This is a genomic window from Cohnella mopanensis (genome assembly GCF_022352055.1).
Classification (GTDB): Bacteria; Bacillota; Bacilli; order Paenibacillales; family Paenibacillaceae; genus Cohnella; species Cohnella mopanensis.
The window spans coordinates 230,687-281,660 of record NZ_JAKRWM010000009.1 but is presented as its reverse complement, the minus strand read 5'-3'; the positions used below and the strand labels follow the sequence as shown (position 1 = coordinate 281,660).

Annotated in this window: 51 protein-coding genes and 1 tRNA gene (1 of these 52 only partly in view); 30 read left to right on the top strand and 22 right to left on the bottom strand. The window is 48.1% G+C overall.

Going from position 1 to position 50,974, the window contains the following annotated elements; genetic code table 11:
• Positions 1-201: 201 nt before the first annotated feature.
• Complete coding sequence (locus L3D05_RS15920; RefSeq protein ID WP_239617289.1) at positions 202-348, top strand: hypothetical protein; 147 nt, start codon at positions 202-204, stop codon at positions 346-348.
• A gap of 1,194 nt (positions 349-1,542) precedes the next feature.
• On the opposite strand, the gene L3D05_RS15915 is transcribed toward L3D05_RS15920, so the two are convergent.
• A complete protein-coding gene (locus tag L3D05_RS15915; protein ID WP_239617288.1) occupies positions 1,543-1,752 on the bottom strand; it encodes a hypothetical protein in 210 nt (69 codons plus the stop codon).
• An 86-nt stretch (positions 1,753-1,838) separates the two neighbouring features.
• Here L3D05_RS15915 and L3D05_RS15910 point away from each other — a divergent pair, with 86 nt between their 5' ends.
• Both L3D05_RS15910 and L3D05_RS15905 read left to right on the top strand, forming a co-directional pair.
• The gene (locus tag L3D05_RS15910) at positions 1,839-2,693 is read left to right on the top strand and encodes a hypothetical protein (RefSeq protein WP_239617287.1); all 855 of its coding nucleotides are present in this window, start codon (positions 1,839-1,841) and stop codon (positions 2,691-2,693) included.
• Between the two features lie 43 nt (positions 2,694-2,736).
• Positions 2,737-3,162: a tyrosine-type recombinase/integrase gene (locus L3D05_RS15905; RefSeq protein ID WP_239617284.1), complete on the top strand. Its 426-nt coding sequence runs from the start codon at positions 2,737-2,739 to the stop codon at positions 3,160-3,162.
• A 180-nt stretch (positions 3,163-3,342) separates the two neighbouring features.
• Here L3D05_RS15905 and L3D05_RS15900 read toward each other — a convergent pair whose 3' ends face one another.
• The 4 genes from L3D05_RS15900 to L3D05_RS15890 form a co-directional block, all read right to left on the bottom strand.
• Positions 3,343-3,669 carry a hypothetical protein gene (locus L3D05_RS15900; RefSeq protein WP_239617283.1) on the bottom strand — a complete coding sequence of 109 codons (327 nt, stop codon included), beginning with the start codon at positions 3,667-3,669 and terminating at the stop codon, positions 3,343-3,345.
• 395 nt (positions 3,670-4,064) lie between these two features.
• Entirely contained in the window at positions 4,065-4,211 is a 147-nt protein-coding gene (locus tag L3D05_RS26770) for an RHS repeat-associated core domain-containing protein (protein WP_369417982.1), read from the bottom strand.
• Between the two features lie 128 nt (positions 4,212-4,339).
• Positions 4,340-4,690: a hypothetical protein gene (locus L3D05_RS15895; RefSeq protein WP_239617282.1), complete on the bottom strand. Its 351-nt coding sequence runs from the start codon at positions 4,688-4,690 to the stop codon at positions 4,340-4,342.
• A gap of 453 nt (positions 4,691-5,143) precedes the next feature.
• Positions 5,144-6,076 carry a hypothetical protein gene (locus L3D05_RS15890; protein WP_239617281.1) on the bottom strand — a complete coding sequence of 311 codons (933 nt, stop codon included), beginning with the start codon at positions 6,074-6,076 and terminating at the stop codon, positions 5,144-5,146.
• A gap of 639 nt (positions 6,077-6,715) precedes the next feature.
• Here L3D05_RS15890 and L3D05_RS15885 point away from each other — a divergent pair.
• Both L3D05_RS15885 and L3D05_RS15880 read left to right on the top strand, forming a co-directional pair.
• On the top strand, positions 6,716-7,189 hold the full coding sequence (locus L3D05_RS15885; protein WP_239617280.1) for an ArpU family phage packaging/lysis transcriptional regulator: 474 nt from the start codon (positions 6,716-6,718) through the stop codon (positions 7,187-7,189).
• The gene (locus L3D05_RS15880) at positions 7,176-7,397 is read left to right on the top strand and encodes a helix-turn-helix domain-containing protein (RefSeq protein WP_239617279.1); all 222 of its coding nucleotides are present in this window, start codon (positions 7,176-7,178) and stop codon (positions 7,395-7,397) included. The genes L3D05_RS15885 and L3D05_RS15880 overlap by 14 nt, the downstream gene beginning before the upstream one ends.
• Before the next feature lie 175 nt (positions 7,398-7,572).
• On the opposite strand, the gene L3D05_RS15875 is transcribed toward L3D05_RS15880, so the two are convergent.
• A tRNA-Val gene (locus L3D05_RS15875) sits at positions 7,573-7,648 on the bottom strand.
• Between the two features lie 184 nt (positions 7,649-7,832).
• On the opposite strand from L3D05_RS15875, the gene L3D05_RS15870 reads away from it, so the two are divergent.
• Positions 7,833-8,030: a hypothetical protein gene (locus tag L3D05_RS15870; protein ID WP_239617278.1), complete on the top strand. Its 198-nt coding sequence runs from the start codon at positions 7,833-7,835 to the stop codon at positions 8,028-8,030.
• 199 nt (positions 8,031-8,229) lie between these two features.
• Here the strand turns inward: L3D05_RS15870 and L3D05_RS15865 are convergent, their stop codons facing one another.
• Positions 8,230-9,003, bottom strand: a complete 774-nt coding sequence (locus tag L3D05_RS15865) for an MBL fold metallo-hydrolase (RefSeq protein ID WP_239617304.1) — start codon at positions 9,001-9,003, stop codon at positions 8,230-8,232.
• Positions 9,004-9,184: 181 nt separating this feature from the next.
• On the opposite strand from L3D05_RS15865, the gene L3D05_RS15860 reads away from it, so the two are divergent.
• The 3 genes from L3D05_RS15860 to L3D05_RS15850 all read left to right on the top strand — a co-directional run bounded on the left by L3D05_RS15860 (position 9,185) and on the right by L3D05_RS15850 (position 10,585).
• Entirely contained in the window at positions 9,185-9,388 is a 204-nt protein-coding gene (locus L3D05_RS15860) for a hypothetical protein (RefSeq protein WP_239617277.1), read from the top strand.
• A 199-nt stretch (positions 9,389-9,587) separates the two neighbouring features.
• The gene (locus L3D05_RS15855) at positions 9,588-10,172 is read left to right on the top strand and encodes a hypothetical protein (RefSeq protein WP_239617276.1); all 585 of its coding nucleotides are present in this window, start codon (positions 9,588-9,590) and stop codon (positions 10,170-10,172) included.
• A 116-nt stretch (positions 10,173-10,288) separates the two neighbouring features.
• The gene (locus tag L3D05_RS15850; protein ID WP_239617275.1) at positions 10,289-10,585 is read left to right on the top strand and encodes a DUF1292 domain-containing protein; all 297 of its coding nucleotides are present in this window, start codon (positions 10,289-10,291) and stop codon (positions 10,583-10,585) included.
• A gap of 107 nt (positions 10,586-10,692) precedes the next feature.
• Here L3D05_RS15850 and L3D05_RS15845 read toward each other — a convergent pair whose 3' ends face one another.
• A complete protein-coding gene (locus L3D05_RS15845) occupies positions 10,693-11,112 on the bottom strand; it encodes a DUF1885 family protein (RefSeq protein ID WP_239617274.1) in 420 nt (139 codons plus the stop codon).
• 138 nt (positions 11,113-11,250) lie between these two features.
• A complete protein-coding gene (locus L3D05_RS15840; RefSeq protein WP_239617273.1) occupies positions 11,251-12,723 on the bottom strand; it encodes an aminotransferase class I/II-fold pyridoxal phosphate-dependent enzyme in 1,473 nt (490 codons plus the stop codon).
• Between the two features lie 238 nt (positions 12,724-12,961).
• Here L3D05_RS15840 and L3D05_RS15835 point away from each other — a divergent pair, with 238 nt between their 5' ends.
• Positions 12,962-14,134: an MFS transporter gene (locus tag L3D05_RS15835; protein WP_239617272.1), complete on the top strand. Its 1,173-nt coding sequence runs from the start codon at positions 12,962-12,964 to the stop codon at positions 14,132-14,134.
• 374 nt (positions 14,135-14,508) lie between these two features.
• Positions 14,509-17,526, top strand: coding sequence for an efflux RND transporter permease subunit (locus L3D05_RS15830; protein WP_369417981.1), 3,018 nt, complete (start codon positions 14,509-14,511; stop codon positions 17,524-17,526).
• Positions 17,527-17,595: 69 nt separating this feature from the next.
• Here the strand turns inward: L3D05_RS15830 and L3D05_RS15825 are convergent, their stop codons facing one another.
• From L3D05_RS15825 to L3D05_RS15815, 3 genes are read right to left on the bottom strand one after another with little or no spacing between them, the layout of a single operon-like run.
• A complete protein-coding gene (locus L3D05_RS15825) occupies positions 17,596-18,240 on the bottom strand; it encodes a YktB family protein (protein ID WP_239617271.1) in 645 nt (214 codons plus the stop codon).
• A gap of 29 nt (positions 18,241-18,269) precedes the next feature.
• A complete protein-coding gene (locus tag L3D05_RS15820) occupies positions 18,270-18,941 on the bottom strand; it encodes a response regulator (protein WP_239617270.1) in 672 nt (223 codons plus the stop codon).
• Positions 18,942-18,945: 4 nt separating this feature from the next.
• Positions 18,946-20,091: a sensor histidine kinase gene (locus tag L3D05_RS15815; protein ID WP_239617269.1), complete on the bottom strand. Its 1,146-nt coding sequence runs from the start codon at positions 20,089-20,091 to the stop codon at positions 18,946-18,948.
• A 160-nt stretch (positions 20,092-20,251) separates the two neighbouring features.
• Between L3D05_RS15815 and L3D05_RS15810 the strand changes: the two genes are divergently transcribed.
• The 4 genes from L3D05_RS15810 to L3D05_RS15795 all read left to right on the top strand — a co-directional run bounded on the left by L3D05_RS15810 (position 20,252) and on the right by L3D05_RS15795 (position 24,290).
• On the top strand, positions 20,252-21,196 hold the full coding sequence (locus L3D05_RS15810; RefSeq protein WP_239617268.1) for an ABC transporter ATP-binding protein: 945 nt from the start codon (positions 20,252-20,254) through the stop codon (positions 21,194-21,196).
• Between the two features lie 31 nt (positions 21,197-21,227).
• Positions 21,228-22,358, top strand: a complete 1,131-nt coding sequence (locus L3D05_RS15805) for an ABC transporter permease (protein ID WP_239617267.1) — start codon at positions 21,228-21,230, stop codon at positions 22,356-22,358.
• Positions 22,355-23,503: an ABC transporter permease gene (locus tag L3D05_RS15800; RefSeq protein ID WP_239617266.1), complete on the top strand. Its 1,149-nt coding sequence runs from the start codon at positions 22,355-22,357 to the stop codon at positions 23,501-23,503. Before L3D05_RS15805 ends, L3D05_RS15800 begins: the two co-directional genes overlap by 4 nt.
• A gap of 187 nt (positions 23,504-23,690) precedes the next feature.
• Positions 23,691-24,290, top strand: coding sequence for a YkzI domain-containing protein (locus tag L3D05_RS15795; protein WP_239617265.1), 600 nt, complete (start codon positions 23,691-23,693; stop codon positions 24,288-24,290).
• A gap of 119 nt (positions 24,291-24,409) precedes the next feature.
• Here L3D05_RS15795 and L3D05_RS15790 read toward each other — a convergent pair whose 3' ends face one another.
• A complete protein-coding gene (locus L3D05_RS15790) occupies positions 24,410-24,940 on the bottom strand; it encodes a YceI family protein (protein WP_239617264.1) in 531 nt (176 codons plus the stop codon).
• A 170-nt stretch (positions 24,941-25,110) separates the two neighbouring features.
• On the opposite strand from L3D05_RS15790, the gene gnd reads away from it, so the two are divergent.
• Positions 25,111-26,526, top strand: coding sequence for an NADP-dependent phosphogluconate dehydrogenase (gene gnd, locus L3D05_RS15785; protein WP_239617263.1), 1,416 nt, complete (start codon positions 25,111-25,113; stop codon positions 26,524-26,526).
• Position 26,527: 1 nt separating this feature from the next.
• On the opposite strand, the gene L3D05_RS15780 is transcribed toward gnd, so the two are convergent.
• A complete protein-coding gene (locus L3D05_RS15780; protein ID WP_239617262.1) occupies positions 26,528-26,812 on the bottom strand; it encodes a hypothetical protein in 285 nt (94 codons plus the stop codon).
• Positions 26,813-26,938: 126 nt separating this feature from the next.
• Between L3D05_RS15780 and L3D05_RS15775 the strand changes: the two genes are divergently transcribed.
• Entirely contained in the window at positions 26,939-27,475 is a 537-nt protein-coding gene (locus L3D05_RS15775; protein WP_239617261.1) for a shikimate kinase, read from the top strand.
• Here L3D05_RS15775 and L3D05_RS15770 read toward each other — a convergent pair.
• The gene (locus L3D05_RS15770; RefSeq protein WP_239617260.1) at positions 27,472-27,777 is read right to left on the bottom strand and encodes a rhodanese-like domain-containing protein; all 306 of its coding nucleotides are present in this window, start codon (positions 27,775-27,777) and stop codon (positions 27,472-27,474) included. The two genes, L3D05_RS15775 and L3D05_RS15770, sit on opposite strands and share 4 nt — an antisense overlap.
• A gap of 80 nt (positions 27,778-27,857) precedes the next feature.
• Here L3D05_RS15770 and L3D05_RS15765 point away from each other — a divergent pair, with 80 nt between their 5' ends.
• From L3D05_RS15765 to ptsP, 6 genes are all read left to right on the top strand, one after another.
• Positions 27,858-28,241 carry a fluoride efflux transporter FluC gene (locus L3D05_RS15765; protein ID WP_239617259.1) on the top strand — a complete coding sequence of 128 codons (384 nt, stop codon included), beginning with the start codon at positions 27,858-27,860 and terminating at the stop codon, positions 28,239-28,241.
• Positions 28,238-28,618, top strand: coding sequence for a fluoride efflux transporter FluC (locus tag L3D05_RS15760; protein ID WP_239617258.1), 381 nt, complete (start codon positions 28,238-28,240; stop codon positions 28,616-28,618). Before L3D05_RS15765 ends, L3D05_RS15760 begins: the two co-directional genes overlap by 4 nt.
• A gap of 22 nt (positions 28,619-28,640) precedes the next feature.
• Positions 28,641-29,933, top strand: a complete 1,293-nt coding sequence (gene aroA, locus L3D05_RS15755; protein ID WP_239617257.1) for a 3-phosphoshikimate 1-carboxyvinyltransferase — start codon at positions 28,641-28,643, stop codon at positions 29,931-29,933.
• Positions 29,934-29,967: 34 nt separating this feature from the next.
• Positions 29,968-30,399: a CoA-binding protein gene (locus L3D05_RS15750; RefSeq protein ID WP_239617256.1), complete on the top strand. Its 432-nt coding sequence runs from the start codon at positions 29,968-29,970 to the stop codon at positions 30,397-30,399.
• A 255-nt stretch (positions 30,400-30,654) separates the two neighbouring features.
• Positions 30,655-32,538: a glucose PTS transporter subunit IIA gene (locus L3D05_RS15745; RefSeq protein WP_239617255.1), complete on the top strand. Its 1,884-nt coding sequence runs from the start codon at positions 30,655-30,657 to the stop codon at positions 32,536-32,538.
• On the top strand, positions 32,535-34,289 hold the full coding sequence (gene ptsP, locus L3D05_RS15740; RefSeq protein ID WP_239617254.1) for a phosphoenolpyruvate--protein phosphotransferase: 1,755 nt from the start codon (positions 32,535-32,537) through the stop codon (positions 34,287-34,289). The genes L3D05_RS15745 and ptsP overlap by 4 nt, the downstream gene beginning before the upstream one ends.
• Before the next feature lie 95 nt (positions 34,290-34,384).
• Here the strand turns inward: ptsP and L3D05_RS15735 are convergent, their stop codons facing one another.
• Positions 34,385-34,906, bottom strand: coding sequence for a type 1 glutamine amidotransferase domain-containing protein (locus L3D05_RS15735; RefSeq protein WP_239617253.1), 522 nt, complete (start codon positions 34,904-34,906; stop codon positions 34,385-34,387).
• Positions 34,907-35,011: 105 nt separating this feature from the next.
• Between L3D05_RS15735 and L3D05_RS15730 the strand changes: the two genes are divergently transcribed.
• The 5 genes from L3D05_RS15730 (at position 35,012) to L3D05_RS15710 (ending at position 38,292) form a co-directional block, all read left to right on the top strand.
• Positions 35,012-35,425 (top strand): VanZ family protein, encoded by a 414-nt coding sequence (locus L3D05_RS15730; RefSeq protein WP_239617252.1) that lies wholly within the window; start codon positions 35,012-35,014, stop codon positions 35,423-35,425.
• A gap of 101 nt (positions 35,426-35,526) precedes the next feature.
• Positions 35,527-35,907, top strand: coding sequence for a TraR/DksA C4-type zinc finger protein (locus L3D05_RS15725; protein WP_239617251.1), 381 nt, complete (start codon positions 35,527-35,529; stop codon positions 35,905-35,907).
• Positions 35,908-36,000: 93 nt separating this feature from the next.
• Positions 36,001-36,360 carry a bacillithiol system redox-active protein YtxJ gene (gene ytxJ, locus L3D05_RS15720; RefSeq protein WP_239617250.1) on the top strand — a complete coding sequence of 120 codons (360 nt, stop codon included), beginning with the start codon at positions 36,001-36,003 and terminating at the stop codon, positions 36,358-36,360.
• Between the two features lie 131 nt (positions 36,361-36,491).
• Positions 36,492-37,505, top strand: a complete 1,014-nt coding sequence (gene ccpA, locus L3D05_RS15715; RefSeq protein WP_239617249.1) for a catabolite control protein A — start codon at positions 36,492-36,494, stop codon at positions 37,503-37,505.
• 85 nt (positions 37,506-37,590) lie between these two features.
• Positions 37,591-38,292, top strand: a complete 702-nt coding sequence (locus L3D05_RS15710; RefSeq protein ID WP_239617248.1) for a 5'-methylthioadenosine/adenosylhomocysteine nucleosidase — start codon at positions 37,591-37,593, stop codon at positions 38,290-38,292.
• An 86-nt stretch (positions 38,293-38,378) separates the two neighbouring features.
• Here L3D05_RS15710 and L3D05_RS15705 read toward each other — a convergent pair whose 3' ends face one another.
• Positions 38,379-39,593 (bottom strand): acetoin utilization protein AcuC, encoded by a 1,215-nt coding sequence (locus tag L3D05_RS15705; protein WP_239617247.1) that lies wholly within the window; start codon positions 39,591-39,593, stop codon positions 38,379-38,381.
• Positions 39,594-40,226, bottom strand: a complete 633-nt coding sequence (locus L3D05_RS15700; protein ID WP_239617246.1) for a GNAT family N-acetyltransferase — start codon at positions 40,224-40,226, stop codon at positions 39,594-39,596.
• A 300-nt stretch (positions 40,227-40,526) separates the two neighbouring features.
• Here L3D05_RS15700 and acsA point away from each other — a divergent pair, with 300 nt between their 5' ends.
• The gene (gene acsA, locus L3D05_RS15695; protein WP_239617302.1) at positions 40,527-42,200 is read left to right on the top strand and encodes an acetate--CoA ligase; all 1,674 of its coding nucleotides are present in this window, start codon (positions 40,527-40,529) and stop codon (positions 42,198-42,200) included.
• Between the two features lie 162 nt (positions 42,201-42,362).
• Here acsA and L3D05_RS15690 read toward each other — a convergent pair whose 3' ends face one another.
• From L3D05_RS15690 to L3D05_RS15675, 4 genes are all read right to left on the bottom strand, one after another.
• Complete coding sequence (locus L3D05_RS15690) at positions 42,363-45,467, bottom strand: transglycosylase domain-containing protein (RefSeq protein WP_239617243.1); 3,105 nt, start codon at positions 45,465-45,467, stop codon at positions 42,363-42,365.
• Between the two features lie 141 nt (positions 45,468-45,608).
• Positions 45,609-46,349 (bottom strand): MBL fold metallo-hydrolase, encoded by a 741-nt coding sequence (locus L3D05_RS15685; RefSeq protein WP_239617241.1) that lies wholly within the window; start codon positions 46,347-46,349, stop codon positions 45,609-45,611.
• Between the two features lie 180 nt (positions 46,350-46,529).
• Positions 46,530-48,137, bottom strand: a complete 1,608-nt coding sequence (locus tag L3D05_RS15680; RefSeq protein ID WP_239617239.1) for a response regulator — start codon at positions 48,135-48,137, stop codon at positions 46,530-46,532.
• Complete coding sequence (locus L3D05_RS15675; RefSeq protein ID WP_239617237.1) at positions 48,134-49,978, bottom strand: cache domain-containing sensor histidine kinase; 1,845 nt, start codon at positions 49,976-49,978, stop codon at positions 48,134-48,136. Before L3D05_RS15675 ends, L3D05_RS15680 begins: the two co-directional genes overlap by 4 nt.
• A 217-nt stretch (positions 49,979-50,195) precedes the next feature.
• Between L3D05_RS15675 and L3D05_RS15670 the strand changes: the two genes are divergently transcribed.
• Positions 50,196-50,974: the 5' portion of a carbohydrate ABC transporter permease gene (locus L3D05_RS15670; RefSeq protein WP_239617301.1), read on the top strand. 106 nt of this gene lie beyond the right edge of the window; only the first 779 of its 885 coding nucleotides appear in the window; its start codon is at positions 50,196-50,198; the stop codon falls past the right edge of the window.

The window sequence follows — 50,974 nt, the reverse complement described above, 5'->3', positions numbered from 1 at the left end:
TAGTTCCATATATCTCTTTGATCTCTTCAAGAGTGCTGCCAAACCAAATAAAAGGATAGCACCAATAACACAAAGGATAATTGGTGAAAGAAGCTCCGACCAAACTTCGTTCATTGTGTTTCCTCCTACAGTTATTATCCTAGTATTTTACACGCTTCACAATTGATCGACAATATTTTCCTTAAGAGAGAAGGATGCAGGATGGGTAACATCGTACAACTGGACACGATTCGTATAGAGCGACATAAGCCTCGTAAATGTACCTGCGATCCATATAATAAGAAGTTTACTGTCGATACGGTTAACCGCGAAGTAACATGCCGCTGTGGTCTTACGGTCGATCCCTAAGTGGCGATGGAACATTTAGCGCGGTATTACGACCGCTTGAACGATCAACATAAGGCAATAGATGAACAACGCCGCCAATGGCTGAAAGAAAAGCCATAATCGGTTATTTTCAAAGGCCTGGAACAGCATTACCAACGCGGTAAGATGCTGCCGAGCTGTCCGGAATGTAAACAAACGTTTGATTTCCGAAACATTACATTTTGGACGAATGCTGAATTGTACCGTAAGCGGAAAGCGTTTGAAGCAAGCAAATCCATCCCAAGAGAGGACGCTTCCTTGTACGGTATATTGTGTGCAACGAATACCGGGGAAGACCTCGCAATTATGCGATGGTAAAGAGAGACAGGGTCGCAGCTGTCTCTTTTTTATTTTCAAATTAAGGAGTTGGGTCCGTTGGCCGGCAGAAGAAGAGGTAAAAAGTATGGCGGGCTCAACCTACATAGAGACCGCAAAATGGATTTTTCGAGCCTGCAGCCAGAGAAGTGCCGAGGTTGCATTGAGGGTAGATGGGAAGGATCTGTGCAATATTGCCGCAAGCCAATCGGGTGTATAAAGGAGAGTAACGATGCTGAAGATGCTAAACAGTTGGTTAATGCGTAGGCTGTCACCCTCGCCGGCCAGTCGCCTAGAAATCGGAAAGAACGGAGGTCGCGTCGTTATGGAAGATCGGGATGATGGCCTTAACTTCTTTCGAGGACTGATCATGGCTTTTGGTATGAGTTCAGTTCTTTGGAGCATGATCTGGTTGATAGTATGGTGGATATTTCTGAAATAGAGGGATTTGCGTAAAATGGTGGAATATGTAAAATCCTGACAACATAAATTTCATCCTTGGAGGTTAAGTGCGGTATTTTCTTGGTTACAATGGCAAACGAATTAACGTTCCACTCGAAAAACAAGAAGCTATGAAGCTGCTTTTTGAAACCAAAGGTGCAATTAAAGGGTTATGCATCATGGTATATGATGATAATGATAAATTCATAAGGCAGATACCGAAACCTAAGTAATGCGGAATTCGCAGATTTTCCTTACGAAATACTCTCATTGTTGATCTTGATGCAGTAATCGCAGTAATCGCTAACTTCATAAATAAGTCATACACGCTGCACCTCACCATCTATTGAGGCAGAAACTAAAGATTGGTTATGGGCGGCGGCCTCAAGCTTATAGATTTTGTCGAGTAGAAAGCCGTACTTAAACATCTTTAGTCTCCTTAGCTTCCTGAGACTTTGATTCCAACTTAGAAGCGATCACTCGGAGGTTGTTGTCGATTGATTCTAGCTTTTGGACAATATGGTTGACTCGCCAGTACCATAATGCAATCTCGCGGATTAATAGGATAACCATCAATCCAGCAATTAAAATAATTACGAGCATAAGCCAGCTTTTTGTAACTTGATCCATGTAAATCGCCTCCTACGACACTATTCGTCATATTTGCAGGTAAATCCTTCCTTTTGTCGAATTGTTGTGTGAGGGAGGTAATGTTGATGCTACCAGTTATAGTTCAGTTGTCAGGAGCAATTTTATTAGCGATAATGGTTACTTCGCGTAAACGAAAAGATTATATCAAATTAACTTCTGTTGTGGTTCCTGTGGAGGGAAAAGTTCCGAGTAAACTACTGGATCTTCTCCAAGAGACGTGGATGTTTAGGTTTGGCTTACTGTATATTGTAATCGGATATTTGTTGCAAGTTGCAGAGATAGACGTGATACATTGGTTTTTAAGTACTCCTCTGTATGTAAGGGCTTTTCTTGTATTATGCATATCAATTGTAATAAGTATTATTGGCAAATATATTGCATTTAAATTGGAAAAATTTAGATTGAAGCACGCAAAACCTTTTAATCCACTAGAAGATTTTACAAATGGTCCAAACCATACAGATAAATCGCTAAGTGATGATGAATATGTATATAATTTTTACAAAAAGCATCTCAGACGAGGAATGTGGGTTAACGATAATAAAAAATTAGTATGGTTAGTTGAAGAATTAAAAAAAGAAAAACTGAGTAGTGAGCAAAGAATAAAATTAAGAGGCTCTATAACTGTAGATGAGATATCAAAAAATGATGTTTTTGGACTTTTGACTACAGCAGTTTCATTGATGGTAGCTGCAGTAATCGGATTCGTAGTTGCAGAAGTTCAATCAGAAAGCGCTATAATTAAAACTAATAGTTTTCTAGTAGTAATTAGTGGTATCGTAGCTTATATTCTGATATTAACACATTTAGCTAGACGTAAATCTAAGACAGCAATAGTAAAACAAAGTTTAAACAACTATGAAAGATTATTAGAGGTCTCAGGAGATGCTCTTGATAAAGATTTAAAAAAAGCACCCTAACCGGTGCTTTTTCTTTTGCTAAAATTGATAGTGAGGTGGTGGTATGAAGTTTGTTTATCCGATAAAAGACCCGAGAAAGGTCGAATCTATTAAGGATTTCTTGTTTATGAGGAATGAACGAGATTTCGTTATGTTTGTACTCGGGATTAACACAGGCCTTCGGATTTCAGATATCCTCCCACTTCGCGTCATAGATGTTAAGGGGACTTACATCGATGTTATTGAAGAGAAGACAGGAAAGCAGCAATTGATTAAGATTAACCGAGTTCTTCGCGAAGTGCTTGACCGTTATATTAAAGGAAAACCTGACCATGAATATTTATTCAAGAGTCGGAATAAGAAACACAAAACTGGGAAAATCAACGAACCTATCAGTTCGAGTATGGCATATAAAATAATAAGCGGAGCTGCTAAATGCCTTCTTACGTTTAATCTCTACCTACTGAACTCTCTTTCTTATGTCATCTGATTCTAAGGAAGATGAAATCCTGCGAATACACGAGCATACGTGAGATAATCAAATCATACCGAGGGAGCTTAATCGATTTATTGTAAGTGTACGAACCATGTTATTCTAACATACAAAAACCTATGTAACGAAAGACTTTTTACAGCTCTTTTACATAGGTTTTAAAACATGCACATTAGCTTATTGTTGAATATCCATATTCGATTCAAATAATTCATTTGCAACTTGAGATATTTCATGAACTGCATTTTCTAGTCTATCTTGTACTTCCGAGGAGTATATGCCCTCGTTAAAATAAAAGAAATTACTTATATCGACAAAACACAAAGCAAGTTTTTTAGGAACTTCCGATTTATCTTTATATTCTTTGGTTAACAACTTCATTGCTTCTATTAACTGACTGTAGTGCTGTTCATTTAACCCATCACCCATTCTTAATGATACTAATATTGAGTCCTCACCAAGAATATAGTTGTAAATTATATTAAGCGCGTCCTCTTTGCTCATAAATCCACTCCTCAATTATAGACATTTTTTGATAGCTGAGCTAGGAACATGTCCCTCAATTAAAACCTCTTTTGACTTGGCAGCGAAGTTTGCAGTTACGCTTCCTACACCTTGAGCCTTTGCTTTTTCAACAGTCGATTTGTCTAGGATGTTCCTGTTTCCTTTGACATCTGGGACAACATGATCTGTATCAAATGAAACCATACTCTGTCCTGGACTACGGTGTTTTGCTATTGCCTCTGGATCTGTACTTGTAGAAATAAATTGTGAACCCTTATTTCTTGAACCACTAGATACATGACCATGTACAGTCGTTCCTTTACCTGGTACTTTAGCTGATAGCCCTTTAGCGATATCTTCATCAAGTCTAAGTAGACGGTAAACAACAATTAACCCTATGGATCAATTTGACTATTCGGATCACTTACATATCCATACAAAGTCGGATTTCCCCCGTCAAGCCCTATCGGGTCAGGTTTCGTATACAGTCCCTCACGAGGTGAGTAGTAACGGTATATGATTTGATAACTCAATACTACCATAAAATAGAAGTTTGATATTCCATTATCCTGCCAGTTAGCTTAACAGAATGCCGATTGATTCAGCAGCCTGTTGTCGTTGTGCTATCGTGTCCCGTTAGCTTAGTTTTCGTTAATAAGTGATCATACTGTTATTTTGTTAATATCCATTTTTCTGCGTCCGAAGGTTTTGGTATCTGAACAATAGCTCTGTACGCGCGAAACCAAGCAGTATGTTGAGCTCCATTTAATTCATACGTTATCTGATAATGATCACCGAAATCTTTAGCCCTTGAAGGCTTATTAAAAGGAGTCTGATTAGAACGGACTTTTTGAATAGTAACTATCGTCCCTTCAATTGATTGGATTTTATCTTTTATTTCACATTTATTCATCTTCCCCTTATGTTTTCGGATTTGACCGAAGTATTTAGCAAATCTAACTCCAGTAAAAATAATTATTATAAATAGAAAAATGGAAATTTTTCCGTATGTAGGAACCATCTAAAAACTCCTTATCAAAAAATGATAGATCCCCTATGTAATATAAAGATGGGATAAAAATATTTAAATATGTACATTATTTATTATATAGATACTATGCAAAAAGAAGACAAGTAAATACGTTGGCCGGCGCGATGCGAATTGGATTAAGATCATCAACTATACGGAAGCTATCATACAGATCGCCGGCTACCGTAAGAACCAATTCGGATGGTCGGTACAATACAATGGACGTCCAGTTGGGATTATCGACCTTTCGGTCCCTGCCGCGCACCGAAAGGCGTTTTATGGCGTCGCTCGCAGTCTTGTGATGGGTGAGGACCGCCATTACGTGTATTTGGAGCCGCGGATTAGCGCAAAGGTTCGGTTTCGAAATTGGACTCGCGCGGGGATGTTGAGAAGTCCGGAGTTTGTTGGATTTGGAAAGTAATAAAGCCACCTTGAAATGGTGGCTTATGCTTGAGTTTCTTTTTGATTACTCCTTATACTTTTTATTAGTAGTGAAGCAGATTCTACAGCTTCTTTAGCGAAACTCATTTCCTCTCTACTGAAATTTCCAATCTCTGGCCACTTTATTTCCTCTGCTAGATGGTTAAGGATATCTGTTCGTACAATTGTTGTATCTTCCTGAGCGTATAATACCATTAACATATATTTGTCAAGAATTGACTTCACCTTTATTAGATATGTGGATGTATCAACAAAATGTCTATATTGCCGCAGAAACCATGCACTTAGAAATTCAATAAATAAAAACAGAAATGAACATGATGCAATTCCATATATTAATTGTGTTTCAAGTCCTCCCATTTTCCAAGAAAGTAACTGCCAAGTAATTATTGAAACAATAAAAAAGATGATTCCAAACTTTGCATAATTCGTACCTTTATCCAAGAGTATTGAAGCCTTTTCATCTGCAATTTTTGCCTTATGTTCAATTAATGATTTCATTTCTCTGAAGTATGCATTAAAGTCACTTTGCTTAGATTCTCCTTCGTTATTTTTTTCATGTTGATTAAAGTAGACGACGTTATTTTCCCCTGAAACATATATCTTTTTAGGCTCCTGTGCTTTAATATCGACTTTTTGGAAAGGTCCAGATCTCTCTTTTTTTAAGTTGAAAATAGGAAGTAAATATTTATAGAATGAATAAATAATAATAGCAACACCTATTATTGCAAGATAATACCTCTGAAGAAATTCATTAATATTCACTTTAAGCATAGAGATAGCGAAAATGCCTATTCCTCCATACATGAGTGAAACACCGATAAACATTTGTTTCCTTTTTTCTTTGTTTTCATCTTTTTCGTTGTTTGCTTGGTTTGTTTGAACATTAGGTGTTGAGTCTTTTTTATCATCAACAGCAAATTTCTTTTGGACCATCGCACATATCACCATTTCCTTAGTATTGTTTTCGTAATTCTACTGTAATTCTACGTTAACGACAATATTTAACATTATGTCGTGTGGATATTTTGTGTTTTTTTAGGCTTTCTCTGTGTGTTACTGGATTTTATACGTGTTATATTTATATCATCGGAAAACCGAACAGAGGACACCGCGGGGATATGGATATCCCAAAACAAAATATCTTGCGACTCGAAGGCTTGCCCATTGGCACTTAAAATCTTCGGCGCATGAATCGAGCCGGCCACTAGGTCGGCTTTTTCAATTGCGGTGAAAGTTCCGACGTCGGTTTTCCGATAGGATAGCGCCATTCGTGTGAAACGTCAACATGTTGTGTGCAAACTTCATTTGACGATCGGAGGCGCTTAACAAGGTTGGCAGCATAAACTGGAGGCTTACGAGTCACGATGGTACGTTGTCGCCAATATGACATCTGCCGGTGCTACTGCAATTTCCTTCTCTGATTTCGGACAACCGATAGTTACAGTTATTAATAGTATCGCGGTAGCTCTAGCAGTGGTGTATGCTCCTTCAAAGTTAGAATCTCGTACCTCCTTTAGCAAATTTCGGCAGCATATCTTGCCATGAAATGGATGTCGGTACTGGACCGTGCATATGAGCTTTGACCTCCCGGACATTCGGAAACCGGTATACGACAGGGAATTGACGACCCAAGCGATAGAGGATGTATTCGAGCGTTACCGGTATTTCAAGACCGTTGAGTTCGAGGAGATCGAGGCGAAAGTCACCCCGGTTTACGAAGAAAGAACAGGCGGCAACACGGGAGTCACAAGTGATTCTACAGCCAACATTGCAATGCGGAATGTGGATGAGCCGAATGCGCGGCTGATGTATATCGCTAAGGTTGAGCGCTGCGTTAATCATCTCCCGCTTCCACAACAGAAACTAATCCGCTTGAAATATATGCAGGATGAAGAGGTATACGATTACCAGGTATATCAAATTGAACTCGGGATCGCGGAAGGCACATTCTCTAAGCTTCGGTGGAGGGCGTTTGAGATGCTGGCCGGAATGTTGAAAGTTGGAGTATTGAAACAGAAGGGAGATACTCGGGATGGAAAGAACTGATATTGAGAGTTTACCGGATTCATTGGAAGTGAAAGATATTCAAATGATTCTGAATTGCGGCAGGCGGCAAGCGTATGAACTAGTAGATTCAGGTAAGTTTCATATAGTGCGTGTTGGAAATAAGATTAAAGTATCAAAACGGTTATTCTTCGAGTGGTATGAGGGAAAAGAGTTCGGAGAATTTCTGGAAGCTAAGAAGCGCGGGTAAGACTACCGCGCTTTTTTTAATTGTTGGCACCAGATTGGCACCAGTTACGCTTTAGTTGAATAAAGGGCACCAATCCGGCACCAGTTGATGCAAAATAGGGATTTTACTACAGTGATGGTGTTGAACAAAAAAGAAGAGAGCCCTTATGGTTCTAAGGCTCTCGGTCGGTTATGTATGGTGATCTGAACAGGGATCGAACCTGTGACCCCCACCCTGTCAAGATGGTGCTCTCCCAGCTGAGCTATCAGATCATATTTTTTAACGGCGACAAGTAATATAATAACAAGTTGCGAATGCGAAGTCAATTGGTTTTTAAATATTTTTTTTACACATTTCACGCCAAGCTTTGAAGTCGAAAATTCGCATGAAATAGGGATGTTTCTCGTTCCGCCGACGTACAAATGTAATAGCGGTAATCGGCGGGAGGAACGAAGAATGAGGGATGCGGCTTTACTTGCGATATGGCTGATAGGGCTGTTTAGTTTGATTGGCTGTGTTTTGACAGCGGTTGCTCGCTTCGTAAGGAAGGACTCGATGAAGTACGATAGGCAATTTACTTGGTGGGCATTCAGGAACTGGGATGGCGATCGTACTAAAAATACAATCTCGGAAAGCAAGCTCGAGGACATGTGAGAGGGCTCTTATGCAAAGGGGTGGTTCACCGTCGATTGCGACGGGGAACCACCCCTGATCGGGTTTACTCTTCTTCGTCCCATTTGCGGGAATAAGCTTTCTTGGTGGCCCAAAGGACTACCCAGATGAGCAGGACGGCGATGACGGCTCCGAATATGAACGTAGCAAGCAAGGGATAACTTCCTTTCGTGCGTGGGTATTACTCTATCATACCGGATTGGACGGTAAAAGTTAACTCGTTGACCTCGTAAATCCGTTGTTGCTCGACGAACTTCATTGGACCGGTACGACCGATAAAGTCAGGCTGATCATCCCCATAATGCATCAGATATACGCGCTCCTGTATATGCGTCGGCAAGGTAAGTAACTGAGACAAGCAGGCATGGACGACACCCGGGGGATGCAATTGGCAATCATGGAAGATCAACTGGACTCCCCGTTCTCTAACCAACGATTCCAATAGTTCAGGGTCGAATACGGTGTCTCCAGAATAGAAGAAGAAGTCATTAATGAGCAAAGAATAGTTGGCTTTATTCGGAATATGTTTCGTAGCGATTAACTCTACGCGCAACCCCGGTAGAACTTCTTGCACGACTCCTGGAGTAAGAGGGCGTACTTCGAAGTAATGTTCTAGCGAGTCCGTCGGTTCCTGCTGCAGCCCGCCTTTCAAGGAATATTCCCAGAGGGGCTCAACGAGTGCATCGGCTATGTATAGAATCGGCTTGCGACCGTAAACGAATTTCATTTGAAAAGCTAGCTCCTCTAAACCACCCATATGATCGGCATGTATGTGAGTAATCAATATGGCATAGAGGTCATTAAAGCTATATCCGAGCTCGTGGAGCGCTTTAGGCCCTGTTATTCCGCAATCCACTAATAGGTTTAGGCCATCGACCGTAAACAGAGCGTTGTTATTATTGAAAGCTTTGGCGAAGGCGCTGCCCGTACCTAACATTTGAAGTTTCAAATCGATACCCCCTGCACATGGATGCGGTTTCGTTTCAATAAAAGCTTACATTAATGTACCATAATTTACCTCGTTAAGTAAGAAGGCCGCGAAAAAATCGGTATCGCCGCTGTGACGCTCTGGGCGGGATTCGCATAGTCTGTGGAGAAGTTGTTTTCTCCTATGCGCTAGCGAAAGGAAGATTCCGATGTCGAAGGTGAACAAGAAGAAGAAATCGGCCGCGGCGGCTGAGCAGAGAAGGGCACAAATGAAAATCGTGACTTCCGATGTATGTGCCGTATGCAAGACTCCATGCCGGCGAGGACTTGACTATCTGGAGCATATGAGGACCCCCGGTTCCATCGGTTATGGCGTTCCTTGCGTGTTAACGTTACCGGGTCGCAAACCTTAATCCGGCGGGCGATCGCTTGCTTGTTATCGTACATTTCCCAGGCAAGCGCAACGTTCGTCATGATGTGACATTATAGTGAAATTAGCTTAATTAAAAAAGGTTAAGAAAATATTTTTTTGATGCGCAACTTTCCGCCCGGCCGTCGGTATAACCAATTACAGACGAGGAAGTGAGTCGGTGAAGACGGAGGATGCGGATAATGAAGGTTCGTAAGCTGATTGTGTTAACGTTAACTTTTACTTTACTCTGCGGTAGCGTAGCTTATGCGGCGGATTCGGTTACGCAGAAATTGCGGGTACTGATCAATAAGAAGTGGGAAGACGGCAGTGACGCTGTTATCGTGGATAACAAGACGTATATTTCATCTCAATTGGTATCCGATAAACTTCAGGCTATTTTGTTAATGGACGATAACGACAAGAAAGTCACGATATACAAGCCTAACGTTCATATGTCTACCGTTCATAAGAGCACAACCTTTAGAGAAGTCCAGAAAGACCAGCCTCTTGATTTCAACGTATTCATTACCGTAGATTCGCTTAAAGTGGATATTAGCGCATTGAGGCTAACCATCGCGGACACCTACGGAGCGGAAACGACGATCTGGACCCAGAAGTCCGGAGATAGCGATTTCCCGGACAAGAAGTATGATTTCGGGCTTACGATCAATGTCAGTTCGTATACTTTTGCCCAAGCAGGCCCTTACACGCTTCGTTTCTGGATGAAGCCGGCAGGGGAATCCGCTTATCAAGTCGTCTCCGAGAAAGTTCTTGCTTCCAAATAATGAAGGTACAACGCCTAATCCGTCATGCGGTTTAGGCGTTTTTCGTTTGACCCCCGTTACCGGAAGTGATACGATACGTGAGTAGGTAAAATCAACCGATTGAACGGAGGTTCGCCATGAGCGATCATGTCCACGACGAGAATTGCGAACATGACCACGAAGAAGCCGTATTTATCGTAACAGACGAAGACGGCAACGAACACGAGATGGTGCTCGTGTACACTTTTGAAACCAATGATCGCGCATATGCCGTTTTATTGGACCGCAACGATCCAGAAGATGACGGCGTTATTTTCCGTGTCGAAGAAGAAGGCGAAGACGAGGTTCTCGTCAACATCGAAGACGATCAAGAGTGGGAAACGGTCATGAAGGTATATGAAGAGTTAGCTGCGCTAGAGAACGAGAACGGCTAAGCTTCTATCATCCGAGATGAACATCATGCACTAACAACAAAGAGCCAGCATCCTAAGGGATACTGGCTCTTTGTTGTTCCTATCTATTGGGTTATCTTATCATTCAATTACTTGCGCGGGTTGAAATAGATTTTACGGCCGTTGAACATTTGCACTTCGGCTTGCAATTGCTTGCCAATCCATTTGCACAATTCGTTGGCTTTCGATTTGTCGCCATGCGTAGAATCGTTAGGCAATACGAGTTGGATGTAAGGGATGCTCGTTCCTTCATTGTCTCGCAAGCCTGTTCCGACCACGATATAACGGTATAGAGGATTGGTTCCTTTCAAGTAGAACCATTGCCCATTGGCATCGGCCTTGCTCTCGATGCTGTAAGGGAAAGCCGCCTCGGCGTAATCCCAGCCTAGCTGCTGGCCGGTTAACGTCATTTGCGCTTGATAATGATTAAGCTGCTCCTTGACGCCGTTCAGATCGATTTCGGCAACAGTCGAGCCTTGCACAAGAGAAATGTAAGCGCTTTGACCCATCGGATCCACCCCCACGCCCATGATAGCATTTCCCAGTTTTGTTGGCAACGGGTACCAATTGGATTGAGGGAGTCAACGATCCTAGCCGTCGTGAAAAAAAAGGCCTGCAGCCCGGTAGAACGAGCGCAGACCTTTAACTTAGGATATCGCCGTCTCTTCCATAATGACCTTTACGTTCGTTACGGAACGATCTTCCGGCCCTTTGACCGGAAGTCCGACTTCTAAGTGATCGATGATATAATCGATATTTTCTTGCGATACGATCTCGCCAGGCAACAAGATAGGAATTCCCGGCGGATAGACGTATATAAACTCCGCAATGATTCGGCCTGCGGATTCCTTGAACGGTACGAGTTCGGTTTCGCCGTAGAAAGCATCCCTAGGCGTCAAAGCGAGATGAGGGATCTCCGGTATAATAACGACGACTTCCTGAATTTCTTTCGTATCGGCATGGTAAGCATCGGACATAGCTTTGAGCGACTCAAGCAGAATAGCAATGGACGCTTCATCATCTCCGGGAGTAATGAGACAAAGAATGTTGTACATGTCACTGAGCTCGACTTCAAGCCGGTAATGCTCGCGCAGCCAATTTTCCGCGTCGTACCCAGTAATGCCCAAGTGGCGAACATGGATAGTGAGCTTCGTTGGATCGTAATCGTACGTTGCCTCATCTCCTAATAGGTCTTCACCGAAGCTGTACAGCCCTGGAATTTGGTTGACGGCTTCACGGGCTTTTCGTGCAAGATTTACCGTTCTATCCGCAATCTCTTTCCCTTTAAGGGCTAGCTGGCGTCTAGCGGTATCCAGCGAAGCGAGCAGCGGATAAGAAGTGGAAGTTGTCATTAGCAAGCTAAGAATCGTCTGTACGCGCTGCGGATTGACCAAACCTTTGCGGACGTTCAGGATCGAGCTTTGGGTCATAGAGCCGCCAAGCTTATGAATACTCGTAGCAGCCATGTCCGCACCTGCCTGCATAGCGGATAGCGGCAGCTCATCGGAGAAGTGGATCAAAGCGCCATGCGCTTCGTCTACGAGCACGGGAACGTCGTATTCATGCACAAGGTCGACGATCTCTTTCAGGTTCGCGCACACTCCGTAATAGGTAGGGTTAATGATAAGAACCGCTGCCGCGTCCGGATGGCGCTCTAAGGCTCTGCGTACCGACCGAGTCGTAACGCCATGATCGATCCCCAGGTTCGTATCGCGAACGGGGGACAGGAACACAGGTCGTGCGCCCGCGAAGATAATAGCCGATAGAATCGATTTATGGACGTTGCGGGGGACGATGATTTTGTCGCCGTTGCCGCATACGGATAAGATCATGGTCATGATCGCCGTACTCGTGCCTTGTACGGAGAAGTATGTCGCGTCCGCGCCGAAGGCATCGGCAGCCAATTGCTGCGCTTCGAGGATGACGCCGACCGGTTGATGCAAGTCGTCTAGCGGCGCGATATTTATCAAGTCGATGTCAAGAATGTTTTGTCCGATATAATCGCGATATTCGGGATCCATTCCAGCGCCTTTCTTATGGCCCGGAATGTGAAATTGCACCGGATTTTGCTTCGCGTGGTCACGCAATGCGTCGAATAATGGGGTACGGTTATGATCCAAGAGGAGTCCCCTGCCTTTCTCAAACTTGCATCTAATGGATTCGGATATTTAGTACAAACAAGCATGAGTATAACAAAAATAGTGGGGAAATCAACCGCTGTCTATTCGAAGCGAATGTTGTCACTAAAACGTCAACGATCAGATTTGGAACAAAGCGTTCGATATGCTACCATTTAGAGTAGATTTATTAAGCGAATGTTACTCGTTATCGACCCAAACAGAGGAGAGAGAAATTTCTGTGAAAAGCAAATTAGCTATCGTAGGACTTATGCTCTTTACGATTTTTATCGGATTCGGCATCATTATACCGGTACTGCCCGAATTGGTGACGGAAGCAAGCAAAGAATCGGCGAATTGGCATACGGGCGCGATGCTTGCGGTCTATTCCTTAATGTCGTTCCTTCTTAGCCCAGTATGGGGTGGGCTGTCCGAACGAATCGGACGTCGCCCTGTCATCATGATGGGGGTTATGGGATTCGCGATCAGCTTCTTGCTGTTCGGCCTTTCGGGGGATAATATCGTGATTATGTATGCTTCCCGAATATTAGGTGGATTGTTCTCCGGAGCGGTCGTTTCCTGCATCGTGGCTTACGTTGCGGATATCACGACGGAAGAGGAGCGAACGAAGGGGATGGCGGTCGTCGGGATGAGCATCGGGCTCGGCTTTACGTTTGGTCCGGGCTTCGGCGGTTTCCTAAGTGAAATAACGCTTCATACTCCGTTCTATGCGGCAGCTGCTTTATCGTTAATCGTATTTATCGCGGCATGGTTCAAGCTTCCGGAATCGCTACCGCCGGAACGTCGGGCTACGGGAGAACAGAGTAAACGCGTTTCCCGTTGGACGGCATTCCAAGGACCGCTTAAATTTTTGTACGTGCTAGCGTTTTTCGTCACGTTCTCCTTGGCCATCTTGGAAGCAACGCTTCAATTGTTCGGGATGGAGAAGTTCGGGGTTACGCCGCTGCAGGTAGGTATGATGTTCTTCTTCTGCGGATTAGCGGGTGCGCTCGTACAAGGCGGAATCGTCCGTAGGCGGGTGAAGCGGGGTCAAGAAGGGCAATACATCGCCATCGGCCTTATCATCTCGGCGGTAGGATTTTTCTTGCTGCTAACAGCGAACAACTGGGGAATGGCAACGGTGTACTTGTGTATCTTCGGTATCGGCAACTCGCTCATTAAACCGTGCGTCACTTCTCTTATCACGCAGAAGACGACGGTTGGTCAAGGGATTGCGTCAGGGCTTAGCTCTTCCATGGACAGCTTGGGACGTATCGTCGGACCGTTGCTCGGAGCGGCCTTGCTCGGAGCGACATCGTGGCTGCCTTTCGTCGTATCGGGGGTTCTCTCCATCGCTGCACTTGGCTTGTTGGCGCAATTCCGCGTTCAAGATCGTCAGAAGGCTCAAGCCTGACAAAGCGTAATACAACTTATCATGAACTAATGAAGTCGGAACTTCATTCATCGCAGCCGGGGGCAATCGCCTCCGGTTTTTTCGTGCGCTCGCGGAAAATGACTTTCGTCACTTGAGATGAGTGACTCGTTGCACCTACGGATATTTGTCTGGGCATATACAATAAGAATCAGACAGCGGCTGCAGTTCAGTTCACATTCGGTTCATAATCTTACCTTATGGTAAGGGATGGGAATAGGAACCAAGCAATCCAGATGTAGCCAAGATCAGACTTTAGTCTAGGATGAAGTCCGGTCTCCGGTCGTTTCTCGCCATGCTGGCTATTCCGTTATGCTGAAAGAAATAAATCGTTGGAGTGGAAGGGGAAAAACGAAGTGAAAAGTTTGATCAATGGTGCATTCCGCAATAAAGCGGCGATGATTATCATCGTCATCATGGTATTGGCAATGGGGATTCTTAGCTACACAAAGCTGCCTATGGAATTCCTGCCCGAGGCGGATAATCCGCAAGTGACCGTGTCCGTCATAGGACCGGGATACGACGCTTCTTCGATAGACAGAACGGTGACGGGGCCGTTAGAAGCTTCCTTGTCCTCGATTAAAGGAAAGACGAACGTATTCTCGTCTTCCGGAGACGGCTTCTCCCAAGTCAATCTGAATTTTGATTCCAACACGAACATGAAGGAAGCGAAGCTGGAAGTCGAGAAGGCGGTCAGCTCGGTTAAATTGCCGGCTAACGTATCGACACCCTATGTTGTCCAACTCAATACGTCGATGATTCCGATCTCGTTCGTGACCCTCACTTTCGCCGATGGCGTCAGCGATGCCCAGAAAGAAATGTTGGAGCAGCAAGTGCTGGATGAATTCAAGGCGATCGACGGCGTCGGCAACGTGCAACTGTCGGGTAAATCGCAACCGAAAGTAAGCATCGTTCCCGATGTTGCGAAGCTAACGGAGAAAGGCTTGCCGCTTCAATCGTTGTATAGCGTGCTGCAAGGACGGGATGCTTCAGCTTCCGTGGGCGAGAGTACGTTGGACGGTCAAACCGTGAATTTGAACGTATCCGCAAGCGTGCAGGACGTGGAGACGTTGAAACTGCTTCCGGTTGCGCAAGGCGTTAAGCTTGGCGATGTGGCTACGGTAACTTTCGACGATGCGAAGGAAAGCCTGTTCCGTATCGGCGGTAAGGATGCATTGGAATACGTCATTTCCAAAGGAGCGAATTCCAACGCCGTTCACGTAGGCAACGAAGTGGACAAAATCATAGAGAAGTACAACGAAGAAAACAAGTCCGTTGACATGAAAGTGTTCATCAGTACATCCGAACAGGTTGTACACTCCGTGAACAGCATGATGCGCGAAGTATTGCTAGGCGCATTATTCGCGACAATCGTTATTCTGATCTTCATGCGCAACGTTCGCGCGACGCTCGTGACGATCGTATCGATTCCGCTGTCGCTGGCGATGACATTGTATTTGTTAGACCTATCCGGCATTACGCTTAATATTCTGACGCTCGGCGGGGTCGCCGTAGCCGTCGGACGTTTGGTCGACGATAGCATCGTCGTTATCGAGAATATTTTCCGCAGGCTTCAGAAGGAGAAATTCTCGACGGAGCTCGTCATTGATGCGACCAAAGAGGTGGCTAGAGCAATTACGGCTTCTACGCTGACTACGGTTGCCGTATTCTTGCCGATGAGCTTGCTGAGAGGCGGCTTGCAATCGTTCTTACTTCCGTTCGCTTTAACGATGACGTATTCTCTATTATCTTCATTGCTCGTAGCCTTGACGATCATTCCGTTAATGAGCGCGGGTGTGCTTAAAAATTCCACGATCAAAGATCATCAGCCTTCCAAACGTTTCGTAGCATTCCTGGAATGGAATTTGCGCTTCAAGTGGCTGCCGATTATCGTAGCCGTCGTGCTGCTCGTATCGTCTGTCGGGACATACTTCGCAATGCCTAAAGGCGCAATCGATTCTTCGAGCGCGGAAAACTTAAACGTAAGTTTGGAATACAAACCGGATATGCCGATCGCCGAAGTGCTCGAGAACGGCCATAAGCTTGAGACTTATCTGATGAACCGGGATGAAGTAGAATGGGTTACGATGATGAACGGCAATAGCTCCGACGGAGCTAAGTACGGATCGGTGTCTTCTCCGACGCTTGTTTCTTACATGCTGAAAATGAAAAAAGGCGCAGACGCCGAGAAAGTGATTGAAGCCGTGAAATCCGAACGGGCGAACTATCCGGGCGCCGAATTGAATTCGGGAACGGGCAATTTCCTATCCAGCGGAAGCTCGACACAAGTCATCATCGACATCACGGGCAACAACCTGGATGAGATTGGCAAGACGGCAGAAGAAGTCATGGCCAAGATTAAGCCGATCAAGGACGTTCTTAAGGTCGAAAGCAATCAACAAGAGAGAAAAACCGTCTATACGTTGGAAGTGAAGCCGACGGAAGCGAAGGCCGCCGACATCGCCATGCAGTTGCAAGGGATGCTGAATCCCGTTCCCGTAGGTGCGATTTCGGTTGACGGGCAATCGGTTCAAGTCATGCTGGAACCGGTATTGAAGCCGAAATCCGAAAGCGAGCTGAGCTCGCTGACCGTCATGACGGATACAGGGCCAAAGCCGGTATCCAATGTGGCTAAATGGGTGAAGACGGAGCAAGCGACGACTTTCTTCCACAAAGACGGAAAAAGTTACGTTCGAGTAACGGCTTCGGTTGAACCTTCCCAATTGTCTAAGGTCGGCGCCGAGATCAAGAAGCAGGTGAAGGATGTGCAGACGCCTGAAGGAGTTAAGCTGATCGTGGGAGGAGCTTCCGCGGATCAATCGGCGGATATCATGAGCCTGTTCATGATGATGCTCGTGTCCGTCGGGATCGTGTATTTGATCATGGTGTTTACCTTCAAGACTCTTAAAGCGCCACTGGCCATTATTAGCTCGATCTTATTCATTCCGATTGGAGCCGTTCTTGGCCTGATCGTCACGGGAATCACGCCGGACTTTACGGCAATCTTCGGAGTCGTTATGCTCGTCGGGATCGTCGTCACGAATGCCATCGTCTTGATCGACCGCGTGAAGCATAATGAAACGGACAGAAACATGACGATTCGCGAAGCGTTGCTCGAAGCGGCAGGCATTCGGATGCGTCCGATTCTTATGACGGCGATCGCCACCGTCGGCGCGATGCTCCCGTTAGTGTTCGGCTCATCGGAAAGCGGCAGCATCGTCTCTCAGAGCCTTGCCATCGTCGTGATCGGCGGCTTGGTCGTCTCGACGTTGCTCACGCTCGTCATCGTTCCTTGCCTGTATGAGCTGCTATACTTCCGCAAGTCGGCGAAACAACGCCATAAGGCGGCAGCGAATAAAGAGATTGCGGCATAAAATCCAACATAAAAAAGCCGAGGACTTTGGTCCTCGGCTTTTACTATGTCGCACTAGGTTCTAACTGGATTATGCAAATGTCATCCGATACAACGGAAGCAAGGTGCGAAACGTTTGGTCCACGAGCTTCACGAATGCATCGCCGTTCGCAAGCACCGGATCTCCACGTTGAATGTGTATCCCGCAGGTGAGCTCGGAAGCTTTTACGCTTCTAAGGCGTTCGAATAAGTCAGCCAATTGGTCATCCGTTTGCTCGCTATGTATAAGACCCGTCGGAACCATATGATCCTTAGACCATACGAAGTCGGAGGGAACGGAGCGGCGAATGGAATCGAGCTCAGCCAGCGCACGTTCGGCGAAGACGTTCTTGTTCGGACATTCGTAGATAATGGCGAATTGGACAAAGACATGCGTAGACCACAAACCTACTTGAAAGTGGGGATGGGCTTTGTAGCCGCGCTTGTTGTTGGCGAACGCGACCCATGAGTCGTTGGGCGCGTTGACGGTTCTGCGGGCGTGCTTAGCGACATGGGTAAACATCGGTTCCCCGCACAGTTCCTCTAGCGATGCGTTGATGCGTTCCCCGAGTAGATGAAACTTAGGTCGGACACGGTCTATGAGTGCTTCCATGCGCGATTCTAGTCCGTCGATCTCGAATACTTCGAAATCCCGTTGGTCGAATCCGTTAAAAGCGATAACTGCGGGTGTGCTCATGAAGCAATCTCCTTGCTATAACGTAATGTTTATTTTTTTAAATAAAAGATTGCGATTTGCGTTCGGTCGCGAAGCGCCAGCTTTCCTAATATTTCGGATATATAATTTTTTACCGTGCCTTCGCTCAGGAATAAGGCTCCCGCAATTTCTTTGTTGGACTTACCGTCGGCGATATGCCTTACGATATCTTGCTCGGCAGGGGTAAGCCCCCTATCCGATAGATCTTTCTCGGAGCGGGAGGAATTCTCGTTCGAATTCATATACGAATGAGGCTCGTCACGAGAGTTTAACATGCCCGCAAGCTTGCGCGCAATGTCAGGATGGATGAGATGATTGCCTTCGTGCACCGATTTAATGCCGGATATGATTCGTGCCGGGGGAACGTTCTTCAGTAAATAACCGTTGGCACCGTTGCGTATCGCTTGAACGATATACTCGTCGTCGTCGAAGGTGGTCAGAATGAGCACCGAAGGAGGGCTGTCGAGTGTCTTCAGTTTGCGAGTTCCTTCCACTCCATCGCAGACGGGCATTCGAATGTCCATAAGCACGATGTCGGTTTCCGGATGCTGCTGCGCGAATTGGTAACCTTCCTCTCCATTGCCGCACGTACCGATGACTTGCAGCTCCGGGTCGAGATCAAGAATCAGTTTTAAGCTTTCGCGAATAAAGGGATCGTCGTCTACTATTAGAACTTGAATCATGGATTCATTCTCCTTCTGCTCGTTGGCTTGCCTCGTGTATGGGCACCATCGTCGAGATGACAAAACCGTTCTCCAGAGAAACCTGGAGTTGCCCGCCGATGACTGTTAATCTATCTTTCATTCCCTTTAAACCCAGACCGTCGGAGACGGACTCGGGGATTGAACCGTTATTTTTGACGTTCATAATCACTTCGGCTTCATAGAAATCGAGAGTAATCTCGACGGCGCTAGCGCCGCCATGCCTAACCGCATTCGTGATGGCTTCTTGCGCGTTTCTGTACAGGACGAATTCGATGCTCGGATATAGAGGGAACGGTTTGCCTTTGAGCTCGAAGCTTACTTCGATTTGCAAATCCCGTGCGGCGTCCTCGATAAGGCGATGAAGGCCATATTGCCTTGCGTTCTGTTTTTCGACCGGCTGAAGCTTGCGGACGGTATAACGCATGTTGTTCATGCTCTCTTCGAGCTGCCCGCGTACTTGTTCTACCATTCTTATAGCTTGCTGAGGATGCTGCTCCATTAGCTGCAAAGCGGCTTCCGTCATCATTTTCACCCGGATTAGCCTGTGCCCTAGATCGTCGTGCAGCTCGGTCGCGATCCGACCGCGCTCTTGAACCTGGGCATAACCCTCTACTTTGCGGGCATATTCCATAGCCCTCGCCCGCTCTTGCTCTAGTTGGTCTTGGTATTCGGTTAAAGTTTCTATTTTGCGCTCTAGCTTCTCTTGCATCCGATTGGCGTTAAAGATTACGGTCAGAAGAAGCGTGAAACCTATCCAAACGAGATTAGCGATCCAGCTGGCCTGCGCGCTATCCGCTGTGACCGAGTTAACAATGATGCCGGACAACAGAACCATTGACGCTATTTCGACGGGCCTGCGGAAATAAAGGTATGCCGAGATTAGCCCGGAGTAAACAAGGAAATAGAGAATTCCGCCATAGGTATACGCGAGCCAACCGAATCCGATCATCTGAACGGGTAGCAAGAGATAGACAAATCTCGGTGCAAATGCCGTTATTCTCACGATTAGCAGCGCCAATAAAATGTAGCTGACGTATTCAGAAGTCGAGGGAATAAACGTGATGAACATCGTAGCAATCGAAGGCAATAAAATGAACAAGTGCTTAAGCCATACGAGCAGCGAACGCATGAAGGCGCTCCTTCCAGTGGATTGATAAGGAATATTATAACATTGAAAAAATGACTTTTGTCACCTTCGTCCAATCAATTGTGATGACTAAGTGTACGTGCGCGAGCGAGGGGTTGTCGATTAGAATAGAATTAACGAGATGGAGAGGGGAATAACGGTCATGGCATTGGTGGAATTCAAAGGAGTCGTCAAAAAGTATGAAACTCATATCAGCGTTAATCATTTGAATTTAAATATAGCGCAAGGCGAAATTTTCGGTTTGCTTGGTCCTAATGGCGCGGGCAAAAGCACGACGATACATTTGCTTGCGGGATTACTTCCTTTGGATTCGGGAGAAATCATGCTGGACGGATATTCCACGGCCAAAAACCCGCTCGAGGTAAAGCGGCGGATCGGACTAGTTCCGCAGGATCTTGCCATCTACGAGATGTTGTCCGCCCGCGAGAACGTCACCTTCTTCGGCAAGCTTTTCGGATTGAAAGGTACAGTGCTTAAGGAGCGGGTCGAGGAAGCGTTAGCGTTCACGGGGCTGCAGAATTATGCCAAAGACAGACCGGGCACATTTTCCGGCGGGATGAAAAGAAGGCTGAATATCGCCTGCGCTATTATGCACCGCCCCAAGTTAATTATTATGGATGAGCCGACGGTCGGCATAGATCCGCAATCCCGGAATCACATTCTGGAATCCGTCAAAAAATTGAATGCGATGGGATCGACCATTATTTATACGAGCCACTACATGGAAGAGGTAGAAGCTATCAGCACCAAGATCGGGATAATGGATCAAGGGAAGCTTGTTGCGCACGGCACCAAAGAGGAGCTCGTTCAACAGGCAGGCCTTCAAGAAAGATTGATGATCGAGACGAATAAGATGACGGACGACGCGGCCGAAGAAATCCGCAAGCATCCACGCGTGTCATTGTTCCATATTAGGGAAGGCACGCAATTGGAGCTTGTTCTGCAGGAATCCCAAACCTATCTTCAAGATATCTTGTTTATTTTGAGCAAACATAGTTTGAAGCTGCAAAAATTAACCCGCGTGGAGCCGGACCTGGAAAGCTTGTTTTTGACGCTGACGGGACGCACGCTACGGGATGGAGTATAAGAAAAAGGGATATAGGAAGCGGGGGTTCTCCATGAGATTGGCTTTATTAATGGCATGGAACGAGGTTGTTCAACTTATTAGAAGCCGTACCGTTCTCCTCATGCTGCTGGGACTGCCGCTTCTGCTTATTTTTCTGCTTGGAAATACTTTGGAAAGCGACTCTAAGCCGGTCAAGCTGTCCGTATTTGCAGAAGGGTCGGAGTCCATCGTAGAAAAGTTTAAAATCTATTTAACATCTTCGGACGCGGAATCGCACTTTGACCCTCTTTTTCGTGAAGACGAAGAGACCGTTAAGGAAGATTTGCGCTCAGGCAAGTCCGATTACGGAGTCGTGGTGCTTGATGGCGCCGTTCGATATTATCCAGGCAAGTTCATCGAACGTAATTTGATTGCCGAATCCGTTCTTAACCGACTTGTTTCGGAAATGAAGCTTAGGCATTCCGCGAATGCCGTGCTGCCCCAATTATCCGATGAGCAATTGAATGCCGCCATTTCGTCAACGGGCTCGCGCGATTTCGTTCAAATCGGAAATCTGGTGGCGAGGAACAGCGCCGATTTCAACAATTTCTCGGCTCTGCAGTATTATTCGGTCGCTTATTTGATCATGTTCCTTCTCTATTCCGGTATGACGGCCGCGATCAGCTTAGCGGAGGAGAGGAAGGATGGGACGTTACTACGATTGTACGCGATGCCTATTTCCTTGAATGCGATGCTCTTCGGCAAGTTGCTGGGCGCGACTTTCTTTGCCCTTATTCAGGCAGCCATCATCGTCGTTTTCACGAAAAGTGTGTATGGGGTCGATTGGGGTACGGATTACGCCGGTATTGCGGCCGTCTGCCTGCTCGTATCCGTCGCTACCGTGTGCTTCGCTGTTATTATTTCATCCTTCTTGCGAAGCCGCAGGGCTATCGAATCGATATTCAGTTTATTGGTCGTCTCCATGACCTTCTTGAGCGGGGGGATGATCGCGGATCTGGGTCCAACCGTTAGGAAAATCGGTAAATTTACGTTAAACCATTGGGCTAACGAAGCGATTCGTACGATGATGGCAGGGGGCGCGCTGCGGGATAACTTGCAAGTCATCGGGATTTTGGGCGCGATCGCGGCCGTTCTCCTTGCTTTGTCCGTCCTCAGATTTCGAAAGGCGGTGGCGCTGGCATGAGCAGTCTCATTATTGCCCAACTGAATATTCGTAGAACGATCGGCAGCCATAAAGGCTTTATCTCTTTTGTGCTGATCCCGATCTTAGTCATTTCCGCTATTGTCGGCATATTCGGCAGTTCGTCGAATGATAAAGTGAACATTGCGGTCAGGGATGAAGATGGAGGATGGTTAAGTAAACAGATCATTTCGAGCATGCTCTCCATTGATACCTACCAAGTGAACGAGCCTACGGGGAGTCTTGTGCAATTAAAGCAAGAGGTCTACGATGGCAATTTGGGAGCCGTCGTGTACATTCCGTCGGGATTCACGGATTCGCTGCTAGTGGGCGGTGACTCGGCCGTTCAACTCTTTCGGAAGAGCGAGCAACTATGGAACGTATCTCTCGGAATCACTTTAACGGAAGTGACGGAACGGATTGTCCGCAGCGTCCGGCTCGCATCGGAGGCTAATCCTAACCCGCAGCAAAAGGTAGAGCTAGTCCGCAAGCTGTTGGATCAGCAACAGGAGAATCCTTTCACCGTTAAGAGCGAACAACTCGTCCATCGCAATAATAACGCATATATTCTCGTTATCGGCCTTATGCTCATGTTCGTCATGATCATGGTTAACCAATCGATACATGGCATTATAGAAGATCGCGAGAACCGGACGATGGCTCGTATATTCTCGGCTCCGGTTAGGGCTTGGGAAATCGCATGGGGTAATTTTTTAGGCTGCTTGCTGTTAGGAACCTTTCAACTAGTACTAATCTTAACCGGGACGCGTTATGTTCTAGGATTCGATTTCGGAGTGTCTTTCGGCGAGTTGCTCGTCATCATGGAGTTTTTCTTGCTTGCGGCCATAGGCATTTCTACGGCTGCAGCCGGATTGATCAAAAATTTCAAGCAGATAGGCAGCATCAACCATCTCGTCGTCATCCCGACCTGCATGTTAGGAGGCTGCTTCTGGTCGACATCGATGATGCCCGATTTCATGCAGAAGCTATCGAACTTCGTGCCCCAGAGATGGGCTATCGTCGCGCTTGAGCGAGTCTCTTCCGGTGCGACCTTGTCCGAAGTCTCCTTAGAGATCGGTATATTGCTCTTGTTCGCCGTTGTCCTGTTAGCTTACGGAGCTTACGTACTGAAGCCTTCCCAAAGCTGAACATAGAGCCGCCTGACCCGCTTCGAGACCGAAGTGGGTTATCTTTCGTAAAAAATAGGAAGGAAAATAGTCAAGAAACCAAGTTGCCATAACATAAGATGGAGTATAAGATAGAAGTAAGCCACAATATTCAGACAATTCGGTCAATATCTCAAACCATGCGATTAATGCAGGAGGGGGGATGGCCGTGAACCGCAGTCATGAAGTGGAATATTGCAACCTGGAGCTTCGTTTTGACCGTCGCCAAATTCAGAATCTGATCCGAGAACTGATCCAGGAAGGTTATTCCCTGTACTGGAACGAGAACGAGCATCAATTCATCGTATCCGTAAGAACGGGGCGAAAGCTGCTCAAGCTGAGGTTCTTGAGGGTGCTCAATCGTTACAAAATGGTAGGAGACTATCTGGTCAAGGATGAGAAGCTGGCGCAATGGATCGAGAAGCTCATTAACGATTCCCGCGGCCACGCCATTGTGAAGAGGTTCCACGACCGCCAAGTGTTAAGAATCGAGAACATCATGTTCGGTGAAATTATCCGTCTCGTGGAGGTGTCCGGCATGGAACATCGGATTATTTTTCAAAAACGGCCGCAAGTTACGGTTGAAGACATGGTGCAAGCTTTCAAGTCCAGAAGAGCCGAGCAGCGAGCGGGTGTCCTACGTCTTGAAATCGATTACGAATTAGCCGTCCTTCACGAAGCGATCGTGAACGAATGGCCAGAGGCCATCGAAACGTGCAAGGAAAAGCTTAAAGGCATGCGGACCGAAATGCTGCTATTGGAGCTGTAACGGTGAATTTCCTATGACGAAATATTCCTATAAACAACAAAAGCGGAGTTCCTTCAACATCAAGGAAATCTCCGCTTTTTTCTGTTGAACGAATAATAAGTATCAATAGCTTGAAGTTGTTATCCTTGCGCGAACTCCAACTCGATGTGGATTTTGATCGCATCGCCAACAAGCAAACCGCCGGTCTCGAGAGCGGCATTCCAAGATAAGCCGAATTCGGAACGGTTGATCACTCCGTCAGCGACTACGCCGAATTTCGTGTTCCCCCATGGATCTTTGGCAGGGCCTGCGATTTCGGTTGAGAGCGTAATGGATTTCGTCACTCCTGCGATCGAGAGATCGCCCGTTAGGGAAAACTCTTCTCCGCCTTTGGATTCGAGAGCCGTTTTCTTGAATGTAATCTGCGGGAATTGCTCGGCGTTGAAGAAATCCGGCGATTTCAGATGGCCGTCGCGTCCTTCGTCTTTCGTATTAATGCTGTTTACGTCTATCGAGAGATTCGCTTCCAAGGCAGTAAGGTTATCGACGTCCGCCGTAACTGTCGCATCAAAATCGTTAAAGCTTCCGCGAACGTTCGTGATCATCATATGACGTACGCTGAAAGTAATGCCGCTGTGAGACTTATCGAGAATCCAATTGGTTGCTGCCATAATGAACATCTCCCTTTACTTTTTATATTTACTATTAAATAATAAGTATTGTAAAAAAGCAAGAACAAAATTGGCGATGAGTGGAAATTCAAATGATGGTTTTCATCTGGGCGTAAAAAGAGTACAATAATCCTATTGTGAAAATTTTGTACTAAAGGATGAAGAAAACTATGTCGAATGCAAACATTGGTGTCGTCGGCTTAGCCGTTATGGGCCGCAACCTTGCTCTTAACATCGAGAGCCGTGGTTTTACCGTTGCGGTATATAACCGCTCGAGAGAAAAAACAGATGATTTGCTGAATACGGATGGCAAAGGCAAGAAACTCGTGGGCACGTTCTCGGTCGAAGAGTTCGTGAATTCCCTTGAGAAGCCTCGCAAAATCCTGATCATGGTTCAAGCGGGCGCGGGAACGGATGCGACGATCGAATCCCTCATTCCGCACTTGGATCAAGGCGATATTATTATCGATGGCGGTAACGCTTATTTCCCGGATACGCAACGCCGCAGCAAAGATTTGACGGCCAAGGGTTTCCACTTCATCGGAACGGGCGTTTCCGGCGGAGAAGAAGGCGCGCTTAAAGGACCTTCCATCATGCCGGGCGGACCTGAAGAAGCTTATCGTTTGGTTGAACCGATTCTTACCGGCATTTCCGCTAAAGTAAACGGCGACCCTTGCTGTACATATATCGGACCGGACGGTGCCGGACACTATGTCAAAATGGTGCACAACGGGATCGAGTATGGCGACATGCAACTGATCTGCGAAGCTTACCAACTGCTTAAAGACGTGCTTGGCGTGTCTACGGACGAGCTTCACAGCATTTTCGGCGAGTGGAACAAAGGCGAGCTGGACAGCTACCTGATCGAGATTACGACGGATATCTTCGCACAGAAGGATCCAGAAACCGGCAAGCCGATGGTTGATGTTATTCTGGATGCCGCGGGCCAAAAAGGAACAGGAAAATGGACAAGCCAAAGCGCGTTGGATCTTGGCGTGCCGTTGTCCATCATTACGGAATCCGTATTCTCCCGTTTCCTGTCCGCGATGAAGGAAGAGCGCGTTGCCGCAAGCAAAGTGCTTAAAGGACCGAAAACAAAAGCGTTCCAAGGAGATAAAGCAGCGTTCATCGAGAGCGTCCGCAAAGCTCTATTCGCTAGCAAAATCTGCTCTTACGCGCAAGGCTTCGCGCAAATGCGCGCGGCTTCCGACGAGTACGGCTGGGATTTGCGCTACGGCGATATCGCTATGATCTTCCGTGGCGGTTGCATCATTCGCGCGCGTTTCTTGCAGAACATCAAGGATGCTTACGACCGCGAACCGCAACTTCGTAACCTGCTACTCGACGAGTATTTCAAAAACATCGTCGAAACTTACCAAGACGCATGGCGTGAAGTCGTGTCCACGGCTATCGCATACGGCGTTCCGGTTCCTTCGTTCGCTAGCGCTATCGCTTACTACGACAGCTACCGTTCGGAGCGTCTGCCAGCTAACTTGCTGCAAGCGCAACGCGATTACTTCGGAGCTCATACGTTCAAGCGTTTGGACAAAGAAGGTTCCTTCCACCACAACTGGATGAATTCTTAATTCAGTCGCGCGGAAGAAGCTCGCTTAGCATCTTGCGAAAGCATGCAGTTTCCTGATTGCTGGGGCTGCGCCGATGCAGCAGCAACAAGGCCATATCCGCGAAACAGGCAAAATGGGCAAGCAGCTGTGGCCGATCGAGCCCCGACCATTCGGGAGCTCTGTCGGCCACTTTTTTCTTAATATAGCCAAGCGCCCATAGGACGTCTTCCCTGCACAGAGGATAAGAGGGGTCTAGCAAGCGGCGAAGGGGTTGCTCAGTAGCCAAGGTCACTCGATTATTGTCCAATTGCAGCATCACCTTTAACTAAGGGTTCGTACACTATCAAAGTTACGGAAAAACTCGTCGTTTTATACCTTAGGATCGATATGCTATGATATAAAAAGCGTAAAATCAAGGAATGGGGAACTTGTTTTGAGTGGAATCGGCTCAAGCCGCAACATTATTATTGTTGGCTTCATGGGGACGGGCAAATCCACGGTTAGCCGGTTGTTGTCCGAGCGCCTTGGATGGGAGAGTAAGGATACGGACGAGGAGATTGAAAGATTAGCCGGCCGATCCATTAAACAAATGTTCGCGGAAGACGGGGAACAGGTTTTTCGCGATTGGGAAAGCCGTGTACTAACGGACGTCTTAAGCCTCGGGAGACAAGTTGTGGCGACGGGCGGAGGGGCTGTATTGCGTGAGAGCAATCGGCGTGCGATGTTGATGGGCGGCTGGGTCGTCGCGCTTACGGCTGACAAGATGAGCCTAATCCGTCGCGTGACGAGCTCGGCTGTCGCAGGTACAAGGCCTCTGTTGGCCGGCGATGCGGAAGAACGCGTCAGCACCTTGCTGGAATCTAGGCGGAATGCCTACGATTTCGCGCACGTTGTGGTGGACACGTCCAAGCGATCGCCTTCCGAAGTGGCGGAATTGCTAGTTCGTTGGATTCCGAGTTCGTGGACTTAAGGAAGCTGATTCCAAGCGAGCATGCCGCCGATGAGGTTCGTTGTTCCTTTATAGCCAAGCGAAGATAAATATTGGCAAGCTTGATCGCTGCGGTAACCGCTGCGGCAGATGAAAATGACTTCTTCCTCTTTAGGAATGGAGTCGAGCTGCTGCGGAACTTGGCCCAGTGGCAGGTGCAATGCTCCGGGAATCATGCCTTGCGCGACTTCCTCTTCTTCGCGAACGTCAATGAGATGAATTCGTTCTCCGGCATCGAGCCGCGATTTAAGTTGTTCGACGGTAATTGTCGTATAGGAGCTCATAATCGGCCAACCTTTCTTCTGAATATAGGTTCATCATAAGAAACTGCGCAAGGACTGTCAATGTAAGGGCGGAGGAAATCATGAGGATCGCAATCGGCATCGCTATAGCCGGATTTCTCGGGGCAGTCGCCCGTTATGAGATCGGCTTCCTTTTCCCGCAACATGCGAACTCGGCGGCTTTTCCTTGGGCGACGTTGATTATTAATCTTACCGGTTCCTTGCTGCTTGGCTTGCTGACCGGCCGATTATCGCGTTCTAGCACAACCCCGGCTTGGTTCGGTGAAGTCGTCGGAACGGGATTTATCGGTTCCTTCACGACGTTCAGCGCTTTTAACGGCCAACTGTGGCAACTATTCGATCATCGTGCTTACGGATACGCGATCGTCTACGTGTTAGCAAGCGCTGCGGGGGGCTGGATGCTTGCGGCAGCCGGTTTAGGTTGGGGAAGGGGTCGACGCTCTTGAACGGATTATGGCTCGCTGGCTTGGTCGGCATAGGCGGATCGATCGGAGCGTTAATCCGTTACGGAATCGGTCGATTAGCCGTCAACAAACGTAAACCAGGTTATTACGGCACGCTTTTCGTAAATCTTGCGGGTTCGCTGTTGATCGGCGTTTTTATCGGGTTGCAACTAGAACTGGAACATGGACCGCAGTATGCTTTTGCAGGAATCGGAGTGTTGGGCGGATTAACGACCTATTCCACGTTAAACGTGCAAAAAGCAACGCTTTACGGCAACGGCGACCAAAAGACGTTAGCGTGGTATTTAGCCGCTACTTACTTGGGAGGCTTCGCCTTGACAGGCTTAGGCGTCGGATTAGGTTATTATATACATACATAGTTTTCAAGGAGCGTGTTTATTCATGGATATGATCGTTACCCCTACTGGAAAACTCGAAGGCGAAATTCAAGCATTATCCTCGAAAAATTATACGACCCGTTATTTGCTCGTATCGGCGCTGGCGGAAGGAACCAGCACGATTCTATATCCTGCCCATAGCGAAGACGGCGAAGCGATGCGCCGCTGTATTCGGGACTTGGGCGCTGTAGTAGAAGAGGATTCCGAGAAAATCGTCATTACCGGATTCGGACGTCATCCTCGCGCTACCAAAGAGTTGGACGTAGGCAACGCAGGAGCGGTTCTCCGTTTTATTATGTCTATAGCGGCTTTATTGCCGGAAGTTCATTTCATCAATGCATATCCGGAGTCTCTCGGCAAACGTCCGCATAACGACTTGATCGTTGCGCTGGAAAGCATGGGAGTTACGATCGACCATCAGAATGGCCGACTGCCTATGACCATTAAAGGCGGCAATCCTCGCGGCGGCAAAATTCAAGTGTCCGGCAATGTCAGCTCTCAATTCCTGAGCTCCTTGCTTTTCTTGACGCCATTGCTTGACGAAGATAGCGAGATCGAAGTGTTGCACGATTTGAAATCCAAAGTCGTTATCGGCCAGACGCTCGAGGTGCTTGCGCAAGCGGGCATCGTTGTCGAGGCTTCCGAAGACCTTATGCACTATCGAATTCCGGGCAAACAGAAATATAAAGCTCAGACTTATACCGTACAGGGTGACTATCCGGGATCAGCCGCGATCTTGGCGGCGGCTTCGGTAACGGAGTCCGACGTTGTCGTGCACCGACTGATGGAGAACAGCAAGCAAGGCGAACGCGCAGTCGTAGACGTGTTGCGTGCGATGAATGTTCCTCTGACCCATGAGAATGGAATCGTTCACGTCAAAGGAAACGGACGTTTGACCGCGGGCGAATTCGACGGCGACGAATTTACCGACGGAGTGCTGGCCATGGTTGCGGCAGCCGTATTCGCCGAAGGCACATCCCGTTTCTACAATGTGGAAAATTTGCGTTACAAAGAATGCGACAGAATCACGGATTATTTGGCGGAGCTTCGCAAAGCCGGCGCCAAAGTCGACGAGAAGCAAGACGAGATCATCGTCCATGGTCGTCCGGAAGGCGTAGAGGGCGGAGTAGAGATCGACGCTCACTTCGATCACCGGGTCATCATGGCGCTCACGATCGTCGGCCTTCGTTCCGCGCAGCCGATCCGCATCAAAGACGCTCATCATGTAGCGAAGTCGTACCCGATCTATTTCGATCACTTGAAATCGCTTGGCGCCAAAGTCGAGTGGGTAAACTAAACGGGTCCACAATCCAATAAGGAGGCTGTTAACGATGCCCTATGAACATCCGTCTCGCGAAGAAATCAAACAAATCTTATCGGATTCGCAAACGATAGCCGTCGTAGGTTTATCGGAAGACCCATCCAAAGTGTCGTACATGGTATCCGAAGCGATGCAGAACAAAGGTTACCGGATCATTCCGGTTAATCCGAACGCGACTTCCATTCTCGGCGAAACGAGCTATGCGTCGCTCAAGGACGTTCCTGTCCCTATCGATATCGTTAACGTCTTTCGACGCCCCGAGCACACTCCGCCTATCGCGCAGCAAGCCGTAGAAGCCGGTGCCAAGGTTCTGTGGCTTCAGCTCGGCATCTCGAATGAGGAAGCGGCTACGATCGCTACGGAAGGCGGACTTCGCATTATTATGGATCGCTGTATCAAAGTGGAGGACTCGATCCTCCTTCCACACGGCAAAGCAAAATAAAATATAGAGAATGTTCCCTGTTCTCGAAGTTCGATGCAAATATAGATAATCATAAAAAAGGACAGAGATGTATCTCCTGTAAGAGTTTACGTCCGCCTCTTGGAGCCTTTTGCCACCTTTGAAATCTAATCAAGGCAATTGGCGGAGAGGAAGCGGCTGGAAGGAGATACATCGTCGTCCCTCGACTGTGATTATCTATATCTTTGCGTTTAAAGTAGAAAGACGGATCCGTCCGAGAGAGGAGGGAACATTTTAATGTACGGAATAGGCTACCTCCAGAGGCTGGGCCGGGCGATGATGCTGCCGATGACGGTGCTTCCGGCAGCCGCTATCTTTCTTATGCTCGCACGATTGCCTTGGGATTCGTTAGGCTGGACTCAAGTGCCGGAGATGCTGCACGCGGCGGGGATGGCTATTTTCCAATACATGCCGTACGTGTTCGCGATCGGAATCGCGCTTGGCATGTCCAATCAGACGGCGACCGCGGGAATGGCTGCCCTGACCGGGATGTTTATCTTTCATATCGTAACCCATACCTATGATCCGAACGGCGTTCAGCCCTCCATGTTCGCCGGAGCCGTGATCGGCATTATTTCGGGATGGGCGCACGATCGGTTCAAATCGTTCCAACTCCCGGAGTTTCTGCAGTTTTTCGGCGGCTCGCGGTTCGTTCCTCTGTTCATGAGCGTCGTATCGCTTGCATTCGCATGGGTGATGATCGGTGTGGGAGAAGGTTTAAGGAATTGGGCGGAATCCGCGGGAACTTTGGTTTATTCCGCGGGCGGCTTCGGCATATTCTTATATGGATTCCTCCATCGTATCCTCGTCGCTTTCGGACTACACCATTTGCTCAATCACCTCTTCTGGTTCCAAGTCGGAGAGTACCAAGGAGCTGATGGAGCAGTATATTTCGGAGATTTGCCGCGATTTTTCGCGGGTGATCCGTCGGCAGGCATATTCATGGCAGGTTTGTACCCCACGATGATGTTCGCTTTGCCAGCCGTTGCATTCGCTATTATCCACGAGGCTAGGGAAGATTTGAAGCCCAAGACGAGCAAGCAATTCCGGGTAGCTGCGCTTGGCTCCTTCCTTACGGGGGTTACGGAACCGGTAGAGTTCGCCTTTCTGTTCGTTGCGCCTTATTTGTTTCTCATCCACGCGCTTCTCTCCGGGGGCTTAATGTGGTTGGTCTACGAGCTGGACATCCATCACGGTTTTACTTTCTCGGCCGGAGCGTTGGAATTTTTGGTCAACATGCCGCTTGCTCATCGTGGCTGGCTACTGCTTCCTATCGGAATCGTTGTAGGGCTTATTTATTACGTGATGTTCCGTTGGAGTATCAGACGATTCCAGTTGGCGACGCCAGGGCGAGAAGATGCAACTCGGCTCGACGACTGGGCAGGCGACATCCCTTACCGTGCTCCCCTTATCTTGCAGGCATTAGGTGGCAAGGAGAATATGGTGCGGCTGGAGGCCTGTATTACCCGCCTACGGTTGACGCTTGAAGATGACCGTAAGGTTGACGTGCAATCGTTGCGCCACTTAGGAGCGGCAGGCGTCATTAGATTGGGAGGCGGGCATGTCCAGGTCGTGTTCGGGACTTTCTCGGAGTTAATCCGGGAAGAAATTCATAAGCATATGCAGACGGACGTTCAGCAAATTCAATTTCATTCTCCCGTGCAAGGGCGGATGATTCCTCTAGAGGAAGTCGACGACCCGATATTCGCGCAGCGTCTGGTCGGAAGAGGAGTCGCCTTCATCCCGGACAAAGGGGAATTGGTCGCACCGATCCAAGGGAAAATTATTCATATCCACCCCTCTCTGCATGCAGTCGGATTGCTTACGAAAGATGGTTTGGAAGTGCTTCTGCACGTGGGAATCAACACCTCGCAGTTGGATGGCAAAGGATTTACGATTCTGGTGAAAATGGGGGACGAAGTATCGCCAGGGCAGCCGCTTCTGAAATTCCACCTTCCAACTTTGAAGCAGCATGCCAAATCATTAGCAACACCGATGGTTATCACGAATAGCGATATCGTGAAATCATGGCGGTTTGCTCCTTATAAGGTAGTTAAGAAGGGACAAGCGGCGGTTATGTCGGTTGTCGTGAAAGAGAGAGAGAAGGGGGTGGAGAAATGATACAGGCTATTGGCGCCTCGCAAGGAATCGCTATAGGGAAATCGTTCGTTCTTCCACATTGGGAGTGGGAGCTTCCGGATCAGAAGATCGAACTAGCGGATTTGGCCAAAGAGTTCGATCGGCTATACGAGGGGATTCGCCGCTCCAAAACAGAGATCAACCAGATGAAGACGGAGCTCGACGAAGTCGTCGGCTCGGAGGAAGCGAGCATCTTCGATGCGCATCTCGCGATTCTGGAAGATCCGGTATTCATGAACGAAATTCAAGGCATCATTCAAAGGCAATACAAAGTTGCCGAAGTCGCCGTTAAAGAAGCGATCGATCACTTCGTTACGATGTTCGACCTGTTGGACGACGAATATATGAAGGAGCGAGCGCTGGACATTAAGGACGTCGGAAATCGGCTACTTAAGCATTTGTTGGGCGCGCCCGATATTTCTCTGCCCGAGGACACTCAACCTTTCGTTCTCGTCGTAAGGGAGCTATCTCCTTCGCAACTCGTGCATCTCAAGCCGGAGCTCGTGCTCGGGATCGTCACGATGATCGGAAGTCCTACTTCTCACGCTGCCATTATGGCGAGAGCTTTCGGCATTCCGATGGTCATGAGCGTGGAAGGTAAGCTGGAGCAAACGATCAGCACCGGGGATCTCCTGATCATCGATGGAGGAACGGGATTGCTCCAAATCGAGCCGACGTCGGAGATGGTTGCCCGTTATACGGACTTGCGCAAGCGTCAGATCGCCGAGAAAGATCAGCTGTTGACGCTCGCTAAGGTGCCTTCCGTTACGCCTGACGGTGTGCCGCTTACGCTGGCGGCGAATATTAGCTCGTTAAAGGAACTGGACGCAGCGCTTAGCAACGGCGCTGAGGGAGTAGGATTGTTCCGCACCGAATTCCTGTACATGGATAGAAGCCATTTCCCTTCCGAGGATGAGCAGTTTGATGTGTACCGGGCAGTCGTTCAGAAGCTTAACGGAGAGATGCTAATTATTCGTACGCTCGATATCGGCGGGGATAAGCAATTGGATTATTATGAGCTACCGGAAGAAGAGAACCCGTTCTTGGGCTTCCGGGCGATTAGATTCAGTTTGGAACGCAAGGATCTGTTCAAAACCCAGCTTCGCGCCATTCTTCGCGCCTCGCAATTTGGAGACGTTCAGATTATGTATCCTTTGATTACTTCCGTTGACGAAGTGCGGGAAGCGAACGAAGTGCTCGAGGAAGCGAAACGGGAACTACTGGCCGAGGGCGTTCCTCATAATACCCTTATTAAAGCGGGAATCATGATCGAGGTGCCGGCGGCGGTGGCCATTGCGGATTTACTAGCTGAAGAAGTAGCCTTCTTCAGTATCGGTACGAACGATTTGATTCAGTTCACTTTGGCGGTAGACCGGATGAACGAGCAAATCAATCATTTGTATGAGCCTTACCATCCCGCAATATTGCGGATGATTCGCACGGTAACTAAAGCGGCCAAAGCGCAAGGAATCCCCGTTAGCATCTGCGGTGAAATCGCTGGAGACGTGAACGCGTTGCCTATCTGGTTAGGGCTCGGAATCGAAGAGCTTAGTTTGTCTGCCCAAGCCATCTTGCCTATCAAGGAAAGTATGTTGCGGACGAAAGCATCGGATAGCCGCAGGCTGTTAGAAGATGTCTTTCGCTGTAAGAGCGCCAGCGAAGTGAGGGAGATAACGAGCCAATTCCGCGCAGAGCTTGCACTTGCCCCTGGCAGCGTACAACCGCATATGTAACTCCATGCCCTATCCCTAGTCGGATGCGCGCCTAAACGTCAAATGCCTCCTTACCGAGTTCGCCGGGAAACCCGGTCGGGAAGGAGGCATTAGGATTAACGGCCGAACAGCAGGTCGCTGAACGCTTTCGCATAGGGTGGCAGATCCGGCGGTCTGCGGGCGGATACGATGTTCCGGTCGATCACGACCGCTTCATCCAACCAGACGGAACCGGCGTTCTCCATATCGTCTCGGATTCCCGGAGTGGAGGTTACGGTTCTGCCTTCTAGTATTTTCGCGGAGATGAGCACCCAGCCGGCATGACAGATTTGTCCGATCGGCTTGTTGCTATCGTTCATCCGGCGTACGAAGTCGAGAACTCGAGGATCTCTGCGGATTTTGTCCGGGGCCCAGCCGCCGGGTACGAGAAGGCCGTCGAAGCGATCGGCATCAAGTTCGTCATAGGAAATATCCGCAATCGCCGGGACGCCATATTTACCGATATATTTGCGACCCTTTTCCGGGGCTGCATAGACGACCTCAGCGCCTTCTTCCCGTAAGCGATAGACGGGATACCAAAGCTCTAAATCTTCGAATTCATCGTCAAGCAAACTGACTACTCTTTTTACAACGGTCATCGTATGAAGTCCTCCAATCAAGTCTTTATAGGGCTCAGAGATCTATTGTACCAAAACTATGTTGTTCATTCACGTTCATATTCCGAAGAGGGAGTTGGGATCTCATTGTTGCGTAAATGGAAATACGTCCCGGTAGTAATCTGCATGGTAGCCATATTCTTTTCCTCGTCTCGGAGCGGGGATCAATTGGATAGCGTACTGCCTTGGGTCCAAAAGTGGTTACCGGGTTTAACGGACTTCAATCCGATGCATTATGTGGCTTACTTCATTCTCGGATTGACCGTTGCGTTCGCTTTGGGCAAAAGGGCGACAACAGGGTGGGGATTTATCCTTAACGTCTTAATATGCGTTCTCTATGGAGTGACGGACGAATGGCATCAATCTTTCGTGCCGATGAGAACTCCGGATCCGCTCGATCTGCTTCACGATGGCATGGGCGCGGCAGCCGCGGCCTTGCTTGTCCTGATCGTCAGCTTCGTTCGCGGAAAGCGCAGTTCCAGAAATTACACCATCGGGTAGTGCAGGATTTCATGGGCTCCGGGACGAATGAATACAGGGTAAGCTCTTTGTTCGATAAGGAGAGAATCCCGTTGCTCAAAAACTGTTCATGCGGAGGAGAAATGAACCTTAAGCTCCGCACGGTCGTCTTCGCCAAAAAAGTAAATATCAACAATGTACCCGTATACAATTGCAGGATGTGCGGAAGGAACGATGTGTTTCCCGGCGTTAAAGACGACGTCGGACGGCTTGTGGGCCAGCTAGGGTCTCGTCCGGCTCCCCATAACATCCCTTTCGATCAACTACACGAGTGGGCGGGCGTGTTATCCGATGCGCTGCATCTGTCGGATACGCTGCAAGCAACGGTTATCGCGAAAGCTGCAGAAGAACGGATCAATCAATTGCTGGATCTATGGCTAATCGCTTCTTCTCTGGAAGACGAGTTATGGAAACAGGAAATTCAGATTCGTCTGTCTCAGTTAAGCGCTCAATACATATCTTAGATGCCGAGGACGGGATTTCCCGTTCTTTTGCGAGAGACTCCTTTTTCTGCTACGATATTCGTATTGATCTTTGAATTTCAAGGAGGGTATATCATGGCAAACATTCAGCAATTGACGTCGATAGAGCAATGGAATCAAGCTTTGGAGATGAGTTCCAGCAAGCCGTTGCTTGTATTTAAGCATAGTACCAGTTGTTCGGTTAGCGCAGGCGCCCATGAGGAATTAATGCATTTTATCGAAGACGGGCAAACCGGCCCAGTCGAATATGCGATCGTTCACGTCATTGAGGATCGTCCCGTTAGCAACGCGATCGCGGAGCAACTAGGGATCAAGCATGCTTCTCCGCAAGCCATATTCGTGAAAGACGGCCAGCCGGTTTGGGATACTTCCCATTGGCACATTACGTACTCTTTTTTGACAGAAAAGCTTGGAACTTCTGTGAACAACTCCTAATCTCGACTTCATGCGCAGGATAAACCTCAGTGTTTGATTGCTAAACATCCGGTTTTGTCGTATGATTACCTTAATAATCCATGACTGGACAAGGGTTTGTGATCCAGTCACGAACATTGGAGCGAATTATTGTGACGGTAACCATTTACGACGTGGCACGCGAAGCTGGCGTTTCGATGGCAACAGTTTCCCGTGTCGTCAACAACAACCCTAATGTTAAACCGCAAACTCGTAAGAAGGTTTACGAAGCGATTGAGCGACTCGGCTACCGGCCGAATGCGGTTGCTCGCGGTCTAGCAAGCAAGAAAACGACAACCGTAGGCGTCGTCATTCCCGACATAGCGAATGCGATTTTTGCTGAAGTTGCGCGCGGAATCGAAGACATTGCCAATATGTATCACTATAATATTATTCTTTGTAATGCGGACAAACGCAAAGACAAAGAGATCCGCGTCATTAACACGCTCTTGGAGAAGCAAGTCGATGGCTTGTTATTCATGGGCGGCGCCGTGACGGAAGAGCATATTCAAGCGTTCAGAACGTCTAACGTTCCGATCGTCTTATGTGCGACGACCGATGAGAAGGGAACGATTCCTTCCGTCGACATCGATCATGAGGCAGCTGCATTCGATGCCGTTAATCGACTGATTGCCGAAGGACATACAGCTATCGCTATGATTAGCGGTACGCTACAGGATCCTGCGAACGGCTATGCCCGTTATCAGGGTTACAAACGCGCGCTTGCGCAAGCCGGCATACCTTACCAGGAACAATACGTTCGTGTAGGGAATTATAAATACGAATCCGGTATTGACGCGATGCAATATTTCCTTGACCTGCCGGATCGTCCGACTGCTGTATTCTCTGCTACGGATGAGATGGCTACCGGAGCTATTCATTGTATTCAGGACGCCGGGTTAGTCGTTCCCGATGATGTGTCGGTCATTAGCGTTGACAATAGTCGCATCTCCTCGATGGTTCGTCCGTTGCTGACGACCGTTGCCCAGCCGATGTACGATATCGGTGCGGTGTCTATGAGGCTTCTGACGAAGCTGATGAAGAAGGAAGCCGTTGAGAATGCCAAAGTTACTCTTCCTCATGAATTAATCGTGCGTCGATCCGTCGCAGGACCGAGAGGGAAGTAAATCTACAATTAAAGGCCCTGCCTCGGCGCATTCGTGACCGATGCAGGGCTTCTTTATGAGAATAGAATGCGAAAGGAAGAGGAATGTGACTTACGGGGCAATCGGAATTATCGGAGCTATGCAAGAGGAAATCGAGCTGCTGCTGGCACAGCTAGACGATAAACAGACAGAGCAACACGCGGGAATTACGTATCACCACGGTTTATTCCGCGGCAAGAAGGTCGTATTGACCCGTTCAGGCGTAGGCAAGGTGAACGCGGCCGTCTGTACTCAAGTATTGGTTGACCGTTACGGAGCGGATGCGATCGTCTTCACGGGCGTAGCGGGTGCAGTTGACCCGAAATTGAATATTGGGGATATTGTCATCTCCACAAGCAGCGTTCAGCATGATGTTGACGTTACGGCGCTTGGATTTCCTAGGGGGACGATCCCTTATCAAGAAGTATCGGAATATCCGGCGGACGAGCGTTTGATCGCAATAGCGGAAGAAGCGGGGAAAAAAGTATATCCGGGGCGTTGTTTCACCGGCAAAGTTTTGTCGGGAGATCAGTTTATTGCCGATCGCACGGTAGTCAAAGGATTGTACGAAGAATTAGGCGGGGCTTGCACGGAGATGGAAGGGGCTTCTGTCGCGCAAGTGTGTTATATGAACGGAATCCCTCACGTCATTATTCGGTCCATGTCGGATAAAGCTGACGGGTCGGCTCACGTGAATTTCGCGGAGTTTACGATCGAAGCGGCAAACCGTTCTTATGCAATCGTAGAAGAGATGGTAAACAGGCTCTAAGCCGTTTGGTAAGTTTGGAAGAGCAAAGAGCTGGCAATCCGATCGCATAGGCGATCAGACTGCCAGCTCTTTTATTGCATTAGTTCTTAGCCGATATGCTGAAGCGCGATTTCTAGCATTGCTTTATTTTTGGCTGTGATTTCGGTTCTTCGTGGCATTGGAGCCCAAGAGGAAACGTCGTCTAGCCATGTCGTCGGAAGATCGGGCGGTTGGATGTGCGATGGGAATGTAGGAGGCCATCGTTCCGGTAGTCGCCCTCCGCAGGCAGCGCTGTCAATTTGCGATAGCAAAGGATGGCCGCACATCTCAAGCCAGAGCAAGCTCCATGCTCTCGGGACGACCCGCCAATGGTCGTATCCGCCGCCGCCTAGCGCGACCCATTTGCCTTGCGTGTAACGTTCGGCAAGCTGGTGAATGATTTTAGGCATCTCGCGATATATTCTCATACTGCAATGGATGTGCGCTAGCGGATCGAAGGCATGAGCGTCGCATCCATGCTGACTGACGATGATATCCGGACGAAAGGAGCGCGCGACATTCTCTACCGCTTCCGTAAAACATTCGAGCCACGACTCGTCTTCCGTGTAGGGCTCCATAGATAAATTAAGACATGAACCATAGCCGGAAGAATCCCCTCGTTCATGCGCGAATCCGCTGCCGGGGAACAGAAATTTGCCGGTCTCGTGGATCGAGAGCGTGAACACGTCGGGGTCCGTGTAGAAAAACCACTGTACGCCATCCCCATGATGGACGTCCGTGTCGATATAGAGTACGCGAGCCTTGTATTTATCCCTCAGATACGTGATCGCTGCCGCTGCGTCATTATAGACGCAGAAGCCGGAAGAGCGATTCGGGAATGCGTGATGAAGGCCGCCAGCCAAGTGCAAGGCGCGATCCGCGCGTCCCGACATGACCGCTTCCGCAGCCGCCAGCGAACCGGCAGTAACCGCAGCGGTAGCTTCATGCATTCCGGGAAAATAGGGGGTGTCTCCATCTGCTTCAAGGCCGTACTGCTCGGCATTGCTGATCATATGAACGTCGGGTTTGTCGGTGCTTAACGCGACCACGGCGTCGATATAATCTTTTCTATGGATTTTGCGAATCACTTGTTCGGCCTCTCCGAGGGGAAAAGGCTCCATAATTTGTTCTTTGGTTAATGCCCCGCATTCCCGCAGAAGGTCTTCCGTCAATTCGACGCGAAAGGGATGAAAAGGATGATCGTCAGAAAAACAGTATCGCCCGGATGGCTTATTGTTTACCCATATCGTTCTGGAGGACAGAGGAGGTCGCCTGCCTTTCATCTAATACATGAAGCGTTGCCTAAATCTAACCCGATCGAATTGTTCCACGGAGGATAACGGAACGTCTTTGCCGATTCTGACCATCAGGCAATTGGCGGGGTGAGCGCATATTTCCGGATCGTCCGTCGCAAACCAGACCATGCCGACCGATTTCATCAGCCGTTCCATCATCTCTCGGTATTCCCATACGTTGAGACCGCTCGATTCCAAGTCCCAGTGCCAATAATACTCCGTCGTGAACACGATTATATTATCTAATTGCCCATTCTCGAACGCTGCGGAGATTAGCGATTTGCCGAGGCCAAGATTGCGGTAGTCATCGGCAACTTCGATCGCTCCGAGCTCGATGAGGTCTTCCATGCCGCCTTCGGACCAGCGTTCCATTTCATCCGGGTAATGGAAGGTGACATATCCGACGATAACGTCCTCGTCACGGGCAACGATGATTCTTCCTTCGGGCAGATCGGCAATTTCGACCAAAGCTTCGTGCTGGTCTTTCGGTCTGCGGAAAGCATCTAACTTAGGATGAAGGGTCATCTTGCGCAATCTATCTGGCGGTACGGGACCTTCGATGATAAGGGATTGGCTATCTCGTGCGATTGGATAGCGGACGTACGATTTGATGTGGTCCATGCCGTTCCCCCTATATCCGTAATTCAAACATTGACAATCATTATATCATTTAAGTGCACGAGGGAGGAACCGGATTAAGGGCGATGTGGTTAATATTACCCCTCGAATTGTAGATATTGCCCTTTCCCTCTATGCCTAGCGAGCGTACACTGTGTTATAATATCTATGGCAGATGAGACTGTTAACTCCATGTTGTGAAAGCGCATTCGTTATAGGAATGCCCGCATTTTAATGGGAAGGTGATGGATCGTGACATTTCAATCGGATGAAAAACTGGCCGTTACGGCTACGGTGTCCAACATGGCATCGTATGAAGAGGCAGTAAAAAGCTTTAACTGGGCAGACGTTGAGAAGCAGTTTACTTGGGCTTCCACGGGTAAGGTCAATATGGCTTATGAAGCGATCGATCGCCATGTAGACAATGGACGCGGCGACAAAATCGCACTCCATTACAGCGATAACCAACGCGAGATTAGTTATACCTTCGCGGAAATGTCGAGGCAGTCTAACCAATTCGCTAACGTACTTCGCGGTTTAGGCATCAATAAAGGCGACCGCGTGTTCATATTCATGCCGCGTACACCGGAATTATATTTCAGCTTGTTCGGTGCCTTAAAGGTCGGTGCTGTTGTCGGACCTTTGTTCGAGGCTTTCATGGAGACGGCTGTAAGGGATCGTTTGCTGGATAGCGGTGCGGTAGCTATCGTTACGACTCCGGCTTTATTGTCACGGGTACCTCGTGAAGAACTGCCGGATTTGAAAAATGTTATCGTATTCGGGGATTCCGTCGAGGCGGGGGATGGCATCGTCGACTATCGCGCGGCAATGGAATCGGCTTCTACCGAAACGGAGCTGACATTCCTTGATAGGGAAGATGGCTTGATCCTTCACTATACTTCCGGTTCTACAGGTAAACCTAAAGGTGTCTTTCACGTTCAGAATGCCATGCTCCAGCACTATCATACGGGGCGCGTCGTTCTTGATCTAAGGGAAGACGACGTATACTGGTGTACAGCCGATCCAGGCTGGGTAACGGGCACATCATACGGTATATTCGCGCCTTGGCTGAATGGGGTGACCAACGTCGTAAGAGGCGGAAGGTTCAGTCCTCAAGATTGGTATTCCACGATTCAAAAATATAAAGTGACCGTATGGTACAGTGCACCGACGGCATTCCGCATGTTAATGGGAGCAGGAGATGACGTCGTTAAGTCGTTCGATCTTTCTAGCTTGCGCCATGTGCTAAGCGTAGGCGAGCCTTTGAATCCTGAAGTCGTCCGTTGGGGCAACAAAGTGTACGGTCAACGCATTCACGATACGTGGTGGATGACGGAGACGGGCGGGCAGTTAATTTGTAACTACCCAAGCATGGAAATTAAGCCAGGATCAATGGGGCGCCCGGTTCCCGGCGTACAAGCTGCGATCATCGACGATCAAGGCAACGAATTGCCGCCTTTCCGTATGGGCAATCTTGCAATCAAGACGCCATGGCCGTCCATGATGCGCAAAATCTGGAACAATCCTACGAAGTATGCGGAATACTTCCATATTCCAGGATGGTACGTATCGGGCGATTCCGCTTACCAGGATGATGAAGGTTATTTCTGGTTCCAAGGGCGTATCGACGATGTCATTAATACTTCCGGCGAACGGGTAGGGCCATTCGAGGTGGAGAGCAAGCTGGTGGAACATCCGGCAGTTGCCGAAGCCGGCGTAATCGGGAAACCGGATCCTTTACGCGGAGAAATTATTAAAGCGTTCATCTCGTTACGCGAAGGTTTCTCGCCATCGGATGAGCTTAAAGCGGATATCGCCAAGTTCGTGAAGGAAGGCTTGTCCGCCCATGCTTCCCCGCGGGAGATCGAATTCAAAGATAAGCTTCCGAAGACACGCAGCGGTAAAATCATGCGTAGGGTGCTCAAAGCATGGGAGCTGAACCTGCCGACAGGCGATCTGTCTACGATCGAGGATTAGGGATAAACTAAGAAGCTGCTCATTAGAGAAATCTATTGAGCAGCTTCTTTCTGTTAAGTAGCAACAGAGAAGATCTTTAAAAGCAAAATGTTGGTACAGGACTAATCCCCTGTACCAACATTTATCGTTTTACCTATCTACTTTTGGTCAGCGCTCTTTGTATCAGGTTCCGGACTTCACTTCGATAGCCGTTGTAGGCGCTGAATTGCCGCTTGGGCTAACTGCGCTTACGCGGTACCAACCGACTGACATTGGCGCGATGTACTCGAAAGTAGTCGATTCCGTCGTGCCGAGAAGCTTGAATTTCCCACGCTCCGTCTCGCTGTACCATACCTGATACTGCGTTACGCCTTCGCTGCTAGCGTTAGCGTTCCAAGAAAGGGTTACGCCAATATCGGTTCCTTGCGCATTCAAGCCGCTAGGCGTCGAAGGGACGTTGCTGTTGCTGTTACCTGGGTTATTCGGTAAGCCCGGGTCTGTTCCTTCTCCCGTATTTCCTGGATTCGGGAAGTTTGGATCAATATCTGTAAAGCCGCCTTCGGTCGAGACTGTCTCGCTAGGCGCAGATTCGTTACCGGCTACGTCCACAGCGGTTACGTAATATCTGTAAGATTGATTAAGGCTTGTGTAGTTGACGAACTTCGGCTCTTCGCCGGTCGGAACCGAAGCCTCGACCTTCTGGAATACGCCTCCATTAGCGGACCGGTATAATCGATAACCGGCAACGTCTGCCTGTGAGGAAGGCGTAAACGTAATTCTAGCCAAGCTGTTCAGCATCTCCACAGAAACGTGCTGCGGCGGATTCGGAGTCGCGCCGTCTTCTACGCGCGGATCGATCTTGGAAGGCGCGCTCTCGGCCGCATCTTTAGGCAAGTAATAGGATAGCGCTTTACGCGATTGGGCGGATACTTGGCCAAGCTTGGCTTTTAATTCCTCTATCAGCGCATCTAAAGGAGATTCCCTTACGATCATGACCGATTCGCGCAACAGGTCTCCGGGCGTTTCCTCTTGAGGCAAGTAGTTGACTCCGTTATAGGAAATGTATTTCACCTTGACGAGAGCGTCGTCTACTTCAGTCGGGATAAATTTGCGATTGAAAATATCGGTCACAAGTTTGCCGGCTGCTCTTGTCAGATCCGTCGGTAGCTTACCGCTTACGCTAGATACGGTCATCGATACGATTCCGTCGGGCTTCACGAACTCTTTGGTCGGGAAGAGCTCCGGCTTGGCTTCCGTAACGTCGGTCATAATCTTCGCCCAGATCGTTCGAGCTCTACCATGGCTGTCCGAGGAAAGATTATGAATGACTTTCTCGTATCCAGCCCATACTCCGAGCGTAATGTCCGGGGTGTATCCTTCGAACCATACGTCGCTATAATTTTGCGTCGTTCCGGTTTTGCCGACTACAGGTATCGTTTTGTAGTTTTTGAATTGCGACATGATCGACGTTGCCGTACCGTTCGTAACGACCGTCCGAAGCATATCCGTCATCAGATAAGCGGATTGCTCGGAAACGACTTGTTTCGGCTCCAGCTTATGCTTATAGACGATTTTATTATTGGCATCTCGGATTTCTTCGATCAGATAAGCATCGTTGAAAACACCCTTGTTGGCGATCGCTGCATAGGCATTCGTCAATTCTTCGACGGATGTACCGTACTTAAGGCCGCCGATGACTCCGGTTTGGGCTTGATCATCTTCCGGCACTAGCGTCGTGATGCCGAGGGAACGGGCAAATTTCCAAGCTTCTTTAATGGTGACCTTGTCCAAGAAAATCTTTAAGGCCGGAATATTGTAAGAGCTATTAAGCGCTTGACGGGCGGTGACGAGTCCCGAATAACGATTGTTGGAGTTTTTCGGAATGTGATATCCGCCGCCGCCGTTTTTCAGTATGACCGGAGAATCGTCAAGAACGCTGCCCGGCTGAATTAAGCCCATTTCGATTGCGGGCAAATAGGCGCCTATCGGTTTCATGGCCGATCCAGGTTGACGAACCATTTGGGTAGCGAAGTTCATTTGCTCGATATGGAAATCGCGACCTTCAATCATTCCCAGAATAGCGCCCGTTTTCTGATCCATCATAACGGCGGCAATCTGTTCAACGCCTTTGACGGGATGGTCGGGTGCGAAGTTCTCCGGGTTTTCGGCGATATTGTGCATAAGGCTGTATATTTTTTTGTCGATCGTGGTAGTAACCTTATAACCGCTTCTTAGAAGCTGTCCGCGTGCTTCTTCAATTAATGCCGAATTTTCTTTTTTCTTCAAGTCTTCGCGCTTCAGCTCTGGATTTTGCTGTAGAACAAGCAATTCGGCAGCTTGACGTTCCGCTTCGAGCATAAGATAAGGATACGTGTTGTAAGCCTTCTCGCTTGGCTTAGCCAGGGAGCTGTATAGATCGAAAGCTAATGCTTCTTGATATTGCGATTGCGTAATTTTCTTTTCTTCCAGCATGCGGCTAAGCACGAGCTTCTGACGCGCTTCGGCGCGTTTGAAGTTTTTCTCGTTGAAATCCCCTTTGCCATTGAACGCGGAATATAAAGAAGGCAATTGAGGTACGCCGGCTAGGTAAGCGGCTTGCGCGATATTCAGATCATTTAAATTTTTGATGCCGAATATCCCGTTCGATGCTGCCTTGATTCCGAATACTTGATATCCGGACGAGCCATTTCCGTAAGGAACTTTATTTAAATAGGCCGTAATGATTTCCTTCTTGCTTAGGAATCTTTCTAATCGAAGCGATAGGAAGATTTCTTTGGCTTTCCTGCTCGACGTTTGGTCCAAGTTAAGGAATACCCGCCGCGCTAACTGCTGCGTAATCGTACTTCCGCCCGTTTGGACGCTTTCGTTTAACAATTGCTGCTTAACGGCACGGAATAAACCGTTCGTATCAACCCCGGGATGAGTGAAGAAGTTTTTGTCTTCTATGGAGACAACCGCATCGATAATCGTTTGCGGAATTTGATCGTACGTGACCGGGCGGCGATCTTCCTCGGAACGCAATTGTCCGATAGGGGAGCCGTCGTTGAAATAGACGAAGCCGGTTATCGCATTCTCGTTAATTCTCTCCTCGATAAGACTGCGGTCGCGGATTGGATCGTCTTCAACTAGCGAAGCGATGTATCCGGTAACTGCGCCAGCTCCCACGAGCCCGGCTAGTAGTCCGAACAAGATGAGCCAAAGCACGGTAAATCCCGCGATTTTCCCCGCTGTCTTGAAGCCCTGGCCCTTAGGCTTCGGCTCGGAAGGGGGGTGTTTAGTATTCGTCATTTAGAAATCCTCCTTCAACAAACAGAACTATTATAGCACATTTACCCATCGTTTGACCTCTTTCGGGCGAGCGTGCTCGACATGGGAGGAAGAGGATTTCTGGAAACCGCCATAGCCGCCGGTTAGGCAATCGTATAGGTACTATAGTTGACGTACTAGCTTGTTCAATTGTTCCAGAATGTTATCCGTGCATAATCCTCCATGATAGCAAATGACTTTTTCGATTTCATAGTCCAACAGCTTTCGGAGAGATTGAATAGCCGACTCCATGTCTAATGTCGTTTGCGGGACTGGGCCATTAAGCACGCCGTCCTTGCTTGTCAGCGCATCCGCCGCGATGAGGAGCTTGCTTTTATCTAAGTAAAGGCTAAGATGTCCGGCCGTGTGTCCGGGAGTGTGGATGACGGTAATTCCTCCGCAGAACGGTAGCCGATCTTTGTCTGCTAATAGTTGGTCAACCCGGTTAACGGGGGTATAAACCATCGACTGCATCAAATCCTGGCGCATTTGCTCCGGGAGAGATTGTATCATCTTAGCCATAGCCTGCGGATTTGTCTTGATAAGGGGGAGGACTCCCTCGATATAGGGCTGCTCTAACGCATGCGCATATACGGATATATGCGGGGAGCATTCCCTTAGGATGTCGGCGGCGCCGCCGACATGATCGAGATCCTGATGGGTGAGGATAATGGCCGTAAGCATGTCGAAGGTCACGCCGATTTCACCAAGCGCGTCCCGCAATTGCTCGACTTTCCCCGACATTCCCGTATCGATCAGAATGACGTCCTTACCGTCCCGAATGAGCGTGGGATTAAGCGCGGACGGTACTCCAAAAGCTACGTACGGCAATTCAATCATCTCGACAGCGGGGCTTATTTTCATTTCCTATTTCCTCCTGAATTTTAATGTTTGACAAATATAAATAACTGTGCTATAATTTAATATTAATTTATTTTATCGTAAAATATAGTAACATGTCATCCGACTACTTTCAATCCCCCTTATTTAAAACGCAAGGAGACTGCCCAGTTAGATTGGGCAATCTCCTTTTTTTGTGCTTCTTTATCTATTTCCGTGATGCTGCTTGCGGAATTCGTTAGGTGAGCAATCCGTCCCTTTTTTGAACACTTTGCTGAAATATTTCTCATCCTGAAAACCGACCATCTCGGATATTTGGGCGATCTTTAATGGAGTCTCGGTGAGCAGTCCCTTAGCCCTTTCGATTCGAATTCGCGTAATATAGTCGGTTAGATTCTCATTCATTTCCTGCTTGAATTTACGCGAAATATATTCCCTGCTAAGGAAAAAGCGATTTGAAATGTCCTGCAGCGATAGTTCCTCATGCAGAAATTGGTCAATGTATTTCGCAATGGCTTGCATAGAACTCTGACCGGAGTCTGTACCGCCAGACAACTGCTCCATGATCAATAGAGTTTCTCTCATGTAGCCGTGTTTCCACGCTTCTAAGTCGAACCTACCCTCGTCATTCCATACAGCAGGCAACGGACTGTCGCCCGTTCCGGGCAGAGATGCCGCGGAGCCTTTAATCCACATCGTCTGCGCAAGCCGGAATTCTTGCCACCAATGCTGCAGCTGTTCGAGTGTGATGAAGTCGCTTTGTTCGACCGCTTTGAACCAAGGCTCGAAAGCGGCGGGCAACTGGTCCTTGTCTCCGCTCTGCACGGCGTATCGAATTCTTTGCTCGTGTTCGGTGAAGAAAACGACGTTGTTGGATTCGGTATCGATGGAGGAATAGGCTTGAATCCAATTTCCTTCATGACGAAGGTTGCATTGCCGGACGGCTCTTCGAGCTTGCTTATATGACTGCTGCAACTGGCTTGGAAACGCGACGACGTTACCTATGCCGAATCCGAATCTTGCTTTCAATACTTGATAGATCCCCTCGTTTATTTCGGCAAGCAGCTTCTCGGCGAGATTTGCGTTTTTCCATAAGAGGATAATGATTTCATTTTCTTGCCCCCAGTAACGGAAAGCATAACCGGAACAGCGGTTGCCGAGAATCTCATTACAAATATTGGTGATCGAGAAGATGAGCAGATCCCAGCCAGCCGCAAACTTATGACGAATGAACGGGGGGGTAAGCTCCAGGCTTAATATGCATAACCGTGCTTCCGATACCGGAGAAAGGATTCCGAATTGCTGTTGAAGCGTTTCTTGAATGATAGAGGAATCTACCGGTTCGCTCAGCATGGTGGAGAAAAATTTGTCCAAATAAACGGGTTTAAGTTGATTGATCTCCATGCTCCGGTTTCTATCCCTGCATCGTGCATCTTCGTCGGCGTTCCATTCTTCGATTGCTTTAGACAAAGCCGTCAACAGCTGCGTTTCGTCAATGGGCTTCAGCAAGTAATCCATCCCGCCGTATTTCACGGTTTGCCGTACGAAATTGAAGTCGTCATGGCCGCTTATCACGATAATTTTGCTGCATGGCGCATGTTCCGATACCCAAGCTAGAAGTTCCAAGCCGCCCATGTGAGGCATCATCATATCAGTGAAAATAATAGCGGGGTTTTCCGAGGCCATTAATCGAATGGCTGCTTGTCCATCAGCCGCTTCAAGTACGGACGAGATCCCCATTTGCTCCCATGGAACGAGAAGCCTAATCGCTTCCCGAACGTGTTTCTCGTCATCGATAATGATCGCCTTCATTCTGATGTCAGCTCCCTTCCGAGCGGGATTCGAAGTTCAACGATAAGACCTTGCGGGCTGGCATTAGTGAGTTCGATGGAGGCCGATTCGTGAAAATGAAGCTGCAAACGAGAGAGCACGTTCAGCAATCCGATTCCGCTTTCTTTGCCCCAACTGGCCGCTTCTCCAAGGTTCAATCCGTCGTTCACTACCGCCAATTCCTCGTCGGACATTCCGGCACCATTGTCTTGTATGCGTATGAGGAGAATTTGATCTTGCAGCGAGCAAGATATCATTAACCTTGCAGGTTCGTCGTCATTCTGCTTGAACCCGTGCTTGAAGAAATTTTCGACGAGCGGCTGAAGAATCATCTTAGGTACGGGAATGGAACGAGCCTCGGGATCTATCAAATACTGGATTTCGAGCGACTTGTCGAATCGTTGCTTCTGTAAATCCAAATAGGCTTGCACGTACCCGAGCTCCTTCTCGAGCTCGACGATAGACTCTCCAGTGTTCATATTATAGCGCATCATTTTGCCTAACGAAGTTACGAGGGAATAAATTTGTTGGTCTTTATGCTGCAAGGCGACAGTGCCGATAGATTGCAAAGCATTGTACAGGAAATGCGGATTAACCTGCGCTTGCAATGCTTTGAGCTGGTTGGTTTTGTTGGCGAGTTCTAGTCGGTACTCTTTGAGAATCAAATTATTGATCGTCTGCATCATCGATCGGAATCTTCTCGAGAGAAGGCCGATCTCATCGTTGCTTCGAATATCGATATCTACGTTCAAATGTCCGCGCTCAATTTGATTGACGTAACCTATAAGGCTTAGCAATGGTTTTGTAAAACGGTAAGAGATCAACAGCGTAGCGAGTACCGCAATCGTTAAGAACATGGCTCCCACCCAAGTGTTAATTCGGGTAATGCCTTCCGCGGTTTTGTACAAATGCTCGTAAGGGGTCAATTTGACCAAGTACCAATCCATCATCGGAGTCGTTACCCGATCATAGAAAACGATGCCCGCAAAGTGGGAATCCTCCCACTTCAGATAACCGTTGGACAAATCCCCCTTACGGATTTCCTTGAGCCAATCCCCTTCTAAAGGCTTGCCCGCAGCTCCTTCCTCCGACGAAATGATCGTATTCCCGGAAGCGTCGACAATATAAAACTTTTCTTTACCCGGATCGTAGAGGTGGCGGTTTAAGTCCATAAGCGCGTCAAGCTTGACGTCGATGGACAACTGGGCCATCAATACCTCGCTGGGTGCAAGAAAGATCGGGCGATGGAGGGTGAACACAAGCTCGCTTTGATCTGTAGAGCGGGCTTCGAGCCCATAATTATGGCTTAAGTGGCTTGGCTCGATATACGGTTTCTTCGTGAGGACTCTATATTCGTCCGTGGGAATATCCGCTCTTATTTTATCGCCGCTATTGTTTAATAAATAAGTCGTGTTAGTGGAGACGACATGAAGTCGAACTTGATGGGATTCTTTAACGCTTTGATAAATGTTCAGCAAGTGGTCTCTGAGTAGATTGCGATTGCGTATGACGTCTGTAAGGTCACTTGGAAACACTTCATCCTCCATGTTGTGCTCCAAGATGTAATACAAAGAACGAGGGACGTTGATAGAGTTATAGACCGCTAACGATTTCTGGTTAATATTTTGCATATAGCTTTGTAAGTTGGCTCTGCCAAGCGATAAGACCCTGGCGTTTTTCTCGTAAGCTTCCTCCGAAATCGAACGTTTAGTGGAATTATACGAGATGACCATCGAAGTTGCGATCGGCAAGATTGTCGCGATGAGAAGCAGAAGCATGAGCTTATTGCGGATGGTGTTGCGAAATAGAGATAGCTTCATCATCTGGACGCCTCTTCCATACGTTTGTTTATCAAACAGTAAACCAAAGCTTGTCTGATGGTCAATAACAATATGGTTCATGAGAATATGGTCAATATATTCCACCTTGGACATCATCATTCTCTGTGGTTGCATGGAATTGCTCGGCCTTATACTGGGGCTATGAACGGAATATTGGGGATTAGCACCTAGATTTCCGAAAGGAGCATGCAGTGTGAAATTGAGACAAAAGGGGCGCCATCAAGAGTGGCTGCAACAAATCGTTTTTATCGGACCTGGGCTGCTGTTCTTTATCTTGATCGTTGTAGCGCCATTTGCAATGGGGTTCTATTACACCTTTACGGATTGGGACGGGATTTCCAATCAAGCGGCTTGGAGCGGGCTCGACAACTTAAAGAAGATATTTACGGACGACGAAAGGTTCTGGACTTCCTTCTGGTTCACGCTAAGGTTTACGGCAGTCGCGGTTATTCTAACGAATCTGGTTGCATTCGGATTAGCGATGTTGCTTAATCAAAAGCTGAGAACCAAAAAAGTATTGCGTACCGTCATCTTCCTGCCGAATGTCATCGGAGGTTTATTGCTCGGCTACATTTGGTATTTCATATTCGTCCGCGGATTCGCGGCAATCGGAGAAGCAACGGGAATCGAGTTATTTAATCTAGCTTGGCTAGGAACGAAAGCGACGGCATTCTGGGGAATCGTGATCGTCTTTGTTTGGCAGACGGCCGGGTACATGATGGTCATTTACATTGCTGCTCTAGTGAGCGTACCGAAGGACTTGCTGGAAGCTGCGAAAATTGACGGGGCTAGCTCGGGGCAGTTGCTTCGAAGCATTATCGTACCGATGATCATGCCCGCAGTAACGATTTGCCTATTCTTGACGACTTCCAACGCGTTTAAGATGTTCGATCTTAACTTGTCGCTTACTGGCGGCGGTCCGGGATATGCAACGGAGTCCATAGCCTTGAACATTTATCGCGAGGCGTTAACCTACAG

Bases quoted from the DNA above. Each gene is read 5' to 3' on its own strand.
- L3D05_RS15920 (WP_239617289.1), top strand. From the start codon at position 202: ATGGGTAACATCGTACAACTGGACACGATTCGTATAGAGCGACATAAG.
- L3D05_RS15915 (WP_239617288.1), bottom strand. From the start codon at position 1,752: ATGGATCAAGTTACAAAAAGCTGGCTTATGCTCGTAATTATTTTAATT.
- L3D05_RS15910 (WP_239617287.1), top strand. From the start codon at position 1,839: ATGCTACCAGTTATAGTTCAGTTGTCAGGAGCAATTTTATTAGCGATA.
- L3D05_RS15905 (WP_239617284.1), top strand. From the start codon at position 2,737: ATGAAGTTTGTTTATCCGATAAAAGACCCGAGAAAGGTCGAATCTATT.
- L3D05_RS15900 (WP_239617283.1), bottom strand. From the start codon at position 3,669: ATGAGCAAAGAGGACGCGCTTAATATAATTTACAACTATATTCTTGGT.
- L3D05_RS26770 (WP_369417982.1), bottom strand. From the start codon at position 4,211: ATGGTAGTATTGAGTTATCAAATCATATACCGTTACTACTCACCTCGT.
- L3D05_RS15895 (WP_239617282.1), bottom strand. From the start codon at position 4,690: ATGGTTCCTACATACGGAAAAATTTCCATTTTTCTATTTATAATAATT.
- L3D05_RS15890 (WP_239617281.1), bottom strand. From the start codon at position 6,076: ATGGTCCAAAAGAAATTTGCTGTTGATGATAAAAAAGACTCAACACCT.
- L3D05_RS15885 (WP_239617280.1), top strand. From the start codon at position 6,716: ATGAGCTTTGACCTCCCGGACATTCGGAAACCGGTATACGACAGGGAA.
- L3D05_RS15880 (WP_239617279.1), top strand. From the start codon at position 7,176: ATGGAAAGAACTGATATTGAGAGTTTACCGGATTCATTGGAAGTGAAA.
- L3D05_RS15870 (WP_239617278.1), top strand. From the start codon at position 7,833: ATGAGGGATGCGGCTTTACTTGCGATATGGCTGATAGGGCTGTTTAGT.
- L3D05_RS15860 (WP_239617277.1), top strand. From the start codon at position 9,185: ATGTCGAAGGTGAACAAGAAGAAGAAATCGGCCGCGGCGGCTGAGCAG.
- L3D05_RS15855 (WP_239617276.1), top strand. From the start codon at position 9,588: ATGAAGGTTCGTAAGCTGATTGTGTTAACGTTAACTTTTACTTTACTC.
- L3D05_RS15850 (WP_239617275.1), top strand. From the start codon at position 10,289: ATGAGCGATCATGTCCACGACGAGAATTGCGAACATGACCACGAAGAA.
- L3D05_RS15845 (WP_239617274.1), bottom strand. From the start codon at position 11,112: ATGGGTCAAAGCGCTTACATTTCTCTTGTGCAAGGCTCGACTGTTGCC.
- L3D05_RS15825 (WP_239617271.1), bottom strand. From the start codon at position 18,240: ATGAGCACACCCGCAGTTATCGCTTTTAACGGATTCGACCAACGGGAT.
- L3D05_RS15820 (WP_239617270.1), bottom strand. From the start codon at position 18,941: ATGATTCAAGTTCTAATAGTAGACGACGATCCCTTTATTCGCGAAAGC.
- L3D05_RS15815 (WP_239617269.1), bottom strand. From the start codon at position 20,091: ATGCGTTCGCTGCTCGTATGGCTTAAGCACTTGTTCATTTTATTGCCT.
- L3D05_RS15810 (WP_239617268.1), top strand. From the start codon at position 20,252: ATGGCATTGGTGGAATTCAAAGGAGTCGTCAAAAAGTATGAAACTCAT.
- L3D05_RS15805 (WP_239617267.1), top strand. From the start codon at position 21,228: ATGAGATTGGCTTTATTAATGGCATGGAACGAGGTTGTTCAACTTATT.
- L3D05_RS15800 (WP_239617266.1), top strand. From the start codon at position 22,355: ATGAGCAGTCTCATTATTGCCCAACTGAATATTCGTAGAACGATCGGC.
- L3D05_RS15790 (WP_239617264.1), bottom strand. From the start codon at position 24,940: ATGGCAGCAACCAATTGGATTCTCGATAAGTCTCACAGCGGCATTACT.
- gnd (WP_239617263.1), top strand. From the start codon at position 25,111: ATGTCGAATGCAAACATTGGTGTCGTCGGCTTAGCCGTTATGGGCCGC.
- L3D05_RS15770 (WP_239617260.1), bottom strand. From the start codon at position 27,777: ATGAGCTCCTATACGACAATTACCGTCGAACAACTTAAATCGCGGCTC.
- L3D05_RS15765 (WP_239617259.1), top strand. From the start codon at position 27,858: ATGAGGATCGCAATCGGCATCGCTATAGCCGGATTTCTCGGGGCAGTC.
- aroA (WP_239617257.1), top strand. From the start codon at position 28,641: ATGGATATGATCGTTACCCCTACTGGAAAACTCGAAGGCGAAATTCAA.
- L3D05_RS15750 (WP_239617256.1), top strand. From the start codon at position 29,968: ATGCCCTATGAACATCCGTCTCGCGAAGAAATCAAACAAATCTTATCG.
- L3D05_RS15745 (WP_239617255.1), top strand. From the start codon at position 30,655: ATGTACGGAATAGGCTACCTCCAGAGGCTGGGCCGGGCGATGATGCTG.
- ptsP (WP_239617254.1), top strand. From the start codon at position 32,535: ATGATACAGGCTATTGGCGCCTCGCAAGGAATCGCTATAGGGAAATCG.
- L3D05_RS15735 (WP_239617253.1), bottom strand. From the start codon at position 34,906: ATGACCGTTGTAAAAAGAGTAGTCAGTTTGCTTGACGATGAATTCGAA.
- L3D05_RS15725 (WP_239617251.1), top strand. From the start codon at position 35,527: ATGAACCTTAAGCTCCGCACGGTCGTCTTCGCCAAAAAAGTAAATATC.
- ytxJ (WP_239617250.1), top strand. From the start codon at position 36,001: ATGGCAAACATTCAGCAATTGACGTCGATAGAGCAATGGAATCAAGCT.
- L3D05_RS15705 (WP_239617247.1), bottom strand. From the start codon at position 39,593: ATGAAAGGCAGGCGACCTCCTCTGTCCTCCAGAACGATATGGGTAAAC.
- L3D05_RS15700 (WP_239617246.1), bottom strand. From the start codon at position 40,226: ATGGACCACATCAAATCGTACGTCCGCTATCCAATCGCACGAGATAGC.
- acsA (WP_239617302.1), top strand. From the start codon at position 40,527: ATGGCATCGTATGAAGAGGCAGTAAAAAGCTTTAACTGGGCAGACGTT.
- L3D05_RS15690 (WP_239617243.1), bottom strand. From the start codon at position 45,467: ATGACGAATACTAAACACCCCCCTTCCGAGCCGAAGCCTAAGGGCCAG.
- L3D05_RS15685 (WP_239617241.1), bottom strand. From the start codon at position 46,349: ATGAAAATAAGCCCCGCTGTCGAGATGATTGAATTGCCGTACGTAGCT.
- L3D05_RS15680 (WP_239617239.1), bottom strand. From the start codon at position 48,137: ATGAAGGCGATCATTATCGATGACGAGAAACACGTTCGGGAAGCGATT.
- L3D05_RS15675 (WP_239617237.1), bottom strand. From the start codon at position 49,978: ATGATGAAGCTATCTCTATTTCGCAACACCATCCGCAATAAGCTCATG.